Source organism: Sphingomonas cavernae (assembly GCF_003590775.1).
Lineage (GTDB): Bacteria > Pseudomonadota > Alphaproteobacteria > Sphingomonadales > Sphingomonadaceae > Sphingobium_A > Sphingobium_A cavernae.
The window spans coordinates 904379-959814 of the sequence record NZ_QYUM01000004.1 but is presented as its reverse complement, the minus strand read 5'-3'; the positions used below and the strand labels follow the sequence as shown (position 1 = coordinate 959814).

Annotated in this window: 60 protein-coding genes (2 of these 60 running past the window's edge); 28 read left to right on the top strand and 32 right to left on the bottom strand. The window is 64.3% G+C overall.

The window, feature by feature from the left end; all coding sequences use genetic code 11:
- Positions 1–129 carry the 3' end of a TonB-dependent receptor domain-containing protein gene (locus D3876_RS19905; protein WP_119765475.1) on the top strand. 1800 nt of this gene lie to the left of the window's left edge, so only the last 129 of its 1929 coding nucleotides appear in the window; its start codon lies beyond the left edge, outside the window; the stop codon is at positions 127–129.
- 183 nt (positions 130–312) lie between these two features.
- On the opposite strand, the gene D3876_RS19900 is transcribed toward D3876_RS19905, so the two are convergent.
- The 4 genes from D3876_RS19900 to D3876_RS19885 are packed head-to-tail and all read right to left on the bottom strand — an operon-like array spanning position 313 to position 4687.
- Positions 313–909, bottom strand: a complete 597-nt coding sequence (locus D3876_RS19900; protein ID WP_119765473.1) for an HD domain-containing protein — start codon at positions 907–909, stop codon at positions 313–315.
- A gap of 46 nt (positions 910–955) precedes the next feature.
- Complete coding sequence (locus tag D3876_RS19895) at positions 956–2248, bottom strand: PepSY-associated TM helix domain-containing protein (RefSeq protein ID WP_119765471.1); 1293 nt, start codon at positions 2246–2248, stop codon at positions 956–958.
- 15 nt (positions 2249–2263) lie between these two features.
- Positions 2264–4267, bottom strand: coding sequence for a TonB-dependent receptor family protein (locus tag D3876_RS19890; protein ID WP_119765469.1), 2004 nt, complete (start codon positions 4265–4267; stop codon positions 2264–2266).
- Between the two features lie 51 nt (positions 4268–4318).
- On the bottom strand, positions 4319–4687 hold the full coding sequence (locus D3876_RS19885; RefSeq protein ID WP_238475461.1) for a DUF2946 family protein: 369 nt from the start codon (positions 4685–4687) through the stop codon (positions 4319–4321).
- A 118-nt stretch (positions 4688–4805) separates the two neighbouring features.
- Here D3876_RS19885 and D3876_RS19880 point away from each other — a divergent pair, with 118 nt between their 5' ends.
- On the top strand, positions 4806–5903 hold the full coding sequence (locus D3876_RS19880; RefSeq protein ID WP_119765773.1) for a sensor histidine kinase: 1098 nt from the start codon (positions 4806–4808) through the stop codon (positions 5901–5903).
- Complete coding sequence (locus D3876_RS19875; protein WP_119765465.1) at positions 5900–6700, top strand: LytR/AlgR family response regulator transcription factor; 801 nt, start codon at positions 5900–5902, stop codon at positions 6698–6700. The genes D3876_RS19880 and D3876_RS19875 overlap by 4 nt, the downstream gene beginning before the upstream one ends.
- 213 nt (positions 6701–6913) lie before the next feature.
- Here D3876_RS19875 and D3876_RS19870 read toward each other — a convergent pair whose 3' ends face one another.
- From D3876_RS19870 to D3876_RS19790, 17 genes are all read right to left on the bottom strand, one after another.
- Positions 6914–7123, bottom strand: coding sequence for a toxin-antitoxin system HicB family antitoxin (locus D3876_RS19870; protein ID WP_119765463.1), 210 nt, complete (start codon positions 7121–7123; stop codon positions 6914–6916).
- 11 nt (positions 7124–7134) lie between these two features.
- On the bottom strand, positions 7135–8040 hold the full coding sequence (locus D3876_RS19865) for an SPFH domain-containing protein (protein ID WP_119765461.1): 906 nt from the start codon (positions 8038–8040) through the stop codon (positions 7135–7137).
- A gap of 251 nt (positions 8041–8291) precedes the next feature.
- The gene (pal, locus tag D3876_RS19860; RefSeq protein ID WP_119765459.1) at positions 8292–8804 is read right to left on the bottom strand and encodes a peptidoglycan-associated lipoprotein Pal; all 513 of its coding nucleotides are present in this window, start codon (positions 8802–8804) and stop codon (positions 8292–8294) included.
- A 104-nt stretch (positions 8805–8908) separates the two neighbouring features.
- Complete coding sequence (tolB, locus tag D3876_RS19855; protein WP_420801982.1) at positions 8909–10225, bottom strand: Tol-Pal system beta propeller repeat protein TolB; 1317 nt, start codon at positions 10223–10225, stop codon at positions 8909–8911.
- A 149-nt stretch (positions 10226–10374) separates the two neighbouring features.
- Complete coding sequence (locus tag D3876_RS19850; protein ID WP_338014356.1) at positions 10375–11196, bottom strand: cell envelope biogenesis protein TolA; 822 nt, start codon at positions 11194–11196, stop codon at positions 10375–10377.
- Positions 11196–11636 (bottom strand): protein TolR, encoded by a 441-nt coding sequence (gene tolR / locus D3876_RS19845; RefSeq protein ID WP_119765453.1) that lies wholly within the window; start codon positions 11634–11636, stop codon positions 11196–11198. The genes D3876_RS19850 and tolR overlap by 1 nt, the downstream gene beginning before the upstream one ends.
- Before the next feature lie 109 nt (positions 11637–11745).
- Positions 11746–12441 (bottom strand): protein TolQ, encoded by a 696-nt coding sequence (gene tolQ, locus D3876_RS19840; RefSeq protein ID WP_119765452.1) that lies wholly within the window; start codon positions 12439–12441, stop codon positions 11746–11748.
- Between the two features lie 18 nt (positions 12442–12459).
- Positions 12460–12906: a YbgC/FadM family acyl-CoA thioesterase gene (locus D3876_RS19835; RefSeq protein ID WP_119765450.1), complete on the bottom strand. Its 447-nt coding sequence runs from the start codon at positions 12904–12906 to the stop codon at positions 12460–12462.
- Between the two features lie 223 nt (positions 12907–13129).
- Positions 13130–14158: a Holliday junction branch migration DNA helicase RuvB gene (gene ruvB / locus D3876_RS19830; RefSeq protein ID WP_119765448.1), complete on the bottom strand. Its 1029-nt coding sequence runs from the start codon at positions 14156–14158 to the stop codon at positions 13130–13132.
- Positions 14155–14754, bottom strand: coding sequence for a Holliday junction branch migration protein RuvA (gene ruvA, locus D3876_RS19825; RefSeq protein ID WP_119765446.1), 600 nt, complete (start codon positions 14752–14754; stop codon positions 14155–14157). The genes ruvB and ruvA overlap by 4 nt, the downstream gene beginning before the upstream one ends.
- A 167-nt stretch (positions 14755–14921) precedes the next feature.
- A complete protein-coding gene (locus tag D3876_RS19820; RefSeq protein ID WP_238475460.1) occupies positions 14922–15614 on the bottom strand; it encodes an HPP family protein in 693 nt (230 codons plus the stop codon).
- Between the two features lie 239 nt (positions 15615–15853).
- Positions 15854–16339: a crossover junction endodeoxyribonuclease RuvC gene (gene ruvC, locus D3876_RS19815; RefSeq protein WP_119765444.1), complete on the bottom strand. Its 486-nt coding sequence runs from the start codon at positions 16337–16339 to the stop codon at positions 15854–15856.
- On the bottom strand, positions 16336–16731 hold the full coding sequence (locus D3876_RS19810) for an endonuclease domain-containing protein (protein WP_238475473.1): 396 nt from the start codon (positions 16729–16731) through the stop codon (positions 16336–16338). Before D3876_RS19810 ends, ruvC begins: the two co-directional genes overlap by 4 nt.
- An 89-nt stretch (positions 16732–16820) precedes the next feature.
- A complete protein-coding gene (locus tag D3876_RS19805) occupies positions 16821–17561 on the bottom strand; it encodes a YebC/PmpR family DNA-binding transcriptional regulator (protein WP_119765440.1) in 741 nt (246 codons plus the stop codon).
- A gap of 33 nt (positions 17562–17594) precedes the next feature.
- Positions 17595–17912 (bottom strand): heavy metal-binding domain-containing protein, encoded by a 318-nt coding sequence (locus D3876_RS19800; RefSeq protein WP_119765438.1) that lies wholly within the window; start codon positions 17910–17912, stop codon positions 17595–17597.
- Positions 17913–17930: 18 nt separating this feature from the next.
- Positions 17931–18170, bottom strand: a complete 240-nt coding sequence (locus tag D3876_RS19795; RefSeq protein WP_119765436.1) for a DUF2312 domain-containing protein — start codon at positions 18168–18170, stop codon at positions 17931–17933.
- Between the two features lie 57 nt (positions 18171–18227).
- Positions 18228–18521, bottom strand: a complete 294-nt coding sequence (locus tag D3876_RS19790; RefSeq protein ID WP_119765434.1) for a DUF1244 domain-containing protein — start codon at positions 18519–18521, stop codon at positions 18228–18230.
- A 73-nt stretch (positions 18522–18594) separates the two neighbouring features.
- On the opposite strand from D3876_RS19790, the gene pyk reads away from it, so the two are divergent.
- Positions 18595–20049 carry a pyruvate kinase gene (pyk, locus tag D3876_RS19785; protein WP_119765432.1) on the top strand — a complete coding sequence of 485 codons (1455 nt, stop codon included), beginning with the start codon at positions 18595–18597 and terminating at the stop codon, positions 20047–20049.
- Positions 20050–20071: 22 nt separating this feature from the next.
- On the opposite strand, the gene D3876_RS19780 is transcribed toward pyk, so the two are convergent.
- The 4 genes from D3876_RS19780 to galE all read right to left on the bottom strand — a co-directional run bounded on the left by D3876_RS19780 (position 20072) and on the right by galE (position 23691).
- Positions 20072–21613, bottom strand: coding sequence for an MltF family protein (locus D3876_RS19780; protein ID WP_119765430.1), 1542 nt, complete (start codon positions 21611–21613; stop codon positions 20072–20074).
- 132 nt (positions 21614–21745) lie between these two features.
- Positions 21746–22354 carry an HAD family hydrolase gene (locus tag D3876_RS19775; protein WP_119765428.1) on the bottom strand — a complete coding sequence of 203 codons (609 nt, stop codon included), beginning with the start codon at positions 22352–22354 and terminating at the stop codon, positions 21746–21748.
- A 6-nt stretch (positions 22355–22360) separates the two neighbouring features.
- Positions 22361–22486, bottom strand: coding sequence for a type B 50S ribosomal protein L36 (gene ykgO / locus D3876_RS19770; protein WP_003046794.1), 126 nt, complete (start codon positions 22484–22486; stop codon positions 22361–22363).
- A 203-nt stretch (positions 22487–22689) separates the two neighbouring features.
- Positions 22690–23691, bottom strand: coding sequence for a UDP-glucose 4-epimerase GalE (galE, locus tag D3876_RS19765; protein ID WP_119765426.1), 1002 nt, complete (start codon positions 23689–23691; stop codon positions 22690–22692).
- A gap of 140 nt (positions 23692–23831) precedes the next feature.
- On the opposite strand from galE, the gene D3876_RS19760 reads away from it, so the two are divergent.
- Both D3876_RS19760 and D3876_RS19755 read left to right on the top strand, forming a co-directional pair.
- Positions 23832–24428 (top strand): DUF4136 domain-containing protein, encoded by a 597-nt coding sequence (locus tag D3876_RS19760; protein WP_238475459.1) that lies wholly within the window; start codon positions 23832–23834, stop codon positions 24426–24428.
- Positions 24425–25543: a M14 family metallopeptidase gene (locus D3876_RS19755; protein ID WP_119765424.1), complete on the top strand. Its 1119-nt coding sequence runs from the start codon at positions 24425–24427 to the stop codon at positions 25541–25543. Before D3876_RS19760 ends, D3876_RS19755 begins: the two co-directional genes overlap by 4 nt.
- Positions 25544–25742: 199 nt before the next feature.
- Here D3876_RS19755 and D3876_RS19750 read toward each other — a convergent pair whose 3' ends face one another.
- Complete coding sequence (locus D3876_RS19750; protein WP_119765767.1) at positions 25743–26462, bottom strand: dienelactone hydrolase family protein; 720 nt, start codon at positions 26460–26462, stop codon at positions 25743–25745.
- 73 nt (positions 26463–26535) lie between these two features.
- On the opposite strand from D3876_RS19750, the gene gpmA reads away from it, so the two are divergent.
- Positions 26536–27222, top strand: coding sequence for a 2,3-diphosphoglycerate-dependent phosphoglycerate mutase (gpmA, locus tag D3876_RS19745; protein WP_119765422.1), 687 nt, complete (start codon positions 26536–26538; stop codon positions 27220–27222).
- Positions 27223–27335: 113 nt separating this feature from the next.
- On the opposite strand, the gene D3876_RS19740 is transcribed toward gpmA, so the two are convergent.
- Positions 27336–27932, bottom strand: coding sequence for a GGDEF domain-containing protein (locus D3876_RS19740; protein ID WP_119765420.1), 597 nt, complete (start codon positions 27930–27932; stop codon positions 27336–27338).
- 179 nt (positions 27933–28111) lie between these two features.
- On the opposite strand from D3876_RS19740, the gene purE reads away from it, so the two are divergent.
- Both purE and D3876_RS19730 read left to right on the top strand, forming a co-directional pair.
- Positions 28112–28600 carry a 5-(carboxyamino)imidazole ribonucleotide mutase gene (gene purE, locus D3876_RS19735; RefSeq protein ID WP_119765765.1) on the top strand — a complete coding sequence of 163 codons (489 nt, stop codon included), beginning with the start codon at positions 28112–28114 and terminating at the stop codon, positions 28598–28600.
- Positions 28597–29667, top strand: a complete 1071-nt coding sequence (locus D3876_RS19730) for a 5-(carboxyamino)imidazole ribonucleotide synthase (RefSeq protein ID WP_119765418.1) — start codon at positions 28597–28599, stop codon at positions 29665–29667. Before purE ends, D3876_RS19730 begins: the two co-directional genes overlap by 4 nt.
- An 8-nt stretch (positions 29668–29675) precedes the next feature.
- On the opposite strand, the gene D3876_RS19725 is transcribed toward D3876_RS19730, so the two are convergent.
- From D3876_RS19725 to D3876_RS19705, 5 genes are all read right to left on the bottom strand, one after another.
- Complete coding sequence (locus D3876_RS19725) at positions 29676–31382, bottom strand: ATP-binding protein (RefSeq protein WP_119765416.1); 1707 nt, start codon at positions 31380–31382, stop codon at positions 29676–29678.
- Positions 31383–31473: 91 nt separating this feature from the next.
- Positions 31474–32199 (bottom strand): TIGR02186 family protein, encoded by a 726-nt coding sequence (locus D3876_RS19720; protein WP_119765763.1) that lies wholly within the window; start codon positions 32197–32199, stop codon positions 31474–31476.
- 23 nt (positions 32200–32222) lie between these two features.
- A complete protein-coding gene (locus tag D3876_RS19715) occupies positions 32223–33137 on the bottom strand; it encodes a sulfite exporter TauE/SafE family protein (protein WP_119765414.1) in 915 nt (304 codons plus the stop codon).
- A 49-nt stretch (positions 33138–33186) separates the two neighbouring features.
- A complete protein-coding gene (locus D3876_RS19710; RefSeq protein ID WP_119765412.1) occupies positions 33187–34239 on the bottom strand; it encodes a hypothetical protein in 1053 nt (350 codons plus the stop codon).
- Positions 34236–35633 (bottom strand): glycosyl transferase family protein, encoded by a 1398-nt coding sequence (locus D3876_RS19705; protein WP_119765410.1) that lies wholly within the window; start codon positions 35631–35633, stop codon positions 34236–34238. Before D3876_RS19705 ends, D3876_RS19710 begins: the two co-directional genes overlap by 4 nt.
- A gap of 138 nt (positions 35634–35771) precedes the next feature.
- Here D3876_RS19705 and D3876_RS19700 point away from each other — a divergent pair, with 138 nt between their 5' ends.
- The 19 genes from D3876_RS19700 to rplN all read left to right on the top strand — a co-directional run.
- Positions 35772–41513: an alpha-2-macroglobulin family protein gene (locus tag D3876_RS19700; RefSeq protein ID WP_119765408.1), complete on the top strand. Its 5742-nt coding sequence runs from the start codon at positions 35772–35774 to the stop codon at positions 41511–41513.
- Positions 41514–41625: 112 nt separating this feature from the next.
- Positions 41626–43761: a penicillin-binding protein 1C gene (gene pbpC / locus D3876_RS19695; RefSeq protein ID WP_119765761.1), complete on the top strand. Its 2136-nt coding sequence runs from the start codon at positions 41626–41628 to the stop codon at positions 43759–43761.
- Positions 43762–43830: 69 nt separating this feature from the next.
- On the top strand, positions 43831–45117 hold the full coding sequence (gene nhaA, locus D3876_RS19690; RefSeq protein WP_119765759.1) for a Na+/H+ antiporter NhaA: 1287 nt from the start codon (positions 43831–43833) through the stop codon (positions 45115–45117).
- A 255-nt stretch (positions 45118–45372) separates the two neighbouring features.
- Positions 45373–45744, top strand: coding sequence for a 30S ribosomal protein S12 (rpsL, locus tag D3876_RS19685; RefSeq protein ID WP_119765406.1), 372 nt, complete (start codon positions 45373–45375; stop codon positions 45742–45744).
- A gap of 15 nt (positions 45745–45759) precedes the next feature.
- Positions 45760–46230, top strand: coding sequence for a 30S ribosomal protein S7 (gene rpsG / locus D3876_RS19680; protein WP_119765404.1), 471 nt, complete (start codon positions 45760–45762; stop codon positions 46228–46230).
- Between the two features lie 57 nt (positions 46231–46287).
- Positions 46288–48384, top strand: coding sequence for an elongation factor G (gene fusA, locus D3876_RS19675; RefSeq protein ID WP_119765757.1), 2097 nt, complete (start codon positions 46288–46290; stop codon positions 48382–48384).
- 50 nt (positions 48385–48434) lie between these two features.
- Positions 48435–49625 carry an elongation factor Tu gene (gene tuf / locus D3876_RS19670; protein WP_119765402.1) on the top strand — a complete coding sequence of 397 codons (1191 nt, stop codon included), beginning with the start codon at positions 48435–48437 and terminating at the stop codon, positions 49623–49625.
- Between the two features lie 118 nt (positions 49626–49743).
- On the top strand, positions 49744–50055 hold the full coding sequence (rpsJ, locus tag D3876_RS19665; RefSeq protein WP_014077880.1) for a 30S ribosomal protein S10: 312 nt from the start codon (positions 49744–49746) through the stop codon (positions 50053–50055).
- Positions 50056–50213: 158 nt separating this feature from the next.
- Positions 50214–50975, top strand: coding sequence for a 50S ribosomal protein L3 (gene rplC / locus D3876_RS19660; protein ID WP_119765400.1), 762 nt, complete (start codon positions 50214–50216; stop codon positions 50973–50975).
- A 2-nt stretch (positions 50976–50977) separates the two neighbouring features.
- Positions 50978–51604 carry a 50S ribosomal protein L4 gene (gene rplD, locus D3876_RS19655; protein WP_119765398.1) on the top strand — a complete coding sequence of 209 codons (627 nt, stop codon included), beginning with the start codon at positions 50978–50980 and terminating at the stop codon, positions 51602–51604.
- Complete coding sequence (locus D3876_RS19650) at positions 51597–51911, top strand: 50S ribosomal protein L23 (protein ID WP_119765396.1); 315 nt, start codon at positions 51597–51599, stop codon at positions 51909–51911. The genes rplD and D3876_RS19650 overlap by 8 nt, the downstream gene beginning before the upstream one ends.
- A gap of 10 nt (positions 51912–51921) precedes the next feature.
- Positions 51922–52758 (top strand): 50S ribosomal protein L2, encoded by an 837-nt coding sequence (rplB, locus tag D3876_RS19645; RefSeq protein ID WP_119765394.1) that lies wholly within the window; start codon positions 51922–51924, stop codon positions 52756–52758.
- A gap of 3 nt (positions 52759–52761) precedes the next feature.
- Positions 52762–53037, top strand: a complete 276-nt coding sequence (gene rpsS / locus D3876_RS19640) for a 30S ribosomal protein S19 (protein ID WP_119765392.1) — start codon at positions 52762–52764, stop codon at positions 53035–53037.
- Positions 53037–53414 carry a 50S ribosomal protein L22 gene (gene rplV / locus D3876_RS19635; RefSeq protein WP_119765390.1) on the top strand — a complete coding sequence of 126 codons (378 nt, stop codon included), beginning with the start codon at positions 53037–53039 and terminating at the stop codon, positions 53412–53414. Before rpsS ends, rplV begins: the two co-directional genes overlap by 1 nt.
- Positions 53414–54109, top strand: coding sequence for a 30S ribosomal protein S3 (gene rpsC, locus D3876_RS19630; protein ID WP_119765388.1), 696 nt, complete (start codon positions 53414–53416; stop codon positions 54107–54109). The genes rplV and rpsC overlap by 1 nt, the downstream gene beginning before the upstream one ends.
- 61 nt (positions 54110–54170) lie before the next feature.
- Positions 54171–54593, top strand: coding sequence for a 50S ribosomal protein L16 (rplP, locus tag D3876_RS19625; RefSeq protein ID WP_119765386.1), 423 nt, complete (start codon positions 54171–54173; stop codon positions 54591–54593).
- An 11-nt stretch (positions 54594–54604) separates the two neighbouring features.
- Positions 54605–54814 carry a 50S ribosomal protein L29 gene (rpmC, locus tag D3876_RS19620; RefSeq protein WP_119765384.1) on the top strand — a complete coding sequence of 70 codons (210 nt, stop codon included), beginning with the start codon at positions 54605–54607 and terminating at the stop codon, positions 54812–54814.
- A 10-nt stretch (positions 54815–54824) separates the two neighbouring features.
- The gene (gene rpsQ / locus D3876_RS19615) at positions 54825–55088 is read left to right on the top strand and encodes a 30S ribosomal protein S17 (protein WP_119765382.1); all 264 of its coding nucleotides are present in this window, start codon (positions 54825–54827) and stop codon (positions 55086–55088) included.
- 62 nt (positions 55089–55150) lie between these two features.
- On the top strand, positions 55151–55436 hold the 5' portion of the coding sequence (gene rplN, locus D3876_RS19610) for a 50S ribosomal protein L14 (protein WP_119765380.1). The gene runs 83 nt beyond the window's last position; the window shows 286 of its 369 coding nt (coding positions 1–286); the start codon lies at positions 55151–55153; its stop codon lies beyond the right edge, outside the window.

Here is a 55436-nt window from a genome sequence, read left to right as displayed (position 1 = left end):
CCGGGTGTCGACGCGCAGGGCCGCTACATCATCAGCGGGTTCACCGGCAACACCTTTGCGGCGGACAACCAGATCAACTTCAGCTCGTCGGTCTGGCGTCTGAAGATCGGCATCAGCTACGACTTCTGATCGCGATCAGAACCCAAACGAACAACGCCGCCGTCCCCCAAGGGGCGGCGGTTTTGTTTTGGGCTACTCATCATTCGTCATGCTGAACTTGTTTCAGCATCCGCGCGGAAAGGCCGGCACTGACGGACAGATCGCATAGACCCTGAAACAAGTTCAGGGTGACGGCTGAGATTTCCGAAGCCCCTAAGCCGCGTCGTCGAGGGCGCGGGCGTAGAGGCTCTGTTTGGGGCGTTCGAACAGCTTCATCACCATCGGTTCGAAGAAGCTCAGGGGCGCGCTGTCGTAAGCGGGATCGAAGGCCGACTGATCGTATTTCTCGCAGAATTCCGCACAGGCCTGGAAATGCGGATGGCCGCGGAAATTCTCGCGAAGATCGCGGTCCATGCCGAGATAGTGGAAGAAATAATAGCCCTGGAAGATACCGTGCTGCGCGGTGATCCAGTGCAGTTCTTCGGAGACGAAGGGCTTGATGATCGCCGCGGCAATGTCGGGATGGTTATAGGCGCCCAGCGTGTCGCCGATGTCGTGGATCAGCGCCATGACGACATAGTCGTCGTCGCGGCCGTCGCGGTGCGCGCGCGTCGCAGTCTGGAGCGAGTGCTGGAGCCGGTCGACGGGAAAGCCGCCATAATCACCGTCGAGCAGCTTCAGATGATCGAGCACGCGCTTGCCGCCATTCGCGGCGAAGGGGCCGAAATGGCTCGCGATCTTCATCCAGTCTTCCTGCGTGCCATTCTCCATCGCGGTGAATTGCGCGCGGTCGTGCGTCTCGAGCGTCATGGCATCTCTCCGGTGTGTTTTGCGGAAGAGGATAGCGCGAGCCGCGTCAGGTTGCAAAATGCGACCTTTTGCGCCGCTTGTTCCACAGCCACTCGCCCGAAAGCGCCGCGAGCATCGTCGCGCCGGTGAGCGGGAAGAGCGCGCCCAGCGCGAGCATGATCGCCGCCACGCCGCGGGTCCGCGCCGGATCGCGCGCGGGCGGAGGGGCGGCGAAGCGGCGCTTCCACCAGAGGATCGGCGCGCTCGCGGCGAGCAGCAGGATCGCGATGCAGCCGGCGAGCATGACGAGGCGGTTGGGCTCTCCATATTGTTCGCCCTGATGCACCGCGATGCCCCATTCGATGGCCTTCGCGCCGCCGCCGAAATTGGCCCAGCTCGCGTCCTGCAGCACCTTGCCCGACGCCGCGTCGACATAGAGCACGCGCGTGTCGGCGGTCCTGGGGCTGGCGTCGGTGACGAGCCAGGGCGCACCGGGGGCGGAGGGCATCACCATCGTCCAGCCCGGCCCGATGCGGTGCGCGGCCGCGATGGCGGCGATCTGGTCGGGGCCAATATGCCCCTCGCCATGACCGTGCGGGGCAGGAGTCGCCTGCATCGACCAGGGCAATTCGGCCGAGGCATGATGATCGCGGTGTTCCCAGGGCGCTGGGCCGGGGGCGGCGGGGCGGCCCATGCCCGTCGCGCTGACCGCGCCCTGCAATTGTTTCCCCCAAAAGCCCGACCACGGCATGCCCGTGACGGCAAGGAAGAGGATGACAGCGCCCGCGATCGCGCCCGTAGAAGCGTGGAAATCACGCCAGAACAAGCGTCCCGTGGGCTTACCGCGCAGTGCCAGCGCCTTCTGGCCCGCGCGCGGCCACCAGAGGTAGAAGCCCGTCAGGCACAGCAGGATCGTCCAGCCCGCGACGATCTCGACCAGCGCATTGCCAACGGGGCCGGTGATGATCAGGCTGTGCAGCTCCTTGACGGTCTTCATCACCCCGCCCTCCGGGATGTTTCCCATGACGAGCCCCAGCGCTGGATCGACGAAGACGGTGCGGCGTTCGCCGTCGGCGCGCTCGACGGTCATCTGCCAGCTCGCGGTGTCGTCGGCGGGCCGAGCGATGCGCGTGACACGGCCCTTGGCCTGGAGGCCGACCGACTCTGCCATTTCACCGAGCGGGATCGGATCGCCGGTATATTGGCGCTCGGTCCAGGGCCCATAGACCGCGCGCTCTATCTCGGGCTTGTAGAGATAGAGCGCGCCCGTCGCCGCCATCCAGACGAGCACTGGCAGGATGATCAGCCCGGCATAGAAATGCCAGCGCCACACGGCGCGGTAGAGGGCGGCGGTGTCCATGGTTTACGTCCTCCCTCAGAAGCGCGCGCGCACGCCGCCGTAAAAGGCGCGGCGTTCGACGGGATAGTAAATGGCGGAGGCGGGCGTCGCGACGACGACAGCGGAGATGTCGCCGATCGCCTTCTCGCCCGTCAGGTTGCGCGCATCGAAAAAGAGCGTCAGCCCTTCGCGGATATTGGCCTCTGCGCCCAGACCGAACATCGTATAACCCGGCGCGCGCGTCGAGTTGACATAGTCGGCCCATGCGCCCGTGGGGGCCCATTCGATATTGGGCGTGATCGCGAAGCGATCGGTGCCGAGGCGGAGGTCGGCGCGGTACAGGTGCTTCGGGATCACAGGCAGGCGATTATCGCGATAGACCGCGTCGTTCCTGAACGCGAAGTCGTTGAGCTGATAGACCTGCCGCAGCGTGGCGAAGGGCGCGAGACGAAGGTCGAGCCCGGCCTCGATCCCCTGATGCCGTGTGCGATCGGCGTTGAAGGTCGATGCGGGAATGACGCCGGGGACGACCGAATATTGCAGCAGCTCGCCTTTGATGTCCGACCGGTAGAGCGTCACGTCCCATGAGGCGATGCCGACCGTGCCGCGCGTGCCGAGTTCGAAGGTCCAGGCGCGCTGGGGGTCGAGATCGACAAAGCCGGTGAGCCCGCCGACCTGGGTCTGCGCCAGTTCGTTGTAGCCGGGCAGTTCGGCCGAACGGCTGTAATTGGCGTAGAGCTGGACGGCCGCCAGCGGCTCGAAAAGAACGCCGAATTTGGGGGCGAAGGTGTCGAAGCTGGCGCTGCCGCTAAGCAGCGGGTTGGTGCGGTTGTCGATCGTGCGTTCGCCATGTGTGTAGACGCCGCCCGCGATCAGGCTGAGCGTGGCCACTGGCTTCACGCGCAACTCGGCATAGCTGTCGATGGTCTGCGCCTCCTGCCGCGCGAAGGAGGTGGGAGCGCCGCGATTTCCACCGACATTGACGAACTGGCGCGCATCGACATGGCCGAAGCGCGCGGTCGTGCCGAGCAGCCCCTCGACCGCTACGCCGCCGATCGCGCCCGACAGGTCGAGCCGGGCATAGGCGCCATAATCCTCGGACTTCTGGTCGATGACCTGGAAGATCGGGTGGAACAGATCCTTGCCGCTGTAGAACACGCCGCCTTCGAGCGTGCCGCTGCCAAGGTCGAGCGTGGTGCGGTTCTGGAGGCGGATCGAGTCGATGTCGCGTTCCTGATCCTGCACGATGTTGATCGCATTGGACTTGCGCGGATTGGTCAGCGCATCGGTGAGCGTCAGCGCGCCGGGAAGGTCCTGATCGATATGACTCAGCGTCGCGTAGAAGCGCGTTTCCGCCGTATCGGAAAGGCGCAGGCCGACATTGCCGTTGAAGCGGAGCGAGTCGCGGCTTGCGTGCATCCGGTCGCCGTCGGAGCGGTCGGTCGTGATCGCCGCCCAGACATCGGCGCGGTCATCGGCATAGCCAGCGGCGGCTTTCGTCCTGATCGTATCGAAGCTGCCGCCATCGACGCGCAGCTCGAAGCCGGACGCGGTGCGGCCTGTGGGGGTCACCGCATTGATCCCGCCGCCCAGCGTGGAGCTGCCGAAACGCAGCGCATTGGACCCGCGATATACCTCGATGTGCTGGAAGATCTGCGGGTCGAGCTCCTGAAAATCGCCGTTATTGTCGGCGAGATTGATCGGAATGCCGTCCTGCAGCAGCGTCAGTCCGCGCATATGGAAGCCGCGGCTGATCCCCGATCCGCGGATCGAGAGGCGCACCTCCTGCCCGAAGCGCGGCTGGGCATAGACGCCCGGCGAAAAGGCGAGCGCGTCGCGCAGCGAAACGGCGACCTTGTCCTCATATTCGGGAGCGGCGACGGTGTCCGCGCCGCCGGACGTCCGCGCGACCTCGGCCGCGGCTTCCTCGATTTTCTGACCGGTGACGACGATCGGCCCGGTGTCGTCGGCGAAGGCGGGCGCGGGAACGATAAAGGCAATGAGCGACGCGCCCGAAAGCGCGCGGATAAGCGATGTCATGGGAAATCCTCTGAAAACAGGTTCGGCCCGGAAAGCCGGACGAAATCGGGTTCAGAGGATTGCGGGCGGTCCTGTCGCGGGGGGCGGCGGCGCAGCGAGGCCCCGGCCGATTGCGACCGCGGCGGGCAGCGCGATTGCTGCCGCCGCGACGAAGAATATCGGCGCATCCAGAGCGATCGCAGGCGCCGCGTCCAACGCAATGCCGAGGCCCGCGAAAGAACAGGGCTGATCGGTTTTGGGCTCGGACTTTTGCGGCGCCTTGTCCTGCAGCGTGCCGTCCTTGCCGACCCATGCCTCGACCATGCCCTGGCCGGTGCACAGCGTGATCCGCATTGCGCCATCGGCGCTGGTGGAGGGCATCCATCCCGCGGGTACGAGGATGCGCAGCAGGAGTGCGCACGCGACGATCCAGAGCGCCAAGGCTCTGTTATCCCCCGTCAGTCGTGCGCGGATCGCGTGCATGGCGCGGGCCTATGCGCCTCAAAGTCGAGGGACGCAACGGCTTCCCGTGCGCTGCACAATCGAATATGCGAAAACCATGGCGCGCATTGGCCTTATCGAAAAGCCGTTCTTCGACGACAAGAACCGGGCATTCTGGAACCTCCAGTCGGGCGGCTGGGCGGGCTATCTGATGCTGCGCGCCATTTCGGGGTTTTCCAACGGCTTCCCGCTCGAATTTCTCGTGCCCCTGCTGATCCATGTCGTCACGGGCTATTCGCTGACGCTGATCCTCGCGGTGATCTACCGGCTTGTCATCAATCAGGCGCGTATCGTCACCTGGGGCGTCTCGGTGAGTGCGGTTCTGGTTGCGACATTGCTCTATGCGACGATCGACGCCTGGGTGTTCTCGACGATCAACCGGCCGACCACGCCTTTCGGGACCAATGTCATCATCGGCATGCTGTTCCTCGACCTCACCATCCTCGCGGCATGGTCGTCGCTCTATTATGCGATCAACTTCTACCTGATCGTCGAGGAGCAGGCCGATCAGCTCGTCAAGCTCGACAGCCAGGCCAGCGCGGCGCAGCTCGCGATGCTGCGCTATCAGCTCAATCCGCACTTCCTGTTCAACACGCTCAATTCGATCTCGACCTTGGTGCTGCTCAAGCAGACCGAGCGCGCCAATGCGATGCTCTCGCGCCTTTCCTCCTTCCTGCGCTACACGTTGGCAAATGAGCCGACCGCGCAGGTGACGATCGCGCAGGAGGTGGAGACGCTCAAACTCTATCTCGAGATCGAGAAAATGCGCTTCGAGGATCGGCTGCGCACGCATTTCACGGTCGATGAGCGCGTTTCAAAGGCGCGGCTACCTTCGCTGCTGCTTCAACCACTTGTCGAGAATGCGATCAAATATGCGGTGACGCCGCAGGAAGAGGGCGCGGATATCTCGGTCGACGCGCGGCTTGCCGGAGATCGGGTGCAGATCACCGTGTCGGACACGGGGCCGGGGTTGAACGGTGCCGTACTCAGGCCCAGCTATTCAACTGGAGTGGGTCTCGCTAACATACGCGACCGGCTCGCCCAGGCGTTCGGGCCCGAGCATCGATTTGATGCAGGCTCGAAACCAACGGGCGGGTTCAGCGTTGTCATCGAGTTCCCATTACTACTGGAAGAACAGCCGAAAGTGGCCGCATGACGATACGTACCATTCTGGTCGATGACGAACCCCTGGCAATTCAGGGACTTCAACTGAGACTGGAAGCTCATGACGATGTTGAAATCGTCGATACCTGCCTGAACGGCCGCGAGGCCATCCGCTCGATCAAGACCAACAAGCCCGATCTGGTTTTCCTCGACATTCAGATGCCCGGCTTTGACGGCTTTTCCGTCGTGCAGGGGATGATGGAGGTCGAGCCGCCGCTGTTCGTGTTCGTCACCGCCTATTCGGACCATGCGATCCGCGCCTTCGAGGCGCAGGCGACCGATTATCTGATGAAGCCCGTCGAGCCCGAAAGACTGGCTGACACGCTGGAACGCGTCCGGCAGCGACTTGCGGAGAAGCGCGGGCAGGAAGAGGCCGAAAGGCTGAAGGAAGTGCTGACCGAGGTCGCGCCCGAGGCGGCGGAATCGATGGGCGAAAGCGGAGACGCGCACGCGTCGAGCCGCTACGAGAAGCTCATCAACATCAAGGATCGCGGGCAGATCTTCCGCGTCGATGTCGATTCGATCGAACGCATCGACGCCGCGGGCGATTACATGTGCATCTATACCGGCGACAACACGCTGATCCTGCGCGAGACGATGAAGGATCTGGAAAAACGCCTCGATCCGCGCCGTTTTCAGCGCGTCCACCGCTCGACGATCGTCAATCTCGACCTCGTCAAGCAGGTCAAGCCGCACACCAATGGCGAATGCTTCCTCGTGCTCGATTCGGGCGCGCAGGTGAAGGTGAGCCGTTCGTACCGCGACGTGGTGGCGCGCTTCGTGCATTGAAGTCGGGTTATCCGCTCATCCTGAGGAAAGGCTGAGCTTGACGAAGCCTTGTCTCGAAGGACGTAATGGACCGTCCTTCGAGATGCCGTTTCGACTTCGCTCAACGGCTCCTCAGGATGAGCGGCTCAGGTTCCCCTGCCTGCCGCGTTACCAGCAGCGCTATGCCGATCGTCAGCAGCCACTGTAATCACTCGCGGTTCATGGACGATCCAATCATGCCTCGTCCTCCTTCTTTGGCGGCCGGCCCCGCGGGCGTTGTTCAGGGGCGGCGACCTTCACCCCGCGGCGCGCCAGCGCCTCGCGCAGCAGCATCTCGATCTCCGCGTTGACGCTCCTCAGATCCGCCGCCGCCGCGCGCTCGAGCGCCGCGAACAATGCGGGCTCGAGGCGCAGCGGAAACGCTTTTTTGGGAGGGGCGGCCAAGCTGGGCGCCCTTACTGGTAGAGCGTTCCGGCGTTGACCACCGGCTGGGTGTCGCGCTCGCTGCACAGCACGACCATCAGGTTGGAAACCATCGCCGCCTTGCGCTCGTCGTCGAGGTGGACGACGTTCTTGGCCGAAAGCTGTTCCAATGCGGTCTCGACCATCGTCACCGCACCCTCGACGAGCTTCTTGCGCGCCCCGATCACCGCTTCGGCCTGCTGGCGGCGGAGCATTGCCTGTGCAATCTCCTGCGCATAGGCGAGGTGGGTGAGGCGGCATTCGTCGATCGTGACCCCCGCGATCTGGACGCGTTCCTGCAGCTCGACGCGCAACTCCTCGCTGACATGCTCAGCGTCGCCGCGCAGCGTCACTTCCTTGTGCTCGATATCGTCATAGGGGTAGCGCGAACCGATCGCGCGCACCGCGCTTTCGATCTGGATGTGAACGAATTCGCGGTAATCGTCGACGTCGAACAGCGCCTGCGCGGTGTCGGTGACGCGCCACACGACGTTCGAGGCGATCTCGATCGGGTTGCCGCGCAGGTCGTTCACCTTGAGCTTGTCCGAAGTGATGTTGTGCACGCGCACCGAGATCTTGGTCCGGGTCAGCCAGGGCAGAACCCAGCGCAGGCCGGCGTTGCGGTCGGTGCCGCGATAGTCGCCGAACAGCAGGATCGCGGCGGCCTGATTGGGCTGGATCAGGTAGAAGCCGCACAGAATCAGCGTCATCGCAAGCACGCCGACCGCAAGAACCGCGATGACGGCGATGTCCTTGTGACCACTGGTGAGCTGAATGATCGCCCAAACCGGCGCCGCGATCGAAATCAGCAGCAGGAACAGCATCAGATAACCGCTTTGCGTACTGGCCACGCGCTCCTGGCTGGCGTTGAGCGATGCCGGTGAGTTCCCCACTGTCATATTGTCCTCCGTAATTATGATATCATCATTATATCGGAGAATGGTTCGGTCAAGCGCAATCGGAGGGCACGGCCGTCATGCTGAACTTGATTCAGCATCCATGAACACGGCATTGCCCGAACTTGCGCCGTCCGTGTTCATGGATCCCGGATCAAGTCCGGGATGACAAAAAAGGTGATGGCGTCGGCGGTGCATGAAAAAGGGCCGCCGGAGCACTACCCCGACGGCCCTTTCGCAATTTTTCGACGTGCTTACTGCACCGTCACGGTCACCGCGCGGCGGTTGCGTGCCCAGCTTGCCTCGTCGGAGCCGAGCGCTTCGGGGCGTTCCTTGCCGTAGCTGATCACCGAGATCCGCGAAGCGGGAATGCCCAGCGAAACCAGATAATTCTTCGCGGCATTGGCGCGGCGTTCGCCGAGCGCGAGGTTGTATTCGCGCGTACCGCGCTCGTCGGCATGTCCTTCGATCGTGGCGCGGACATTGGGAAATTGCTGCAGCCACTGCGCCTGGCTCGACAGCGTCGCCTGATCCTCGGCGTCGATGTCATACTGGTCGAGGCCGAAGAAGATCTTGTCCGAGCTGACCTTGGCGAGGAAATCGGCCTGCGATCCGGGGACGGGCGCGGTGCCGACGCCCGATTGGTCGCCAGTGTCGGGCTGCTCGGTCGCGGGCGGCGGGGGAAGCTGCTCGGGCGCCTTCTTGGCGCACGCGCCGAGCGCGATGAGGCTCGCGGCGAGGATGATCTTGCTACCCAGACGGGCCATTTCTTTCTCCTTTTACTACAAACAAAATTACCCACCTGTCGCGGGCCTTGGTCGGGCGAAATCATTACGGGGTCAACCCGAACCCCGTATTTTCGTTCCTTGCTTCAGGGAAGAATCGGTCCCCAGGCGGGGTCCGAGCCGTCCACCGGCGTCGGGATCTTGCGTTCGTTGACCCCGGTCAGATCGACCTGCCACACGCTCGACGTGCCGCCGCGCCCTTGGCTGGTGCGGAAGAACTGGATGACGCGGCCATTGGGCGACCAGGTCGGCGCTTCGTCCTGCCAGCTATTGGTCAGCAGCCGCTCGTCGCCGCCACCCGGCGTCATCACGCCGACGCGGAAATTGCCCGCCATCTTGGTGAAGGCGATCAGGTCGCCGCGCGGGCTCCATTCGGGCGTGGCGTAACGCCCGCCGCCGAAGCTGATCCGCCGCTGGTTCGAGCCATCGGCGTTCATGATGTAGAGCTGCTGCCCACCCGAACGATCGCTCTCGAAGACGATCTGCGAGCCGTCGGGCGAAAAGCTGCCACCGATGTCGATGCCCGGTGCGGTCGTGAGCCGCCGCGGCGAGCCGCCCGTCACCGGAATGCTGTAGATATCGGTATTGCCGCCCGTCGCCATCGAGAACAGGATCGTCCGGCCATCGGGCGAAAAGCGCGGCGCAAGCGTTGCGCCCTGTGCCTCATAGACCAGCCGCTGCTTGCCCGTGCCGATGTCGTAAACGAACACGCGCGGGCGGTTGTTGAGATAGCTCAGGTAAACGATCTGCTTGTAGTCGGGCGAGAAACGCGGGGTCAGCGCGATCGCCTGGCCATTGGTGATGAAGCGGTGATTGGCGCCGTCCGAATCCATGATCGCGAGGCGCTTGGTGCGGTTCCCCTTGGGACCGGTCTCGGCGATGTACGCGATGCGGCTGTCGAAGAAGGGGCTTTCGCCCGACAGGCGCGCATAGATGGCGTCAGCGCATTTGTGCGCAGCACGGCGCCAGTCCGAGGGCTGGACGACAAAGCCCTGCCGCGTCAGTTCGGAACGCAGCGCGACGTCGTAGAGATAGCAGCCGACGGTCAGGTTGCCGTCGCCGTTGGCGCGGACAAAGCCCTGGACGAGTGCCTGCGCGCCCGTGCCGGGCCAGTAATCGAACTGCGGTGCGGTCACCTCGGGAAAGGTGATGCCGCGCACCTGTGCCGGCCCGATCGGCCGGAACAGCCCGCTGCCGCGCAGATCCGAAGCAACGACTTCGGCCACCTGCCTGCCGAGCGCGTCGGTGGTGCCCGCCGCGGTCGGCGCGCTCTGTGGCGTCGGCATGGCGGGGATTGCAATGATCAGGTCATTGCCGCTTTCGTCGGTGACATCGACGCTGAGCTGTGCCGCGGCCGGCTGGATTGCGGTGAGCAATGCGGCCGCGATCAGGGTTCCGGACAAGCTAAAAATCCCCACGCCGTTCGTCCCGAGTAGCCGTCGAGCTTGTCGAGACGGCGTATCGAGGGAGCCACTGCGGCGTGTCTCGATACGGTCTCTCGACTTCGCTCGATCCCTACTCGACACAAACGGAGAATGTTTCGGGAAATGGGTCATTGTGATAGCCTCTTGTCAAAACCGATCGGGCACATGGATTTCCAGGTGTCGTAGAATTGCGGGGGCAGATTCTTGAAGGGTGAGGCCAGTTTCACGGCCTTGATCGCGCGTTCCTGATGCAACTGAACCAGCCCCCGGTTGGAAGCGGTGATCCCCGTGGTTCCCTGTGTTTCGATATTGGTCACCGCGCCACTGCGCGAGACCGTAAGACAGAGCTTCGTCTGCAACTTTTCCGCATCGGCGCCCGTGGGCGCGGTCCAGTGCGGCTTCAACTGGCGCAGCACCTCGGCGGCGAGTGCCGACTGCACCGCCGGCCCCGCCTTTTGCGCAGGCGTGCCCGTGGCGCGGCTCTGCGTGGGGGCGTCGGTCAGTCCGGCCAGCATGTCGCGGCTGAGGCGGCTCTTGCGCTGCGGCTCGGCCGTCGTCTGCGGTTTGGAGGGTGCCTTGGGCGCGGGTTTCGCTGCCGCCTTTTCCGGCCTGGGCTTTTCCGCCGGCTTCTTCTCGGCGGGCCTGGGCGCGGGCGCGGGCTTCACCTCAGCACGCTTGAGCGGCTCGGGTTGGGGTGGCGCGGGCTGGACCTCCGGCTCGGGCATGTCGAGCGGCGCGGGCTCGGGCGAGAGCGCGGTTGCCGGCTCGCTGATCGGATCGGGCGCGGTGCTTTCCAGCGCAACCTCGTCAGTCAGCGTCACCTCGATCGGTTTCTGCTTGAGATTGGCGGGATTGGGCGTGGCGAGAAAGCCGACCGACAACAGGCCGAACAGCACGGCATGGCCGGCAATGGCTATCCCAAGTCCCGCCTTCTCGACGCGGTCCATCATCAGCCGGCCTGCTCCGCGCCGGTGGTGACGAGCGAGACCTTGTTGAGGCCGGCGCGATTGAGTTCGCCCATCACGCGCATCACGCGGCCATAATCGAGCCCGCGATCGGCGCGCAGGAACACTTGCGGCTCCTCGCCGCCCTGGGGCGGGCGCTTCGATTCGAGGATGGTGGGAAGCTCGGCCTCCATCACTTCCTGCTCATCGACGAAGACGCGGCCTTCATTGTCGAGCGAGATCTGGATGGGCTTCTTGTCAGGCTCGAGCGCGCCCGCGCGGCTGTCGGGCAGGTTCACGGGCACGCCAGTGACGAGCAATGGCGCGGTGACCATGAAGATGATGAGCAGCACGAGCATCACGTCGACCAGCGGCGTGACGTTGATCTCGGCCATCGGCGCGCGCCGGCCCTTGCCGCGCTGGGAAGGAAGCGGACCCATCGCCATCAGAAACCCCGTACCCCGGCGAAGGCCGGGGTCCAGAAGTGGCAAGTCTCAATGTGTGGGATCCCTGGACCCCGGCCTTCGCCGGGGTACATGGTGCGCGTTCCACCCATCATCCCGCCATCTCCAGCTCACGGCTGAGCGTGGTGTGGAAACCGTCCGCAAAACGGTTGAGCCGCGCTTCCAGCCGGTTGATGCCGTGGCTGAACCGGTTGAATGCGATCACTGCGGGGATCGCGGCGAACAGGCCGATCGCGGTCGCGAACAGCGCTTCGGCAATGCCGGGTGCTACGACCGCGAGGCTCGAATTCTGCTCGGCGGCAATCGCGGTGAAGCTGCGCATGATGCCCCAGACCGTGCCGAACAGCCCGACAAAGGGCGCGACCGCGCCGACGGTGGCGAGGATATTGAGCCGGTCCGAGAGCTCATCGATCTGATGCGCGACCGCGCTGCCCATCGCGGTGGCAAGGCGCGCGCGCGTGCCGTCGCGGTCGATCGAGTTGCCGCCCGTCGAGCGGCGCCATTCGGTGAGGCCAGCGTCAAACACCTTCGCGCTCGGCAGCTCCGACTTGACGTGCGCGTTGTGGAAGCGATCGATATCGTCGGTTTTCCAGAAGTCGCGCTCGAAGCGGTCCGAGCCCTTGCTCAGGCGCTTTAGCTTGGCCCAGAAGCCGATGATGATCGCCCAGGTCCAGATGCTCGCGAGCAGCAGCCCGAGCATCACGCCCTTAACCACCCAGTCGGCCTGCATGAACAGCGCCACCGGGGACAGGGTGGCGGCATCCATATTCAACATGATCGATTCCATCGCGGTATCAATGTCCCTTCATATCAGCCGCTTGAACGCATCGACCCAGGTTTGCGGCTGTCGCCTGGGCTTCCCTTGCGGAGAGAGGAAGGCGGCGACGACGTCCGCTTCGGCCAATATCTCATCCCCGCGCATGACTCTCTGATGAATGCGGCACGAAGCCGCACGAACTTCCTTCACCGTGCTTGCCACCAAAAGGTCGTCGTCCAGCTTCGCCGGGCGGCGATATTTGATCGCGAGTTCGGTGACCGCATAAACGCCCAGACCCGAATCCAGTGCCATGCGCTGATCGATGCCCGCCTCGCGCAACATGTCCGAGCGCGCGCGCTCCATGAATTTCAGATAGTTGGCGTGATAGACGATCTGCCCGGTGTCGGTGTCCTCGAAATAGACGCGCAGCGCGAAACGATGCTCGCGGCCGTTGAAATAGCCTGAATAGGGCTTGTTGCGTTCCTCACCTGACATTCCGAACGGCTCTAGCGGCTCGATTCGTCGCGGGCAAAGCCATTTCGGCCTGTCAGGCGAACGTCTGGACGGTGAAACAGCCCTCCCCCTTGATGGGGGAGGGTTGGGTGGGGGTGATGCCTGACGTAGAGTTCGACGTCGAACATCACCCTCATCCAGCTCCGACTAGCCGGCAAAGCCGGCAAGTCTCCGCATCCTTCCCCCATCAAGGGGGAAGGACGAACTACCCGTCGAACAGGCTCTCCTGTCCCGCCTCGGGGGGCGGGTTGAGGCCGAGATGCTTCCAGCCGCGCCCGTTGAGCATCCGCCCGCGCGCCGTCCGCGCGATCAGGCCGAGCTGGATCAGATAGGGCTCGATCACTTCCTCGATCGTATCGCGCGGCTCGCTGAGGCCCGCCGCGAGCGTTTCGACGCCGACGGGACCGCCGCGATAGATGTCGGCGATCATGGTGAGGTAACGCCGGTCCATCGCGTCGAGGCCGAGCTTGTCAACCTCGAGCCGATTGAGCGCCGCATCGGCGGCCTTGGCATCGACCGTCTCGACCCCCGCGACATTGGCGAAATCGCGCACGCGGCGCAGCAGGCGGCCCGCGATGCGTGGCGTGCCGCGCGCGCGCGTCGCCACCTCGCGCGCGCCATCGGGCGCGATGCCGAGGTCGAGCAGATGCGCGGCGCGGCGTACGACGCTTTCGAGTTCGTCGACGGTGTAGAAGTTCAATCGCACGGGGATGCCGAAGCGGTCGCGCAAGGGGGTGGTGAGCAGCCCCTGCCGCGTCGTCGCGCCGACGAGCGTGAAGCGCGGGAGGTCGATCCGTACCGAGCGCGCCGAAGGGCCCTCGCCGATCATCAGGTCGAGCGCGCGATCCTCCATCGCGGGATAGAGCACTTCCTCGACCGCGGGATTGAGCCGGTGGATCTCGTCGATGAAGAGGACGTCGCCATCCTCCAGATTGGTGAGCAGCGCGGCGAGATCGCCCGACTTGGCGATGACGGGGCCGGAGGTGGAGCGGAAACCCACGCCCATCTCGCGCGCGATGATCTGCGCGAGCGTGGTCTTGCCGAGCCCCGGCGGGCCGAAGAACAGTACATGGTCGAGCGCATCGCCGCGCGACCGGGCGGCCTCGATGAACACGCGCAGATTCTCGCGCGCCGCCTTCTGCCCGACGAACTCCTCGAGCGACTTGGGGCGCAGCGCCGCGTCGACATCCTCGGCGCGGCGGGCAGGAGTGATGATGCGGTCGGCGTCGGTCATTTCGCCGCCTTCTTGAGCGCGAGACGCACCAGCGCGTCGAGGTTCGCGCCTTCGCCCAGCTCGTCCTCGGCCGCGGCGACCGCGGTCGACGCCTCATTGGGCTTGAAGCCGAGATTGACGAGCGCCGAGACCGCGTCGGCGGCGTTGCTGCCCGCGGGGATCGGCGCGGCCACGCCGCCGGGGCCGAGTGCGATGCCGCCCGTCTTGTCCTTGAGTTCGTTGACGATGCGCTGCGCGAGCTTGGGGCCGACGCCATTCGCACGCGCGACCATCGCCTTGTCTCCACTCGCGATCGACCGGTGCAGTTCGTTGGAATCGAGCGCGGAGAGGATCGCGAGCGCGACGCGGCTGCCGACGCCCTGTACGCTGGTCAGCAAGCGGAACCAGTCGCGCTCGGCGGCGGTCGCGAAGCCCATCAGCCGGATCGAATCCTCGGACACGAGCATTTCGGTATGGATCGTGACCGCCCCACCGGTGAGGCCGATTGCGGCCAATGTGCGTGACGAGGCGCCGACCAGATAGCCGACACCGCCAACGTCGATCACCGCATGGTCCATGCCGGTGCTGACGAGTTCCCCCCTGAGGCGCGCGATCATGCGATGTTCCTAGACCTTGATCGCGTCAGGCTCAATGAGCCTGATGCGTGAATCAAGGTCTCGACTTGATGAACGGGCATGATTCACGCTTTCGCTGGAAGCGCGCAGCGCTTCCGGCTCAAACGATCATGCCCGGCTGTTCCCTGTGAAAAGGGAATCGGGAAACGTCAGGCGGGTCCGGTTCGCTCCGCGGCATGGATTTCCGCGCGTGCCAGCAGCAGCGCGAGATCCTCGCGCGCGACGTCGAAGGTTTCGCCGAGATCGTCCAGCGCCTTGTCGATATCCTCGAGCGTGACCCTGACCGGCGGAGTGGGAGCCACATCCTTCCACATCACGGGTACGGCGCGGTGGGGATAGGAATGTCCCGAATAGCGATGGAAAAACCAGCCGATCAGCACCAGCAGCGCCGAATTCACCGCCACCGTCAGCCCGAAGGCGGTGCATTGGGCTGCCGTCTGCATGGGGCCGGCCAGGACGGCGCTCAACGCCACGGCGCCACCGGGAGGGTGAAGGCAGCGCAGCAGCGACATGACCAGAATCGCCGCGGATACCGCGATGGCCGCACCACCGATCGGATCGGGCACGATCTGCAAGACGGCGAGGCCGACGCCCATCGAGAGGGTGTTGCCGCCAATGACCGACCAGGGCTGGGCCAGCGGGCTGGAGGGCACGGCGAACAGCAGCACCGCCGAGGCACCGATCGGCGCCGCGTAGATCGGCGCGGCGAAGGGGGCGAATTCGGCATAGGTGACGCCGACCAGCGCAATGCCGATCAGCGCGCCAAGGCAGGCGATGAAGCGGTCGCGCAGATTGGCGCCCGCCAGAAGCGGCGCAAACAGCCGGATCGAAAAGTCCCTCATCGGAAAATAGCGGCAGACTCGTAAGCGAATGATCGACACGCCGCTGGGACGCGCAGGCTGCCCGCTAGCGCCTTCACGTCGCCGGCGCCAAGTCAGAAACACTAACAGCCGGGCAACCTAATCTGTGATCCTTCACTGTCATGCTGAACTTGATTCAGCATCCATGAACGCCATAGCGGCAGGATTTGCCCGTCCGTGTTCATGGACCCTGAAACAAGTTCAGGGTGACGAACGGGGCGTCAGCGCAGTCGATGCGCGCTCGCCATGTGGTGCGCGTGCGTGATCGCGACCGCAAGCGCATCAGCGGCGTCGGCCCCCGCGATCTTTGCGCCGGGCAACAGGCGCGCGACCATGGCGTGGACTTGGCGCTTCTCGGCCTTGCCGACGCCCACCACCGCTTTCTTGACGAGGCTGGGCGAATATTCGCCGACCGATATCCCGCTGCGTGCTGCTGCGAGCAGGCAGACGCCGCGCGCCTGGCCGAGCTTCAGCGTCGACTGCGGATTGACGTTGACGAACACCTCCTCGACCGCCGCGCCGTCGGGACGGTGTTCGAGGATGATGTCGGTGAGAGCCGCGTCGAGCGCCACCAGCCGTTCGCCGAGCGGCGCGGCGCTGTCGGTCTTCACCTGGCCATTGGCGACGTGGCTCAGGCGATTGCCGACCGATGTGATGAGGCCCCAGCCGGTGGTGCCGAGCCCGGGATCGAGCCCGAGGATGATCATCGAAGCCTCTCCCCTTCAGGAGCGTCGCGACCGGATCGTCCCCCAGACGATCCGCAGCGCGACGCTGGGTTGGGGTGGGGAAATCTGGGAGGCAAAGATTGCGCTTTCAGAAGAATTGCTTCCAAGACACCCTCGATGTTGCGCCCGACTTCTCCGTTCGTGAAGCGAAGGACATGAAAGCCGCGCTGTCGCAAATGGCTATCCCGCTTGTTGTCGGCAACGGGATCGTGCGTATCGCCATCGACCTCGACGACAAGTCCGACGGACGGGCAGAAGAAATCGCAGATATAGGAACCGATCACCGACTGACGCCGAAACTTGAAGCCACCGAGTTGCGAGTTCGAAAGGCGCCGCCATAGCAGCTTCTCGAACTCGGTCGGTTCGTTGCGCATCTGGCGGGCGCGGGTGCCAAGTTTCGCGTCAGTTCGCCACATGACTCCCCCACCCCAACCCCTCCCCTGAAGGGGAGGGGCTTATTGTTTCAACCCAATTTCTCCATGACTTCGTCGGAGACTTCGTAATTGCCCCAGACGGTCTGGACGTCGTCGTCGTCCTCGAGCGTGTCGATCAGCTTGAGCAGGCTGGCGGCATCGTCCTCGGCGACGTCGACCTTTGTTTGCGGGCGCCAGGCGAGCTTTGCGCCCTCCGCGGGGCCGAGCACCGCCTCGAGCGCCTTCGCGACCTCGTGGAGCGAATCGAGCGCGGTCCAGATCTCATGGCCCTCGTCGAAGGTCACGTCTTCGGCGCCCGCCTCGAGCGCGGCCTCGAACACCTTGTCGTGATCACCGACGCTTGTCGGATATTCGATCAGCCCCATGCGGTCGAAGCCGTGGCTGACCGCGCCCGAAGCACCGAGATTGCCGCCATTTTTCGAGAAGGCGGTGCGGACGTTGGTCGCGGTGCGGTTGCGGTTGTCCGACAGCGCTTCGACGATCAGCGCGACGCCGCCCGGGCCGAAGCCCTCATAGCGGATCTCTTCGTAATTCTCGACGTCGTTGCCGCTCGCCTTGTCGATCGCGCGCTGGATATTGTCCTTGGGCATCGACTGCGCCTTGGCGGCGTTGACCGCGAGGCGCAGGCGCGGGTTCATGTCCGGATCGGGCATGCCCGACTTGGCCGCGACCGTGATCTCGCGCGAGAGCTTGGAGAACATCGCCGAACGTTTTTTGTCCTGCGCGCCCTTGCGGTGCATGATGTTCTTGAACTTGCTATGGCCTGCCATAAGCCTCTTGATTCCTGCTGGTTTCTTCTTGCGTCAAATGCGGACGGCGGTCCCCGAGACAGTGACCATGAGCATCGAGCCTTCCTTGCCGATGACCTCATAATCGATGTCGATCCCGATCACCGCGTTCGCGCCCTTGGCGCTCGCCTCGGCTTCGAGTTCGGCGAAAGCCTCCTTGCGCGCGTCACGCAGCGTGCTTTCATAGGCACCCGCGCGACCGCCGACAATGTCACGGATACCCGCGAAGAGATCCTTGAAGATATTCGCACCGACGATCACCTCGCCGGTCACGATGCCGAGATACTGGTGGACGGGCTTGCCCTCCACCGCAGCGGTCGTCGTCAGGATCATCGCGGGTCTCCCTCCCTGTTATTCGAGGCCGAGCGCGGCCTTGTAGGTTTCGAGCAGCGCTTCGGCTTCGGCGCGGTGATGCGCTTCCATCCGGCGCAGGCGGACGATGGTGCGCATCGTCTTCACGTCATAGCCGTTGGACTTCGCCTCGTTGTAGACATCCTTGATGTCGTCGGCGATGCCCTTCTTTTCTTCCTCAAGCCGTTCGATACGCTCGATGAACAGCCGCAACTGATCGGCGGCGACGTTGTCGCTCATAGTGGTGATTCTCCCCAAAGGTGTGGACGGTGCTGTTAGGCGAGCACGGCGCGCGGCTCAAGCGTTGCGCTGAATGCTTTCCTGCATCCGGGCGATCTGCTCGGGCGTCGCCTCGCCCTGATGCTTGGCCTTCCACTCGGCATAGGGCATGCCGTAGACCGCCTCGCGTCCGGCCCCTTTGTCGAACGCGCCGTCGCTCGCCTCGGCCAGCCAGTCGCCCAGACAGTTGCGGCAAAAGCCTGCAAGCCCCATCAGGTCGACATTCTGCGCGTCGGTGCGATGTTGCAGGTGGTGAACAAGCCTGCGAAACGCCTCGGCCGCTACGGCATCGTCGACGGTTTCTATGTCCAACGTTGTCACTCCAGAGTTGATCTGTCCTGAATAGCGGGTAAGTCGATAGCCGCCAATCCGCACCGGAGCCAATGTGACCGCCCCTTTCTCCCCCCGCAACCGCAAGGTCCGTGTCCTCGCGACGCTCGGTCCCGCCAGCAACACCCCCGAGATGATCCGCAAGCTCTATGTGGCGGGGGCGGACGCCTTCCGAATCAACATGAGCCATGGCAGCCATGAGGGGCATGCCAGGGTGATCGCGGCGATCCGCGAGCTCGAAAAGGAACTCGGCCGCGCGATGACGATCCTCGTCGATCTGCAGGGCCCCAAGCTCCGCGTCGGCAGGTTCGCGGGCGGATCGGTGATGCTTGAGACGGGCAAGCCCTTCTTGCTCGACCGCGACAAGGCGCCGGGCGACGAAAATCGCGTGAACCTGCCGCACCCCGAGATCTTCGAGGCGCTCGAGCCCGGCACGCGGCTGCTGCTCGATGACGGCAAGCTTTGCCTGCGCGTGCAGAGCGTGGCGAAGGACCGAATCGAGACACTGGTCGAAACCGGCGGCAAGCTTTCGGATAACAAGGGGCTCAACGTCCCCGACGTGATCGTGCCGATGGCCGCGCTCACCGAAAAGGACCGCAAGGATCTGAGCTTCGCCCTCGAACAGGGTGCCGACTGGATCGCACTCTCCTTTGTCCAGCGCGCCGAGGATGTGGCCGAGGCGCGTCGGCTGATCGGGGGCAAGGCCGCGCTGCTCGCCAAGATCGAGAAGCCGTCGGCGATTGAGCGGCTCGACGGCATTCTCGAGCTTGCCGATGCGGTGATGGTCGCGCGCGGCGATCTGGGGGTCGAGCTGCCGCCCGAGGCGGTTCCCCCCTTGCAAAAGCGCATCGTCGAGAGCGCGCGCCGGCTGGGCCGGCCCGTGGTGGTGGCGACGCAGATGCTCGAATCGATGATCACCGCGCCGACGCCGACGCGCGCCGAGGTCTCCGACGTCGCCAACGCGATCTATGACGGTGCGGACGCGGTGATGCTCTCGGCCGAATCGGCGGCGGGCGCGTGGCCCGTCGAATCGGTCGCGATGATGAACAAGATCGCGACCGCGGTGGAGAGCGATCCCGGCTATGCCGAGCGCATCCATTTCACCGAGACGCTGCCCGACCCGACGACTGCCGATGCGCTGGCGGAGGCATCGGGCAACATCGCGGCGACTGTGTCTGCCGCAGCGATCATCTGCTTTACCATGTCGGGCTCGACCGCGCGCCGCGTCGCGCGCGAGCGCCCCTCGGTGCCGCTAATGACGCTGACCCCCCAGCTTTCGACCGCGCGGCGGCTGGGGCTGCTCTGGGGCGTGCATGCGGTGCACACCAGGGATGTCGGCTCGTTCGAGGAAATGGTCGCGAAGGCCAAGCGCATCGCGCTGCGTCATGGCATGGCCAAGGCGGGCGACCGTGTGATCCTGATGGCGGGCGTCCCCTTCGGAACGCCGGGGTCGACCAACGTGCTCCACGTTGTCCGGCTGAGCGGCGACGAGTTGAAAGGGCATCGTTGAACGGGGTGGCGTGCGTGATGCGTTATTGCGCGGCCGCTTGTATCTTGGCTCTGGCTGCGGCGCGACGTTCGCGTTCCTCGGCGATCAGCTTGTACGCGATGTAATATTTGTAGATATTGCCGACATAAGTGACCGTTTCGCGGCCGATCCGCTCGGAGGCGATGCGCTCGACATTGCCGAACCAGACATTGGGATCGAGCCCGCGCTGCGCGGCTTCGTTGCGCAGCTTCTGGATACGGCCAGGCCCGGCATTATAGGACGCGAAGGTGAAGAGCCCCTTGTTGATCGGGGTCATCGGTTGCCCCTCATAATAGCGGTCGCGCATGAAGCGCATATATTTGACGCCGGCGTGGATATTGGGTTCGAGCTGCCGGATGTCGCCGACACCCTGTTCCTTGCCCGTCGCGGGCATCAGTTGCATCACGCCGATCGCGCCGACATGGCTCGAGGCGCCCTGATCGAGCCTTGATTCCTGATAGCCCTGCGCGGCCATCAACAGATAGTCGAACTGATACTGGCCGCCATATTTGCGGAACAGTTCGGCCATTTCGAGAAACTTCCGGCGCTCTGTGTCCGATGCGGCGTTCTTCAAATAATCGGTGCTCTGGAGGTAGCGTTTGGCAAGGACCGCGCCGATCGCGGATTTCATGCCATTTTTGGCGATGAACGCGTTCAACTCCGCCATGAGCTTCGGGGTGCCCTTGCGGACCGCGACCGCAAGGTTGCCGCCCTTGCGCAGCGTCAGCGCGTGATGGACGTTGAGGTTGGGGAATATCTGCTTCCAGTAGTCGGCGAGATAATTGTCGACGACGATGGCGGGGATGAGGCCCGCATTGACCATTTCGAGCAGATCGTCGTCCTCGAGATTCTCGGGCGCCTCGGCGATGTCGACCGGCGCCTTGCCACGCGCCTTGAGATCGCGGTTGAGCGCCTGCAGGCTGACATAATAACTTGAGCTTTTCCGCGCGAAGACCTTCTTGCCCGACAGACCATCGAGCGAAGCGATCTGCGGCGATCCGGGGCCCGTGACGACGATCTCGTCGACATTGGGACGCGTCGGATTGGTGAAATCGACCAGTTTGAGGCGTTCGGGGGTGATCGTGAGCTGCGCGATCACCATATCGAGCTTGCCCGTCCTCAGCCCCTCGATCAGCATGTCGCGCGGCATCGGCAGCGGGACGACGTGGATCCTGAGGTTCCCGGTGTTCAGGCTCTTGTTAAGCTGCTCCTCGAACAGCGTCAGATATTCGAAGGACAGGCCGCGCTGGACGCCCTTGTCGATGAAATAGAAGGTGCGGTTGAAGGGTACGCCCGCGCGAACGATGCGACGCTCGACCAGCCCGTCGAGATCGCCGGTGAAGGGCCTGTCGACCAGCGGGCGCAGTTCGTCGGGAAGCGCCATTTGATAGGCGGGCGGTGCAAGGGGCGCATCGTCCGGCTGCCTGCCGGCATCGGCCTGTTTCGCCGGCCGTTCAGCACCGGACTTTGTCTGCTCTTCCGAACCCGAGCAGCCTCCGCTGGTCGCCAGAATGATCAGGGCCAGTGCTTTCCACGCCGTCTTCATCTGCCGTGCTCCGCTTCAGAACAGACACGATAGAACGCCGGGAAAAATATCTCTGAAGCTTGTGCTTTCTGTCAATGATATGCGTCGTGCCGCGGGGGGCAGCGAGGCGCTGTCGCCCGCGTGGTTTCGGGGTCAGAGAAGTCCGAGCCGGGTCAGTTCGGCTTTCAGCGTTTCCGCATTCGCGAAATGGTGGCCGGTCATGCCGGCGTTGCGCGCGGCTTCGACATTGTCCTCGCGGTCGTCGACGAAGATTGCTGACTCGGGCGCGATGCCGAAGCGTGCGATCGCGAGATCGTAGATCGCGGGATCGGGTTTCACCAGCTTCTCATCGCCCGAAACGACGATGTCGCGAAAACGGTCGAAGATATGCGCTTCGGCCACGCGGAAGGGCTTCCAGAATTCGCCCGAAAAGTTGGTGATCGCGAACAGCGGTACGCGCCGGGCATCGAGCGCCTCGACGACGGACTGCATGCCTTCGACCATGCCGAGAATGCTTTCGCCGAACCTGTCGCCCCAGGCGAGAATCAGGTCGCGGTGCTGCGGGTGCTCCGCGATCAGTTCGGCGCTCGTCTCCGCAAAGGGACGGCCCGCATCGTGCTGGAGGTGCCACTCCATCGTGACCACTTCGTCCATGAACGCGTCAAGCGCCTGACCATCGGGGATCAGGCGCTCGTAAAGGGAGCGGGGCTCCCAACGGTAGAGGACGTTGCCGACGTCGAAGACGACGGCCTCGACCGCCATCTCGAATCAGCCCTGACGGGCTTTGAAGCGGCGGTTGGTCTTGTTGATGACGTAGGTACGGCCGCGACGACGGATCACGCGATTGTCCCGGTGACGGTCTTTGAGCGACTTCAGCGAATTGCGGATCTTCATGTCGAAACGCTTCCAGAATTTCTGTGTTGTACGAAAAATGAGGCGTCGCCCTATGGCCGGGGCGCGCCCGAGTCAAGCCCAGACCTTGATCGTTTCAGGCTTATTCAGCCTGAAACGTGAATCAAGGTCTCAACCATTTGAACAGAGCCTGATTCACGCTTTCGGTGGAAGCGCACAGCGCTTCCACCTCAAACGATCAGGCTCTAGCCGCGAATCTCGCTCAATTTGCGTTCCCATGCGAGCGCGTGCGTCACGATCTTTTCGAGATCGTCATGCTGGGGGCGCCACGGCAGGCGCGCAAGGATTGCGCGATTGTCCGAGATCAGGCTGTCGGGGTCGCCCGCGCGGCGGTCCTCGAGCCGGCGCTCGATCGTCATGTTGGTCACGCGGTCGACCGCGTTGAGCACCTCGAGCACCGAAAATCCCCGGCCATAGCCGCAGTTGAGGATGTGGCTGCTTTCCGGGGCCGCGATGAGCGCATCGAGCGCGTGGACGTGCGCCGCGGCAAGGTCGCTGACATGGATATAGTCGCGCACCCCCGTGCCGTCCGGTGTGTCATAGTCGGTGCCGAAAACCGAGACATGGCCTCGCTTGCCGAGCGCCGCCTCGACCGCGACCTTGATCAGGTGCGTTGCGCCCGCGGTCGACTGGCCCGAACGGCCCTGCGGGTCGGCACCCGCGACGTTGAAATAGCGCAGCGCGCAGAAGTTCATCGGATGCGCCTTCGCCACGTCGGCGAGCATCGCCTCGGTCATCAGCTTGGACATTCCGTAAGGGTTGATCGGGCGCGTCGGCAGATCCTCGCGGACCGGGCTCTCCTCGGGGATGCCATAGGTCGCGGCGGTCGAGGAGAAGATGAAGTGCTTCACCCCGCCGTTCACCGCGGCTGCCATCAGCGCACGGCTCTTCACCGTGTTGTTGTGATAATATTTGAGCGGATTCTCGACCGATTCGGGAACGATGATCGATCCTGCAAAGTGCATGATCGCGCCGATGCCGTGCTCCGCGATCAGCCGCCCGACGAGCGCCTGATCCTCGATGTCGCCTTCGACGAGCGCGGCGCGTTCGTCCACCGCCCAGCCAAACCCGGTGGAGAGATTGTCGATGACGACCACGGGCCAGCCCGCGTCGAGCAGCGCCAGCACCGCATGGCTGCCGATATAGCCCGCGCCGCCGGTCACCAGCACGGGGAATTTGTCGCTCATCCGATGCTCCCGATATTCCGTTGCTGGCCGCGCTATAGCCGAGCCTGCGCGGCTGGCGAGATGGCAATGGTACAGAAAGCTTTTTTGAGGCAGAAATCGCCGATCAGGCGTTATCTACGCGGGATGGCTGGAGAAAAGAGATGATGAAGGTCGCGGAGCAGCTTTTGAAGCCATTGCTCATCGGGTCGGCGTTTGCGCTGGCGGGCTGTGCTGCGAGCGTGCCGCCGGTGGAGGTGACACGCTTTCACCTGAACCAGCAGATCACGCCGGGCACGATCGCGATCGACACCTCCGCCCCCGGGGTGAAGAGCCTTGAATTCACGAACTACACCAATGCGGTCAACGCAGAACTGCAGCGGCTTGGCTTCACTCCCGCCGCAATCGGCGCGTCAGATTATATCGCGACGGTGGGTGTGATGCGCGACACGCGTCAGGCGCTTGCGCAGCGCTCGCCCGTCTCGGTAGGCGTCGGCGGCGGCACGGGCAGCTATGGCGGGGGTGTCGGCGTAGGCGTCGGCTTTTCCTTCGGGGGCAAGCCCAAGGATGTCGTCGTGTACGAGCTTCACGTCCAGATCAAGCGCCGCGCTGCGGGCGATGTGATCTGGGAGGGGCGCGCGCAGACCGAGGCCAAGGAAAATGCGCCGGCGGCACAGCCGGGCATCGCCGCGGGAAAATTGGCCGCCGCGCTGTTCAAGGACTTCCCCGGGCGCTCGGGTGAAACTATCAGCGTGCCATGACGATAAGCATCACGAGCGATTTCGACGGCGGAAATATCGAGGTTCTTGGGATTGAGGGGGACACGGCCGATCTGGCCATCCGCCACGATCACATGTCCGATTTCTACCAGTGGTTCTATTTCCGCGTCGCCGGTGCGGCGGGGCGCAGGCTGACGCTGCGCATCACCAACTGCGCCGGCTCGGCCTATCCGGGCGGCTGGCCCGATTATTCGGCGCGAGCGAGCGAGGATGGCGAGAACTGGCGGCAGGTGGAAACGCACTATGCCGATGGCGTGCTCAGCATCCATCCCGAGCCCAAGGGTGACGTCGTCGAACTCGCCTATTTCGCGCCCTATTCGAGCGAACGTCACGCGAGGCTGATCGAAACCTATGCAGTGAAGCCCGGCGTTTCGCGCAAACTGCTCGGCAAGTCACTCGACGGCCGTCCGATCGAGCGGCTGACCATGGGCGATGGGCCCAAGCAGGTCTGGCTTTATGCGCGTCAGCACCCCGGCGAGACGATGGCCGAATGGTGGATTGAGGGCGCGCTCGAGAAGCTGACCGATCCCGAGGACGCGATCGCGCAACTGCTGCGGAGCAAGGCAACGATTCATATCGTGCCCAATATGAATCCCGACGGCTCGGCGCGCGGGCATCTGCGGACCAATGCGGTGGGCATCAACCTCAACCGCGAATGGCACGCGCCGAGCGAAGACAAGAGTCCCGAGGTGCTCCACGTCCTCAAGGCGATGGACGAAACGGGCGTGGATTTCGCGATGGACGTGCATGGCGACGAGGCGATCCCCGCGGCGTTCCTCGCCGGGTTCGAGGGAATTCCCTCATGGAACGAGAAGCAGGGCGGGCTCTACACGAAGTTCCGCGACACGCTTGCGGCACGCACGGCCGACTTCCAGACACGGCTGGGCTATGTCGTCGCGGGCGAAGGTCGCGCCAATCTGTCAATGTCGACGCCGCAACTTGCCGAACGATTCGGCGCCGTGTCGATGACGCTGGAAATGCCTTTCAAGGATAATGCCGACGCGCCCGACGCGGAATTCGGCTGGTCACCCGCGCGAAGCAAGAAGCTCGCGAAAGATTGCCTCGACAATCTGGCGGATATGATCGAGGAGATCTGAACTGCGAACTTCCCCCCGGGGAGGGGTGTGGAGCGGGCGTGCCCGGATCTGCACGGGTGGGTGTGGTTGCCGTGAGGCAACAGGGCGAGGATGCCTGGCCAGGTTTCCAACACTCAAAGGAAATATGGGCTCGCTTCGCTTGCACCCACCCAACCAGGGCTTTCAGCGTTGGAGCCTGAATCAGGCTCTGTTCTAAGGTCTAGCCGAATATCTCGGCGAAGAAATTCTGCATCGCCTGCCATGACCGGCGATCGGCATCGGGTTGATGGAACAGCCCGCGCTCACGCATGTGAACGCTTGGGTCGGTAAAGGCGTGACCGGTATGCCCGTGCGCGTGAAGTTGCCAGTCCGCCCCCGCTTCGGTCAGTTCGGCAGCGAGAGCGACGACATCCTCGGGCGGGGCGAGCGGATCGTCCCAGCCATGCAGGACCAGAACCTTCGCGGTGATCGTCGCATTGGCCCAGGGCGGCCGCTTGTAGATGCCATGAAAGCTGGCGACGCCCGCGACATCAGCGCCCGCGCGCGCCAGATCGAGGCAGCAGCGCCCGCCGAAGCAGAAGCCGATGGCGCCGGTGCGCGTGGCGTCGACACCGGGCAGCGCCTTGAGCGTCGCATGCGCATGCAGAAGCCGGTCGCGCAGAAGCTCATGATCAGCGAGCAAGGCGTTCATGTGCTCCGCCGGATTGGCATCTTCGCGCGTGGCGCGTTTTCCCTGCCCATAGAGGTCGGCCGCGAGGGCGATATAGCCGAGCGAGGCCAGCATTTCGGCGCGCTGGTTGTCGAATTCCTTCTGCCCCAGCACATTGGGAAATATGAGGACGCCGGGCCGGGGCGTCGTTGCCGCGTCATCCCGGGCGACCACGCTTTCGAAGGTGCCGCCGGGCCCTTCATACACCATCGTTTGCCGCGTGATCGCCATGCCTGCCTCCTGTCCCGGGGTGACTTTTTCCGTCCCGGCTTTAAGAAGCCGCGGAATCAACCCGGAGACATTCATGCCCCAACTCGTCCTCATTCGTCACGGTCAGTCCGCGTGGAACCTCGAAAACCGCTTCACCGGCTGGTGGGACGTCGACGTGACCGAGAAGGGTGCGGAGGAAGCGCGTGCGGCGGGCCGGCTGATGCTGGAGAAGGGGCTCGATTTCGATCAGTGCTTCACCTCGGTACAGACGCGCGCGATCAAGACGCTCCACCTGGCGCTCGAGGAAATGGGGCGGCTATGGCTCCCCGTCGAGAAGGACTGGCGGCTGAATGAGCGCCACTATGGCGGGTTGACCGGGCTGGACAAGGCCGAGACAGCCGCAAAGCATGGCGCCGATCAGGTGCATGTCTGGCGCCGCAGCTTCGACGTCCCGCCGCCGCCGCTCGAACCGGGCAGCGCCTGGGACCTTTCGACCGATCGTCGCTATGCGGGGATTGCCGTGCCCGATACCGAAAGCCTGAAGGACACAATCGCACGCGTGCTGCCTTATTGGGATGCGCGAATCGCACCCGAACTCAAGGCGGGCCGGCGCGTGCTGATTTCGGCGCACGGCAACTCGCTGCGGGCGCTGGTCAAGCACCTGTCGAACATTCCCGATGACGAGATTACCGGGCTCGAGATTCCGACCGGCCAGCCGATCGTTTATGAGCTCGACGATGCTCTGGTGGCTACCGACCGTTATTATCTGTCCGAGCGCTGATCCGGATTTTGCACCGTCATTCCCGTAATCCGGGAATGACGCCTGCCGGAGTTCTTCCTTTGTTTTTCGCATTCTCCGAGTCGTCAGGTGATTCCACCTGACTACAGAATGCTCTAGCTGCGCTTGGTGCCGTACATGCGCGCGTCGGCGCGTGCGAGCGCGCTTTCGGTGCTGTCGTCGGCGAGCAGCATCGTCGACCCGATGGAGACCGCGAGGGGCAATTTGCTGCCCTTCAGTTCGAGAGGATTTTCCTCGATGAGCTGTTCGAGCGAGCGCGCCTTGCGCTCGGCATCGCCTTCATCGAGCTGATCCAGCAGCAGGCCGAACTCGTCGCCTCCGATCCGCGCAACGACGTCGGTTACGCGGATGTGCTCGCGCAGGAGGTTCGCGACATGAATGAGCGCGGCATCGCCAGCACCGTGACCGTGGCGATCGTTGATCGCCTTCAGTCCGTCGAGATCGACGAACATCGCGACCGCGGGGGTGCCATGGCGCGCGACATGGGCCAGCACGCGGCTGAGCGCGCGCACGAAAAAGCGCCGGTTCGGAAGCGGCGTCAGTGTGTCGCTGTCCGCCAGTCTTTCGAGTTCCTCGACGCGCGCGCGCATGTCTGCAAGCGTCGTCCTCAGAATCTCGTTCTCGTCGCGCAGCGCGCCTACATCCTCGTGCGTTTCCCGCGCACGCGAATTCAGCGAGACCGACTCCGCCATATTCAGCTCCTCCGGATTTCCCCATGCGACCCGGTTGATATTGCCGCCATATTATCGCGCGCGCCAAATTAAAAGAAAATTAAGGTGAAATGTGCCGAAGCGCCGCATCGGATTGCGCCTTTCGTCGCTCTCTACTAAGGCGCTTTGCTTCGCGGGTTTTGAGCAAGGCGAATGAAAATATGGGCGAAGCGTCTCCGATTGTCGGCATCATCATGGGCAGCCGCTCCGATTGGGAGACGATGCGTCATGCCGCCGAAACGCTGGCGACGCTTGGCGTGGCGCATGAGACCCGCGTCGTTTCAGCGCACCGCACGCCAGACCGTCTTTACGACTATGCAAAGTCCGCCGCAGGCCGCGGGCTCAAGGCGATCATCGCGGGCGCCGGCGGCGCGGCCCATCTGCCCGGCATGACCGCGGCAATGACCCGCGTTCCCGTGCTCGGCGTGCCCGTGGAATCCAAGGCGTTGAGCGGCATGGACAGCCTGCTGTCGATCGTCCAGATGCCCGCGGGGATCCCGGTTGGGACACTGGCCATAGGCCGTGCGGGTGCGGTGAATGCGGCGCTGCTCGCCGCCGCCATCGTCGCCAATGAAGATGCAGGACTGGCGGCGCGGCTCGACGACTGGCGCGCAGCCCAAACCGATGCGGTTGCGGTGGAGCCCGAATGAGCGCGCTGAAGCCGGGATCGACGATCGGAATTATCGGCGGCGGACAGCTTGGCCGGATGCTTGCGGTGGCGGCGGCGCAACTCGGTTATCGCTGCCATGTCTACGCCCCTGACGGCGATTCTGTCGCGGCCGAGGTGGCAGCGCATTTCACCCAGGCGGCTTATGACGACGAAGCCGCGCTATCGCGCTTTGCAGACAGTGTCGACGTCGTCACCTATGAGTTCGAGAATGTCCCCGTCGCGCCGCTCCGCGCGCTGACGCAGAAGGTGCCGGTGCGGCCTTCGCCCGATGCGCTGGCGGTCGCGCAGGACCGACTTTCGGAAAAGGCCTTCGTAACCGAACTCGGCGGTCGCACCGCGCCCTGGGCACCCGTCTCCGACAGGGCGGAACTGGACGCTGCGATCGCGCGCGTCGGAACCCCAGCGATTTTGAAGACGGCGCGATTGGGCTATGACGGCAAAGGGCAGGCGCGGCTGCAATCAGCCGCAGACGCGGATGCGGCATGGGCGACGATCGGCGGGTGGCCCGCAATCCTTGAAGGCTTTGTCCGCTTCGAACGCGAATTCTCTGTGATCGTCGCGCGCGGCATCGACGGGCGCGAGGTGAGCTGGGACCCGGCCGACAATCTCCACGATCACGGCATACTCGCGCACTGCGTCGTGCCAGCGGGCGGGATCGTCGAGCGGCAGGCGCAAGAGGCGCGGCTGCTCGCCATGCGCGTCGCCGAGAAGCTCGACTATGTCGGCGTGCTGACGCTCGAATTCTTCGCGAGCGCGGAAGGCCCCGTGTTCAATGAAATGGCGCCGCGCGTTCACAACAGCGGGCACTGGACGATCGAGGGTGCGGTCACCTCGCAGTTCGAGAACCATATTCGCGCCGTATGCGGCCTGCCATTGGGCGACACCGGCCTTGCGGCCCGGCGCGTGACGATGGACAACCTGATCGGCGAGGCTGCGGACAATTGGGACGTGATCCTCGCCGACCCGACCGCGCACCTCCACCTTTACGGCAAGGACGAGGCGCGACCGGGCCGCAAGATGGGCCACATAACGCGCCTCGAGTTCTGACGCGGAACTTACCGGCCCTGGCTGCGCCAGCGCTTGATGACGCGGCCAAGGATTTCCTCCTCGCCGCCCGTCTCGCGCCACAGATCGGTAAAGACGGGATCGCTGGAGGCCGGACGACGGACCTCTTCGAGCGTGTCGAGCGCGACGCGGATCGGGATTGCAACGCCTTCGCCACAGATGATCGCTTCGCGGTTGCGCAGCGCGGGGATCGAATCGAGGAAGCCCTTGGCGCCTTCGGGCATCGCCGCCTTCACAAAAGCCTGGTCGCGCTCGTTGTTCAGGCGCATCGCGATGATCGTGCCGCATTGCGAGAGCACGCCCTCGGCAAGGTCCGAAGGGCGTTGCGTGATGAGCCCGAGCGAAACGCCGTACTTGCGGCCTTCCTTGGCGATACGCTCGAGAATCTTGCGCACGGAAGACCCCGTCGTCACGCGATCCGACGGAACATAGCGATGCGCCTCCTCGCAGACGAGCAGGATCGGACGCTGCGGTTCGTTGCGCGACCAGATCGCATAGTCGAACACCATGCGGCTCAGCACCGCAACGACCACGGACGTGATCTCCGAAGGAACGCCTGACACATCGATGATCGAGATCGGTTTGCCGTCGCTCGGCAGGCGGAAAATGCGACCAAGAAAGTTCGCCATGCTGTCGGCGACGAGCATTCCCGAGAACATGAAACTATAACGCGGATCGGCCTTGATCTCGTCGATCTTGGTCTTGAGTCGCATATAAGGCGCGCTCTCACCCGCCCTGTCGAGCTTGCCCATCTCGTTCTGGATGATGCCCGTCAGGTCGGACAGCAGATAGGGAATGGGGGAGTCCACGGTGAGCTTGGTGATGCCCTCTGCCGCACGATTCTTGGCGCGCGCGGCGAGCAGGCACTTGGCGAGGATGTCGCGGTCGAGCTGGCCGTCATTGCCCATGGAGGTGATGAAGACCTCGCAATGTTCCTCGAAGTTCATCAGCCAATAGGGCATGGCGAGGTTGTTGACGTCGTAGATCGCGCCATTGGTCTTGAAGGCCGCCGAATATTCGCCGTGCGGGTCGATCATCACGATATGCCCCTCGGGAGCCATGTCGCAGATTCGGTGCAGGATCAGCGCTGCGGAGGTCGATTTGCCGGTGCCGGTCGAACCGAGCAGCGCAAAATGCTTGCCGAGCATCGCGTCGACGAAAAGCGCACCACGAATATCCTTGGTCGGATAGACCGTGCCAACCTCGATATGCGGGCGGTCCTCGGCGGCGTACATCTGCTTCATGTCGTCGCTGGAGACGGGATGGATGCGGCAGCCGGGAACGGGATAGCGCGTGATGCCGCGGCGGAAATGAGTGATCCGGCCGGTGAGACGCGCCTCGTTACCCTCGCCAAGAAAGTCGATGTCGGCGATGATCAGGTCGCTGTCAGCGCTGGCGAGGCGGAGGCTCTTGACGTTGGAAATCAACCACTGGTTGTTCACCTTCATCTTGATCTGGCTGCCGACCTGACCCGCCATCGCGATGCTTGGATCCTCGTTGTCGGCGAGCTTGCGGAGCATCGCGGCGTCGAGTTCGATGCGTGCGCCCGAGCCGCCAACCTCGAGAACCTTTCCGATCTCAACCGACTCATACAGGCCCGTGGCCGCAAGTCCCGTTTCGGCGGGTTCGGATACCAGCGTCGGCGTATGCCGTTCGGCGCCATTGCCATAGCCCTGAATGCCCGCATAATCCGTCATCTGTGTTTCCCCGAAACCGCCGTAATCGACAGCATTCGACTTAGTATGACGGGGTAAATATTTGATTGACCAGAGTGTGGCGCCGTGGCGGTCAATTCCGGCGGAACAAGGCGCCCGCGGCCCAGCCGAGTGCAAGCGACAGCGTCACTGCGAAGATGCCATAGCTGAACGGACTGTTCTGGGCGGCGGCGGCGACGAAGCGCTCGAAACCCGATTTGCCGATCTCTACGTCGCGGCTTGCGCCCGCGAGAATGCGCCCGTTCTGGATCAGGAAGGTTTCGGCGGTGTAGCGGCCGACGGGTACACGCGCAGGAATTGCGATGCGTGCGCGGTAAAGCACGCCGTCGGTTATCTCGACGCTGGTCGATTCCTGGACGAACAGGCCGGTGCGACGGCGCAGATCCACCAGCCCGGCCTCAAAGCGTTGCTGTTCGCCCGGAGAGCCTATATGCGCGGGCGAAAGCTGGAGATTGTCGAGCCCGAGCTCGAAGATCGAGGCGGTGCGTTCATCGACCATTTCGCGGATCGGACGAGACGACGCGACCGCATAGAAGGCAGGCGCCGAACGAAAGCGCGCGCTATCCGCGTTGATCCAGATGCCCGCGACCTTTTGCTTCTCGCGAACCACGATCGATTGTGTAGGACCGCGCAGCACCACCGCGATCTCGGCGGGCTTGTCGGGCAGGCGGCCGCCAGGATACAGGATCGCGCCGAAGGCGAGCAGTTCGGCGCCCGTGAAACTGTAGATGATCTCCACCTTGCGCTGCGACACGTCGGGCACCAGCACAGGCTCGTTGGCCCCGATCAGAAGCGGCATGAGCAGCAGGAGCACGCGCCGCTTCACTGCAACGCCACCGTATAGATTTCATCGGGTCGCCAGCCGAGGCCCAGCGCCATGCGCACGGCGACCAGAAGCACCATCGCGGCGAGCAGCAGGCGCAGATATTCGGGCCTCATCTTCTGCGCGAAACGCGCGCCATATTGTGCGCCCGTCACGCTGCCGATGAGCAGGAGACCTGCGAGCACGATATCGACCGCCTTGGTGGTGGTGGCGTGCACCATCGTCGCCGCCATCGTCACGAACAGAATCTGGAAGAGCGAGGTGCCAACAACGACCTGCGTCGTCATGCCCAGCAGGTAGAGCATTGCGGGCACCATGATGAAGCCTCCGCCAACGCCGAGGATCACGGTCAAAATACCCGTCAGGAAGCCAAGGATCAGCGGCGCGAGCGGGGAGATGTAGAGGCCCGACCGGTAAAAGCGCCAGCGCAGCGGAAGCGCCGCCACCAACGGATGATGACGCCGTTTGCGCACCGCGACGGGCTGACCCGTCTTCATCGCGGCGATACTCGTCCAGGCCTCCTTCGCCATCATCGCGCCGATCGTTCCGAGCAGCACGACATAGAGTATCGCGATAACCGTATCGATCTGGCCCGAATCCTGAAGCACCCGGAAAATGCCCGCGCCAGCGAACGAGCCCAGTATGCCTCCTATGACGAGCACGCCGCCCATGCGAAAGTCGACGCCGTTACGCTGGACGTGCGCGAAGACCCCCGAGACGCTGGCGCCAGTGACCTGCGTCGCCGCCGACGCCGCAGCGACCGTCGGCGGGATGCCGTAGAAGATCAGCAAGGGCGTCGTCAGGAATCCGCCGCCCACGCCGAACATGCCCGAGAGCACGCCGACAAGCCCGCCCAGCCCGATAATCACGAGCGCGTTCACCGAGATATTGGCGATCGGCAGGTAAAGGTCCATTGTCCGGTTAGGCGTAGCCCGTGAACCGCGCCGCGAAAAGGCGCGAAATTCAGAAACTGCCGTCGAGCGTGACGGCAAGCCCCGATCGCGGCTCTGCATTGCCCGCTATGCGCTGGCGCCAGTCCAGCGACGCGCCGATATTGGCGCCGTCGCGGTCCAGACGGAACCGGACGCGTGGCCCAACATCAAGGCGCGAAACACCGGGCTGCGCCGCACCCCAGACACCGCCCCCAACCGCAACGGTGGCGCCATCGGCTTGCAGGACGGTATGCGCGGCGGTTGCGGCGCCATCGACAAAGCCGTCGGGGCGTTTGAAGCCGACAATTCCTGCCTGACCATAGGCTTCGAGCGCGAAACCCGCGGGAAGGGTGACGGGCCCGACACCGCCCGCGGCCATTGCCGCAAAGGCGTTGCGGCCACCCTTGTCGAGCGCAATGCGCCGCTCGATCGTGAGCGACAGCGGTATCGACCGGACGGGCCGCCAGTTGAGGCCGATCGCCGCCTCGCGCCCGACGCGCGTCTCGATCGGCGTCGATAGCCGCCCGGTGACTGCGAAGCCCGGTGCAAAGGCATAGTCGAGCCGCGCGCCAGCCTGGCTTCCACCCAGTTGCCCGCCATCGGCAAGTCCCGGGGTGCCGTTTCCCTGGCGGACGAAGAGCCAGCCATAGCCCGACAGCCGACCCGGTTTGGGTGGATCGGGCGCGCGCGGATCGGATTCGATGACGGCAGCCGCGACTCCTGCGCGAAAGCCCGCGAGCGAAAGCATGGCGAGCAACGGCGACCCCCCGCGCGCCTGCGCGAGAAGCGCGTCGCGATCGGTTGGCGGCGCGGCCGCGAATTCCGTGATTCCGCCGAAAGAAGGCCGCGACAATTGGGCAGAGGTAGCGCCCACCCTCGAGGCGAGTTCAACGGGCGGATCGCGCGCAATCGTCACCGACGATGCGGGCGCCGCCGCGAAATTGCTCTCATCGAGCCGGAAAGGTTGAAGCCCGTCGGGGGGTGCACCGCGGTACATGCCTTCAGGCCAGAGCATCAGCGCACGTGCGCCCGCCCAGAGCGCGAGCACGCCCGCGACAAACCGCAAAGGGCGTGAATCGATCATTCGGCGGGCGCCATTTCGGGAAAGACATGGGCAGTCTTGCCCCATTCGATCGCGCCGCCACGGCGCATCTTCAGGTAGCGCGCTATCGCGGCGCGCGCGGCCATCATCTCGACAATATTGGCCACAAAGACGCGCGGGATGGAGCGCAGCCCCTCTCCAACGCCATAGGCCCGCGTGACAAAAAAGGCGCGTACGGCCAGTCGCCAGACAAGCAGCACCGCGTTGATGGCGAGCAACAGCGCCATGAAGCGCGAGGGCGGCGAACCAGAAACACCGGCAAGACCCTGCAGCACGAATGCGGAGACGGTGAGCACAAGGCCGGCATAGGCCGCGGCGAGCGCGATGACCGCGATCAGCGCGCGCCGGTCGCGCAGCCGCATCCAGAATTCGCCTGGTCCGCCGCGCCAGCCCAGCCGATCCCATCCCGCGAGCGCAATCCCCGTCATCCAGCGCGATTTCTGGTGCACGGCATCGGAAAGCCGCGAGGGGAAGTGCGCGCGCACTGCCACAGGCTTGCCGCCCGGCGTTGCGGGCAGGCGGACGAAGACCCCCGATCCGCCTTGTTCGGCGATGCGCAGCCCCAGCTCATAGTCTTCGGTGAGACTGTCGCTGTCAAAGGGAAGCCCGCCCTTTGTGCCGGCAATTCGCTCAAGTGCTTCCCGCGAAAAGGCGCAACCCACGCCCGCCGAGGGAACAGCGGCGCCGAGCGCTTCGCGCGCGACAACGCTCTTGCCATGCGCCTCGGCGAACTCGTCGCAATAATGGCCCGAAATCCATCGAGAGCCCTTGTCAACAAGTGGCAGCACGGGAAGCTGGACGAGGTCGAAGCGCTCGATCAGCGTATCGAATATCCTGAGTTCCCCGGAATGAACGACGTCCTCTGCGTCGTGGAGGATGATCGCCTTGGCGCGCGCGCCGCTTGCGAGTTCGTCGTTGCCAAGCGTGCGCCATATCGCGTTGAGGCAATCGGCCTTGGTCGTGGGTCCGGGGCGCCTGTTGACGACCCTGCGGACGCGATCGTCGCGCGCCGCCACCGAGGCGACCGCGTCGATCGTGGCGGGATCATTGATGTAGACGCCGACATAGAGGCGATACGCGGGATGGTCGAAGCGGTCGAGCGCGGTCGAAAGCATCTGGCCGATCACCGCATCCTCGCGCCAGGCGGGGATGAACACCGCAAGCCAGCCGGGCTGGCGTGGCGGGGCAAGGCTGGTCAGATCGGTGCGCGGCCGGCTGCTATAGATGATCAGGCGGCGCCAGAGCGTGTTGGCGATCCAGACCAGATCGACCAGCAGGTCGTCGATGCCGCCGATCAGGAAAAGCACAGCCGCGAACAGCACAAGTTCGTGCGCGGTCGCGCCGCTCCACACGGCAATTGTGGCGAAGTCCCCCATGTCCGACAGCCCCGATTCGGATTCGATAAGGATCCGAAATGATTGGAGTGTTGGCAAGTAAGGATGAAAAGCGCTTTATTAGGTGGACTTAAAGCGTTGTTTAGCGTCACTCTTCCGCCCGCTAAAGGGGAGAGTCGGATGCGCAATCGAGCCTGGCGTTTTGCGATCCTTGCGCTGGCATTGGCACCCGTTGCCGCATCGGGCGATCAGACGGCGCAGGTTGTCCTGGCAACGCCGGGGACCGGCGGCGGCGCGATCGAGCGCTTCACCATAAGATTTTCCGACGACATGGCGCCGCTGGGCGATCCGCGCTCCGAAGCGCCCGCAAAGGTGACCTGCGCCGTCGAGGGAGCGGGCCGCTGGATCGATCCGAAGACCTGGGTGTGGGATTTCGCGCGCGCGCTTCCCGGCGGGATCGCGTGCGACTTCACGCTCAATGACGGCCTGAAGACGCTTGCCGGAACCGCGATCAGCGGGCAGCGCAAATTCAACCTGGACACCGGGGGTCCCTCGGTGCGCGCGGTGCTGCCCGGACAATATGACGGCGACATCGAGGAGGATCAGGTTTTCCTCGTCGCGACCAATGTCCGCCCCGACGCCGCTTCGGTTGCGGCGAACGGTTATTGCGCGGTCGACGGCGTCGGCGAGAAGATCGCGCTGGACGTGCTGAAGCCCGAGGTGGTTGGCACCGTGCTGTCCGGGCTTGGCAAGGCCAATTATCGCGTCACCAGCTTCCTGAACGAGGCCGGGCTGCCCGAGGCGGTCCCTGAAAATGCTGCGGAGCGCAGCAAGGCATGGGCGACGATTACCGCGGTCAAGTGCCGTCGCCCGCTGCCGCCGGGCCGCGACATGGCGGTGGTCTGGGGCCAGAATATCAGCGGTGCTGACCGGGTGGCCGGACGCGACCAGCGCTTCGACTTTACGGTGCGCAAAGAATTTGCGGCGCGCTTCGAATGCCCGCGCGTCAACCCGCAGGCTGGCTGCAACCCGGTGCAGAAGGCGTGGGTACGCTTCTCCGCGCCCGTTGCCGTGGAAACCGCAAAGGCGATCCGGATCGAACTGCCCGATGGGAAAAAGCTCGAGCCCAAGGTCGACAATGAGGGTGCGGCGACGGTTTCGCAGGTCAGTTTCGAGGCGCCGCTGCCTGCGGCGACCACGGCGAAGCTGGTCCTGCCCGAAGGCGTAAAGGACGAAAGCGGCCGTCCGCTCACCAACCAGCAGCGTTTCCCGCTTGAGGTGAAGTTCGATGAGGCGCCGCCGCTCGTGAAGTTCGCGGCCAATTTCGGGATCATCGAAACGGGCGAGGGCGGCGTGCTGCCCGTTACGGTTCGCAACGTCGAGCCCGAACTGCAGGGACGGAATCTGGGCGTCACGGGCCAGAGACTGCGTGTCGCGGGTTCGGACGGCGAGATCGCGAAGTGGTTGCGCGACATCGACGATGCCAGCGAGAATGACTTCCGCACCGGGAAGAAGGGCGGCGAGGACGTCACGGTCAATTATACCGGCACCAGACCGCTGATCGCGGGCAAGGGCAATCCGCTGAAGATCGGGCTTCCGGGCAAGGGCAAGGATTTTGAGGTCGTCGGCGTGCCGCTGACGAAGCCGGGTTTCTATGTCGTCGAATTCGCGAGCCCAAGGCTCGGTATGGCGCTGCTCGGGCGCGACACCCCGCGCTATGTGACCGCGGGCGCGCTCGTCACCAATATGAGCGTCCACTTCAAATGGGGACGTGGGCGTTCGCTCGTCTGGGTGACCGCGCTCGACAGCGGCAAGCCCGTGGCGGGCGCTGATCTGCGCGTGACCGACAGTTGTACGGGGCGCGTGCTTGCCGAAGGAAAGAGCGGCCAGGGCGGTCAGCTTGGTGTGACCGATCTGCCCGAGCCCGAAACCTATGGCAGTTGCGAAGGGAGCAGCACCTCGCACCCGCTGATGGTGTCGGCGCGCAAGGGCGATGATTTCAGCTTCACGCTGACCGATTGGGGCAAGGGCATCCGCCCCTATGATTTCGACCTGCCCTTTGGCTGGAGCGAGAGCAGCGACATCTTCCATACCGTCTTCGATCGCACGCTGATCCGCCAGGGTGAGACGGTCAACATGAAGCACATCGTGCGCACGCCCGCGGCGGAGGGATTCCGTTTTGCGGGCGGCTTCATCGGCACGCTCAAGCTCAGCCACAGCGGATCGGGCACCGAGTTCGAGCTGCCGCTGACGATCGGCGGAGACGGCATTGGCGAGACGCGCTGGACCGCGCCACAGGGCGCGCCGATGGGCGACTATACGCTTTCAGTCGTCAACGGTGACAAGACGCTGTGGACCGAACAGTCGGTCAAGGTCGACGAATTCCGCCTGCCGACAATGCGTGCAACGATCAGCGGACCCAAGGAAGCCGCAATCCGGCCGAAGCAACTGCCGCTCGATCTGTTCGTCGGCTATCTTTCGGGCGGGGGTGCGGGCGGCTTGCCCGTGCGCCTGCGAACCGCGTTTTCGGAGGGCTATTCCGTCCCCAAGGGCTGGGAGGGGTGGAGTTTTGGCGGCCGGTTGATTCAGGAAGGCACAGTGCCGCTCAACGGCGATGGCGAGGAGATCGAGAAACCGCTGCCGCCCGCACAGACGTTGCCGGTGACATTGAACGGCGAAGGCACCGCCAAGACCACGATCGATATGCCGCTCACGTTCGACGACCTTACCGACATGACGGTCGAGATGGATTATGAGGACGCCAATGGCGAGATACTGACTGCTACGCGGACGATCCCGCTTTATCCATCCGCGGTGAGGCTGGGCATCAGGACCGATGGCTGGCTGATGAAGGAGGACGATCTTCGGCTGAAGCTCGTCGCGATCGACACCGAAGGGCGACCGATTAGCGCCAAGCGGATCAAGGTCGATCTCTATAGCCGCGAGATCCTGACCGCACGCAGACGGCTGATCGGCGGCTTCTACGCCTATGACAATCAGGCGCGCACGACGAAGATCGATGCGAGCTGCTCGGCCTCGACCGACGATCAGGGGCTTGCCGAATGCGTGCTCGATCCGGGCGTTTCGGGCGAGGTTTATGCGGTCGCGACGACGCAAGACGACGACGGCAATGTCGCGCGCGCCACGACCTCGGTCTGGCTCGCGGGCGAGGACGACTGGTGGTTCGGCGGCGACAATGGCGACCGCATGGACCTGATCCCCGAACGCAAGGAATATGATGCGGGCGAGACCGCGCGCTTCCAGGTGCGCATGCCCTTCCGCGAGGCGACCGCGCTGGTGACAGTCGAGCGCGAGGGCGTGCTTTCCAGCTTCGTCACGGAGCTTTCGGGCAAGGATCCTGTGATCGAGGTGAAGATGCCGGGCGCCTACGCGCCCGACGTCTATGTCTCGGTAATGACGGTGCGCGGACGCGTCGGCGGATTCACGCTGTGGCTCGCCGATCTGGCGCGGCGCTGGAACCTGCCCTTCTTCTCGCGTGACGTCGCCAAGCCGACCGCGCTCGTCGATCTCGCCAAACCGAGTTATCGAATGGGCATCGCGAAGGTTTCGGTCGGCTGGGAGACGCACCGGCTGGGCGTCGCGGTGAAGACCGACAAGGCCAAATATTCGGTGCGCGATACCGCCAATGTCGACGTCGCGGTCACGCAGCCGGGCGGCAAGCCCGCCGCCTCGGCGGAGATCGCGTTCGCCGCCGTAGACGAGGCGTTGCTCCAGCTTTCGCCCAACAATAGCTGGAAGCTGATCGAGGCGATGATGGGCGCGCGCCCACTCTCGGTGCTGACCTCGACCGCGCAGACGCAAGTTGTGGGCAAGCGGCATTATGGCAGGAAGGCCGTCGAGGCGGGCGGCGGCGGGGGTGGCGATCTGTCGGCGCTCAACCGCGAGGACTTTCGTCCGGTACTGCTGTGGAAGGGGCGGGTAAAGCTCGACGCGCAGGGGCATGCGAAGATCCCCGTGCAGCTTTCGGACTCGCTGTCTTCGTTCAGGCTCGTCGCGATTGCGACCGACGGCACCTCGTTGTTCGGGACGGGCGATGTCTCGGTCCGCACCTCTCAGGATCTCTCGATCTTCTCGGGTATTCCGCCGCTGGTGCGCACGGGGGACTTTTACGGCGCCAGCTTCACGCTGCGCAACGCGTCCGATCGCACGATGACGGTGACCGCGACGGTGAAGCTCAACCCCGCAATCGCCACGGGCAAGCCGCTGACGGTGACGCTGCCGCCGGGCCGTGCGGCGCCGGTGACGTGGAACCTCCCGGCACCCGCGGGCGTGGACAAGCTCGAATGGACGGTCGAGGCGCGCGCCTCGGACGGCAAGGCGATCGACCGCGTGACGGTGATGCAGGACGTCGTGCCCGCGGTGCCGGTCGAGACATGGGCGGCGACGCTGCTCAGGGTGAATCCGGCGGGCACGCAGCTTCCGGTGATGGCGCCCGCGGGTGCACTGCCCGGGCTGGGCGGCATCGACGTGCGGCTGAGCGACACGCTTGCACCGCCTATGGCGGGCGTGCGCGACTATATGGCGCGCTATCCCTATGGCTGTTTCGAGCAGCAATTGTCGCGCGCGGTGGTGCTCGGCGATCAGGGCGCGTGGGGGCGGCTTTCGGGCGAGATTCCCGCCTATCTCGATAGCGACGGACTGCTGCGCTACTTCCCGATGGAGCAGTTGCAGGGATCGGAGGCGCTGACTGCCTATGTGCTGTCGCTTACCGCCGAGGCGGGTTGGGCGATTCCCGAGGGCGCAAAGGCACGGATGGTCGCAGCGCTCCAGGCGGTGATCGACGGGCGATTGAAGCGCGAGACGGCGTGGTCGGGCGATGCGCGGCTGAACCGCGTCGCGGCGCTCGCCGCGCTTGCGCGCAACGGTGCCGCGACGTCGCAAATGGTGGGGCAGATCGGGCTCGCGCCGCAGGATATGCCGACCAATGTGCTCGCCGACTGGCTGGTTGCGATAGATCGCATCGCGGGGCTCCCCAATCAGACGCAACTTCGGAGCGCGGCGCAGCAGGCGCTGCGCCAGCGCTTCGTCTATGAAGGCTCGCGGATCGACTTCTCCGACGGCGACAGCGCGCCATGGTGGCTGATGTCCTCCGAGGACGAGATGGCGATGAAGGTGCTCGTCGCCACGCTCGGCAAGCCCGGCTGGCAGGACGAGGGACCGCGACTGATGGCCGCTTCCGCGATGCGCCAGCAACGCGGGCACTGGGATACGACGACCGCCAATGCATGGGGTGCGATCGCGGTGCAGAAGTTCGCAGGCCTCTATCCCGCGAGCGCGATTGCGGGGACGGCGACGGTTGCGCTCGCCGGGCAGACGCTCAGCCGGAGCTGGCCGCAGGCGGTCGACGCGCCGCCGCTGATGCTGAGATTGCCGGCGGCGAAGACACCGATCGTGCTGAAGCAGTCGGGCGGGGCGGGGCCGTGGGCGCTGGTCTCGGTCCGCGCGGCGGTTCCGCTGACGCAGGCGCTGTTCGCGGGGTACAGGATAGCGAAGTCAGTGACGCCGATCGAGCAGAAGGTGAAGGGCAGGCTGACGCGCGGCGATGTGCTCAAGGTGACGATCACCGTCGACGCCACCGCCGACCGCAACTGGGTAGTGGTCAACGACCCGGTACCACCCGGTGCGACCGTGGTCGGCAATCTCGGTGGCCAGTCGGGCATGCTCGCCGATGCCGGCGCTTCGGGCGGTGACGGCGTACAGCCGAGCTATGTCGAGCGCGGCAAGGAGGCGTGGCGCGGCTATTTCGAATGGGTGCCGCGCGGGCGCTTTACCGTGTCTTACGCGGTGCGGCTGAATGGTGTCGGTCGCTTCTCGTTGCCGCCGACAAAGGTTGAGGCGCTCTATTCGCCCGACATCCGCGCCGCGATCCCGAACCAGCCGATGACGGTGGCGTTGCGGTGACGAGGCATCAACTTCGTCATCCCGGACTTGATCCGGGCTCCATGAACACGGTTGTGTCAGAAACTGCTCGTTCGGTGTTCATGGATCCTGAAACAAGTTCGGGATGACGATCATGTCCGACGGCTGGCGCAGATGGTCGTGGAAGGCAAGGGCGGGACTGGCTGCTGCCGCACTCGCCTTCCTCGCGTTCAGCGCGCTGTGGTTCCTGACGGTGCCGCCGCCCTTGCCGTCCTATGCAATGGCGAAGGGACGGTGGCAGCCAAGCGAGGCGTGGCTTTACGATCGCGACGGTGCGCTGATCGACAGCTTGCGCGTCAATTTCGAGGCGCGGCGGCTGGATTGGGCCCCGCTCGCCCAGATAGCGCCGGTCGTGCGCGAGACATTTGTTGCGGCCGAGGACAAACGCTTCGCGGATCATGGCGGCGTCGATTGGCTCGCGGTTTTCGGTTCGCTGCGTGATCGCATCGAAGGAAAGCGCGCGCGGGGTGCGAGCACGCTCTCGATGCAGGTCGCGGGGTTTCTTGCCCCCGATCTCGCGGCACCCGGCGCGCGCGGCTGGCGCGACAAGGCGCGGCAGATGCGCGCGGCGATGGCGCTTGAGGAGCAGTGGTCCAAGGACGAGATTCTCGAAGCCTATCTGAACCTCGCGGGCTATCGCGGAGAGGCGCAGGGGATAGGCGCGGCGGCGCTTGGCCTGTTCGGCAAAACCCCCGACGCGCTCGGGCGCACCGATGCGCTGCTGCTCGCCGCGCTGCTACCTGATCCGCGCGCGGAGCCACGGGAGCTGGCGCGGCGCGCCTGCGCGCTTGGCACGTCCGATGAGTGCCCGGCGCTGCGCGCAGGCGCCACCGACATGCTGGGGCCTGCGCGCCAGCTCGCGCTTGACCCGGGGCTTGCGCCGCATCTGTCGCAAAAGCTGCTGACCGCGCCGGGGTTGAAGCTGAAGACCACGCTCGACATGCACATCCAGCGGATCGCGGTCGCCGCGCTGAGGCGTCAGTTGCGTGGCCTCGGAAGCGACCGCGCGCGCGACGGCGCCGTCGTCGTGGTGGACAATGTGAGCGGTGACGTGCTCGCTTATGTCGGCGGCGTTGGCGGCGCGTCGACAGCGGCGCAGGTCGATGGCGCAGGCAGCTACCGGCAGGCGGGCTCGACGCTCAAGCCCTTTCTTTATGCGCAGGCGATCGAGCGCGGATATCTTACCCCCGCCTCGATCCTCGACGACAGTCCCGTCCAGCTCGACACGGCCTCCGGGCTCTACGTGCCGCAGAATTATGACCGCGACTTCAAGGGTCCGGTTTCGGTGCGCAGCGCGCTGGCCGGATCACTCAACGTGCCCGCGGTGCGGACGCTCGTGCTGACCGGGGTCGACGCGTTTCGCGACCGCCTCTGGGACGCCGGTTATCGGGGACTGACCGAGGACGGGCAATATTACGGCTTCTCGCTCGCTTTGGGGTCTGCCGAGGTGACATTGCTCGAGCAGGCGGCCGCCTATCGTGCGCTTGCGCTGGGCGGGCGCTGGGCGCCGCTGCGCCTGAAGCCCGACGATCCGCACGTCGCAGCGCGCGCGGTGTTCAGCCCGCAGGCGAGCTGGATCGTCGCCGACATGCTGGCGGATCCCGATGCGCGCGCCCTCGCATTCGGACTCGACAGCGCGCTGCGCCTGCCCTTCTGGGCCGCGGTGAAGACCGGAACCTCGAAAGCGATGCGCGACAACTGGTGCGTCGGCTTTTCCGATCGCTACACCGTTGCGGTCTGGATCGGCAATCTCGAGGGCGATTCGATGCGCGCAGTGTCGGGCACCAGCGGGGCCGCGCCCGTGTGGCGCGACGTGATGCGCGCGCTTCATGCCGATCGGCCGGGCAAGGCGCCGCCTGCGCCACCCGGCATCGAACGCCGCCGCATCATCTTCGCCGACCGCATCGAGCCACCGCGCGCGGAATATTTCCTTGCGGGCACCGGCCAGACGCTCGTCGGAGCGGCGCCCGCCACGGCGCGCCGTCCGCGCATCACCAGCCCGGTCGCGGGTAGCGTCTATGCGCTCGATCCCGATATCCCGGTGGCGCACCAGCGCATGGCGGTGCTCGTCGCAGGCGAGGTTGCAGGTCATCGGCTTGTGCTCGATCGTCGCGATCTGGGGCCTGCGGACGCAAAGCCGCTGGTGCTCGCAGGGCCGGGTGCGCATCGCCTGCTGCTGCAGGATCCCGCGGGGAAGCCCGTCGACAGCCTGATCTTTACGGTACGCTGAAAGCCGCCGACCTGTTTTCCTTGAACCTGCAGCATCTTCCTTCCTACAGAGTAGGGGAAGGGAAGCATGATGACCCAAAGACGAGGCGCGCGTTCGGCGCTGCGCGATTTCCTCCAGAGCGAGGCTTCGGGCGGCATTTTCCTGATGGCGGCGGCGGCGTTGGCGATGATCGTCGCCAACAGCGTGTTTCGCGATGGCTATCATCATCTCCTCCATACCGAGACGGGGCCCGTGCTTGCCGCGAAGCTCGGGCCGATGACGCCGCATCTGTGGATCAATGACGGTCTGATGGCGGTGTTCTTCCTGCTCGTCGGGCTCGAGATCAAACGCGAATTTGTCGACGGCCGGCTTTCAAGCTGGAAGCAACGCCGGCTCCCGGTGATCGCTGCGGCCGCGGGCATGATCGTGCCTGCAGGCATCTATCTGTTGTTCGCCAGCGGGGACGCCACGCTGTGGCGCGGCTGGGCGATCCCGGCGGCCACCGACATCGCCTTTGCGATTGGCGTTCTGGCGCTGCTCGGTTCGCGGGCACCGACCTCTTTGAAGCTCTTCCTGACGACAGTCGCCATCGTCGACGACATGGGCGCGGTCGCGATCATCGCGGTCGCCTATACCGCCAGCATCACCGGCATGGCGGTAATCGCCGCCGGGCTGGTGCTCGGCGCGATGTACGCGATGAACCGGCTCGGAGTACGCGCCCTATGGCCGTATCTGATCGGCTTCATGCTGCTCTGGTACGCCGTGCTGCTTTCGGGTGTGCATGCGACGATCGCCGGGGTGCTTGCTGCCATGACGATTCCGATCGTGAAGACCCCGGGCGCCCCCGATTCCGAAGAATCGCCGTTGCACCGGCTGGAGCATGCGCTGCATCCCTGGGTCGCCTATCTCATCGTGCCGCTTTTCGGCTTCGCCAATGCGGGTGTGACGCTTGAGGGCATGGGCCTGGAGCACATCCTGGCACCGCTCCCTCTCGGGATCGCGGCCGGCCTGTTTTTCGGAAAGCAGATCGGAATCTTCGGGAGCATCTGGATCTCGGTGAAGCTCGGCATCGCCAGCAAGCTGCGCGGCGCCACCTGGCTCCAGATCTATGGCGTCGCGATGCTGTGCGGCATCGGCTTCACCATGAGCCTGTTCATCGGTGCGCTGGCCTTTCCCGAAAATCCGCTGCTGATCGAGGAAGCCAAGATCGGTGTGCTGTTGGGTTCGGTGGCATCGGCGCTCGTCGGTTTCCTCGTGCTTCGCTTCGTGCCGCAGCACGCGAGCCAGGCGCGCGAGGAGCTTGCGCAGGCCTCCGAGATCGACCGCGACGGCGACGTTCACACCATCGAGGATCAGGGCGCCGCGTCGCTTCGTTAGGGCGCGGCGTTCACGGCGCACATCCGGCTGAACGCGCATGTTGACCGCATCCGACTCCATCGCTATAGGCCGCCCCTGCCTTGCGGGCTGGTGGTGGATTCGCCGTCCAGACGCTGTCCTGTTGCAGGGCAAGACATAGAGCTTGAACATTGCTGAAGCGAGTGAAGGCCTGGGGGGCCGGTTTGGCGCCCGGGGTCCTTTTTGCATTTTGAATGTCATAGGCTTTGGCAAAGTAACTTAGAAGGTGAAGGCTTCATGCCAACGATCAATCAGCTGATCCGCAAGGGTCGGGACCCGCAGAAGGCCAAGTCGAAGGTCCCTGCAATGGAAGCGAACCCGCAAAAGCGCGGCGTTTGCACCCGCGTGTACACGACGACCCCGAAAAAGCCGAACTCGGCGCTTCGCAAGGTGGCCAAGGTTCGCCTGACCAACCAGCGCGAAGTCATCACCTATATTCCGGGTGAAGGCCACAACCTCCAGGAGCACTCGGTGGTGCTGATCCGTGGCGGCCGCGTACGCGACCTTCCCGGTGTTCGCTATCATGTGTTGCGCGGCGTGCTCGACACGCAGGGCGTCAAGGATCGCAAGCAGAGCCGTTCGAAGTACGGCGCGAAGCGTCCCAAGTAAGAAGGTTTAGCTGATATGGCTCGTCGTCGTCGTCCCGAGAAGCGGGAAATCCTGCCTGACCCCCGTTTCGGTGATCAGGTTCTTTCGAAATTCATGAACAGCGTCATGCTGGACGGCAAGAAGGCCGTCGCCGAAGGCATCGTCTATGGTGCGCTCGAAACCGTCGAGGCGAAAGCCAAGAAGGATCCGATCGGCGTTTTCCACGAAGCGCTGAACAATGTGAAGCCGGGCATCGAAGTCCGCAGCCGCCGCGTCGGTGGTGCGACCTATCAGGTGCCGGTCGAGGTGCGCGTCGAGCGTGCCCAGGCACTTGCGATCCGCTGGCTGATCACCGCCGCGCGTGCGCGTTCGGAAAACACCATGTCGGCGCGTCTTTCGGGCGAGCTGCTCGATGCAGCGAACAATCGCGGCAACGCGGTCAAGAAGCGTGAAGACACGCATCGCATGGCCGAAGCCAACCGCGCCTTCTCGCATTATCGCTGGTAATCCCCATATCGTCGGGAACGGGGTGAGCCCCTGTTCCCGGCATCGGAGTAAATGATCATGGCCCGCAGCCATCCGCTCGAAAATTATCGCAATATCGGCATCATGGCGCACATCGACGCCGGCAAGACCACGACGACCGAGCGCATCCTCTATTACACCGGCAAGTCCTACAAGATCGGCGAAGTGCACGAAGGCACCGCGACGATGGACTGGATGGAGCAGGAGCAGGAGCGTGGGATCACGATCACGTCCGCCGCAACGACGTGCAAATGGCGCGCCGAAGAGGGCAAGGGCGAAGAGCACCTGATCAACATCATCGACACCCCCGGCCACGTCGACTTCACGATTGAAGTCGAGCGTTCGCTGCGCGTGCTCGACGGTGCGGTTGCGTGCTTCGACGGCGTTGCCGGCGTTGAGCCGCAGTCGGAGACGGTGTGGCGCCAGGCGGAGAAGTACAAGGTTCCGCGGATGTGCTTCGTCAACAAGCTCGACCGCACCGGCGCGAGCTTCGAGCGCTGCGTCGACATGATCAAGGACCGCCTCGGCGCGCGTCCCGCGGTCCTCTATCTCCCCATCGGCATCGAGGGTGGTTTCAAGGGTCTCGTCGATCTCGTCGAGAACCGCGCGATCATCTGGCTCGAGGAATCGCTGGGCGCGAAGTTCGAATATCAGGACATCCCCGATGACCTGAAGGACGCCGCTGCGACCGCGCGTGCCGAGCTGATCGAAATGGCCGTCGAGCAGGACGACGATGTCATGGAAGCGTATCTGGAAGGCAATGAGCCCGACAGCAAGACGCTCAAGAGGCTGATCCGCAAGGGCACGCTGAACTTCTCGTTCGTGCCCGTGATGTGCGGCTCGGCATTCAAGAACAAGGGCGTTCAGCCCCTGCTCGACGCCGTGGTCGACTATCTGCCGAGCCCGCTCGACGTTCCCGCGATCAAGGGCGTCAAGCTCGACGGCGAGACCCCCGACGAGCGTCCGTCGGACGACAATGCGCCGTTCTCGGCGCTGGCGTTCAAGATCATGAACGACCCGTTCGTCGGCACGCTGACGTTCGCGCGCATCTATTCGGGCAAGCTGGAGGCCGCTTCGACCGTCACCAATTCGGTGAAGGACAAGAAGGAAAAGGTCGGCCGCATGCTGCTGATGCATGCCAACAGCCGCGAGGACATCCAGGAAGCCTATGCCGGCGACATCGTCGCTCTGGCGGGCCTGAAGGACACCACGACCGGCGATACGCTGTGCGCGGCGAATGCCCCGATCATCCTGGAGCGGATGGAGTTCCCCGAGCCCGTTATCGAGCTGTCGGTGGAGCCCAAGACCAAGGCCGACCAGGAGAAGATGGGCGTCGCGCTCAACCGTCTCGCTCGCGAGGATCCGTCGTTCCGCGTGTCTTCGGACGCCGAGAGCGGCCAGACGATCATCAAGGGGATGGGCGAACTCCACCTCGAGATCATCGTCGATCGCATGAAGCGCGAGTTCAAGGTCGAGGCCAATGTCGGCGCGCCGCAGGTGGCGTATCGCGAATATCTCGGCAAGAAGGTCGACATCGACTACACGCACAAGAAGCAGTCGGGCGGCTCGGGCCAGTTCGGCCGCGTCAAGGTGACCGTGGTCCCCGGCGAGCGTGGTTCGGGCTTCCAGTTCTTTGACGAGATCAAGGGCGGCAATATTCCCAAGGAATATATCCCGTCGGTCGAAAAGGGCATGCGCGAGACTGCTGAGTCGGGTTCGCTGATCGGCTTCCCGATCATCGATTTCGAGGTGCACCTGACCGACGGTGCATACCACGATGTCGACTCGTCGGCGCTGGCGTTCGAAATCTGTGCCCGCGGCGCGATGCGCGAAGCGGCCCAGAAATCGGGCATCAAGCTGCTCGAGCCGATCATGAAGGTTGAGGTTGTGACGCCCGAGGATTATCTGGGCGATGTTATCGGTGACATGAACTCCCGTCGCGGGCAGATTCAGGGCACCGACAGCCGCGGCAACGCGCAGGTGGTTGAAGCACTCGTTCCCCTGGCCAACATGTTTGGTTATGTGAACCAGCTCCGCTCGTTCACGCAGGGGCGTGCGCAGTACACCATGCAGTTCTCGCATTACGACGAGGTCCCGGCGAACGTCGCCGAGGAAGTAAAGGCGAAGCTCGCCTGATTTTTAATTGAGCCAATTGAGCTTGGGACAGAAAGACGAGGGTTAGATAAATGGCGAAAGCTAAGTTTGAGCGGACCAAACCGCACTGCAACATCGGCACCATCGGTCACGTCGACCATGGCAAGACGTCGCTCACCGCGGCGATCACGAAGGTCCTCGCTGAAACCGGCGGCGCAACCTTCGTCGACTATGCCAACATCGACAAGGCGCCTGAAGAGCGTGAGCGCGGCATCACCATCTCGACCGCGCACGTCGAGTACGAGACCGAAGCGCGCCACTATGCGCACGTCGACTGCCCCGGCCACGCCGACTATGTGAAGAACATGATCACCGGCGCGGCGCAGATGGACGGCGCGATCCTCGTCGTTTCGGCTGCCGACGGCCCGATGCCCCAGACCCGCGAGCACATCCTGCTTGCGCGTCAGGTCGGCGTGCCTGCGCTTGTCGTGTTCATGAACAAGGTCGACCAGGTCGATGACGAAGAGCTCCTCGAGCTCGTCGAGCTCGAAATCCGCGAGCTGCTGTCGTCGTACGACTTCCCGGGCGACGACATTCCGATCGTCAAGGGTTCGGCTCTCGCCGCCCTCGAGGATTCGAACAAGACGATCGGCCACGACGCGGTTCTCGAGCTGATGCGTCAGGTTGACGCCTACATCCCGCAGCCCGAGCGTCCGCTCGACAAGCCCTTCCTGATGCCGATCGAGGACGTGTTCTCGATCTCGGGTCGCGGCACCGTCGTCACCGGCCGCATCGAGACCGGCATCGTCAAGGTTGGCGAGGAAGTCGAGATCGTCGGCATCAAGGACACCAAGAAGACGACCGTCACGGGCGTCGAGATGTTCCGCAAGCTGCTCGATCAGGGCCAGGCCGGCGATAACGTCGGTGCGCTGATCCGCGGCGTCGGCCGTGAGGAAGTCGAGCGTGGTCAGGTTCTGGCCAAGCCCGGCACGATCACGCCGCACACCGACTTCTCGGCCGAAGTGTACGTGCTGTCGAAGGAAGAAGGCGGCCGTCACACGCCGTTCTTTGCGAACTATCGTCCGCAGTTCTACTTCCGCACCACCGACGTCACCGGCGAGGTCGTCCTCCCCGAGGGCACCGAGATGGTGATGCCCGGCGACAACATCACGCTGTCGGTCAAGCTCATCGCGCCGATCGCGATGGACCAGGGTCTTCGCTTCGCAATCCGTGAAGGCGGTCGTACCGTCGGCGCAGGGGTTGTGGCGAACATCACAAAGTAATATAGGGCTCCGCAGCCGCCCGATTCTCTCTACGGGAATCGGGCGGCTCGCCTTTTATCAGTAACAGTATTTTCCCCGCTTTCGGGCGGGGTTTGGCTCTTTCGCATCGGTAGTGGACATGGAAACGCAGAATATCCGCATTCGCCTGAAGGCGTTCGATCATCGTGTGCTTGATCAGGCAACTGGCGACATCGCCGACACGGCGCGCCGCACCGGCGCTCTTATTCGCGGTCCGATTCCTCTTCCGACGCGCATTGAGAAGTTCACCGTGAACCGCGGCCCGCACATCGACAAGAAGTCGCGGGAGCAGTTCGAGGTTCGCACCTACAAGCGCATGCTCGACATCGTGCAGCCCACGCCGCAGACCGTCGACGCGCTGATGAAGCTCGACCTCGCCGCTGGTGTGAACGTAGAGATCAAGCTGGCCTGAGCCAGCACATATAAGGGATACCGCGCAGCCTTGCTGCGGTCTGCGTCCCCCGCTCTCCCCGTAAAAAGGGATCAGCCCAGGCGGGGCACGCATCACATTATTGGGCTGACACGCCCCCGGAAATGGTTCCGCGGGCCTCTGTATAAGGAGCACGGATCATGCGCACTGGCGTGATCGCTAAGAAAATGGGGATGACCCGCCTGTTCAAGGACGACGGCAAGCACGTGCCTGTCACCGTCCTGTCGCTGGAAGATTGCCAGGTTGTTGCGCGCCGCGAAGCGGACCGCGATGGCTATGTGGCTGTCCAGCTTGGCGCGGGCTCCGCAAAAGCGAAAAATATTTCCAAGCCGGTTCGTGGCCATTTCGCCAAGAGCCAGGTCGAGCCCAAGGCGCGCGTGATGGAATTCCGCGTTGCCGAAGACGCGCTGCTCGAAGTCGGCGCCTATATCTCGGCGGACCATTTCGTCCCCGGCCAGCTCGTCGACATCGCCGGCCAGACCCAGGGTAAGGGTTTTGCGGGCGCGATGAAGCGCTGGGGCTTCGGAGGCATGCGCGCCACCCACGGTGTGTCGATCAGCCACCGTGCGCACGGTTCGACGGGTAACCGTCAGGATCCGGGCCGCGTGTTCAAGAACAAGAAGATGGCCGGCCACATGGGCGACCGTCAGCGCACCCAGCAGAACCTCGAGATCGTGCAGACCGACGTCGAGCGCGGCCTTCTGTTCGTCAAGGGTTCGGTGCCCGGTTCCAAGGGCGCCTGGCTGTTCGTCAAGGACGCGGTCAAGGTGCCGCGCCATGCCGACGCTCCCTATCCCGCCGGCCTGAAGCAGGCCGCCAATTCCAACAATGACGCCGCTCCCGCGGATACCCCGGCTGAAGCCGAGGCTCCGGTCGAAGCCGTCGAAGGCCAGGAGGGCTGATCATGAAGGTCAAGGTTCAGACCCTCGACGCCAAGGGCAAGGGCGATATCGATCTCAACGACGAGATCTTCGGCCTTGAGCCGCGTGCAGACATTCTGCACCGCGTCGTCACCTGGCAGCTCGAGAAGCGCCGCGGCACCGCCCGCGCCACCCGCGAGCGTTCGGATGTCGCACGCACCGGCAAGAAGTTCGGTCGCCAGAAGGGCGGCGGTACCGCTCGTCACGGCGATCGCCGCGCACCGATTTTCATCGGCGGTGGTAAGGCTCACGGCGCGCGCGTTCGCGACTTCAACCCTTCGCTGAACAAGAAGGTTCGCACGCTCGGCCTGAAGATGGCGCTTTCGTCCAAGGCGAAGGCCGGCCAGCTCATCGTCATGGAAAGCCTGACGGTGAAGGACGGCAAGACCAAGGCGCTTGCGGCCGATCTGGCGAAGCTGGGCTTCGGCAAGACCGCGCTCGTCATCGACGGCGACACCGTCGAGCAGAGCTTCGCGCTGGCATCGGCCAACCTGCACGCGATCAACGTGCTCCCGGCGATCGGCGCGAACGTCTATGACATTCTTAAAGCTGACACGCTGGTGCTGACGCGCGCCGCTGTCGAAAAGCTGGAGGCCCGGTTCAATGGCTAAGAAACAGGCAGCCGCGATCGACAACCGTCATTATGACGTCGTCGTCGCTCCGCACATCACCGAGAAGTCGACGCTCCTTTCCGAGCACAACGCCGTTGTGTTCAAGGTAGCGGGCACCGCCACGAAGCCGCAGATCAAGGCGGCAGTCGAGGCGCTCTTCGACGTCAAGGTCACCGGCGTGAACACGCTGGTCCAGAAGGGCAAGACGAAGCGCTGGAAGGGCAAGCCCTACACGCGCTCGGATGTGAAGAAGGCGATCGTGACGCTGGCTGACGGCCAGTCCATCGACGTCACCACCGGTATTTGAGGCGCAAACGATGGCACTCAAGCAATATAACCCGACGAGCCCGGCCCGCCGCGGCCTGATCCTCGTCGACCGTTCGGGTCTCTTCAAGGGCCGGCCCGTCAAGGCGCTGACCGAAGGCAAGAAGAAGACCGGTGGCCGCAACAACAAGGGGCATGTGACGTCGCGCGGTATCGCCGGCGGCCACAAGCAGAAGTACCGCATCATCGACTTCAAGCGTCGCAAATGGGATCAGCCCGCGACCGTCGAGCGGATCGAGTACGACCCCAACCGCACCGCGTTCATCGCGCTGGTCAAGTATCCCGACGGCGAGCTGGCCTACATCCTGGCGCCGCAGCGTCTGGGCGTTGGCGACACCGTCGTCGCCGGCAAGAAGACCGACGTGAAGCCGGGCAACGCCATGGAGCTGGGCCAGATGCCCGTCGGCACCATCGTCCACAATGTGGAGATGAAGCCGGGCAAGGGTGGTCAGATCGCCCGTTCGGCAGGCACCTATGTGCAGGTCGTCGGTCGTGATCGTGGCCTCGTGATCGTTCGCCTGAACTCGGGCGAACAGCGCTACATTCGCGGCGAGTGCATGGGTACGGTTGGCGCGGTTTCGAACCCCGACAACTCGAACCAGAACCTCGCCAAGGCGGGCCGCAACCGTTGGCTGGGCAAGCGCCCGCTGACCCGCGGCGTCGCGAAGAACCCGGTCGACCACCCGCACGGCGGTGGTGAAGGCCGGACCTCGGGGGGGCGTCATCCGGTCACGCCCTGGGGCAAGCCGACCAAGGGTGCGCGCACCCGTCACAACAAGGCGACGGACAAGATGATCATCCGTTCGCGTCACGCGAAGAAGAAGAGGTAAACCATGGCCCGTTCCGTCTGGAAAGGTCCGTTCGTCGACCTGCACCTCCTGAAGAAAGCCGAGACCGCACAGGAATCGGGTGGCCGCGCGCCGATCAAGACCTGGTCGCGTCGCTCCACCATCCTGCCGCAGTTCGTCGGGCTGACCTTCAACGTCTACAACGGCCGCAAGTTCGTTCCCGTTTCGGTGAACGAAGACATGGTCGGCATGAAGCTCGGTGAGTTCGCGCCCACGCGCTACTTCCCCGGCCACGCCGCCGACAAGAAGGGTAAGCGCTAATGAGCAAGCAGGCAGCCCCCCGCAAGGTCGGCGAGAAGGAAGCGCTCGCGGTCAACACCAATGTCCGCGGCTCGGCGCAGAAGCTGAATCTCGTTGCGGCGCTTATCCGCAACAAGAAGGTCGGCGACGCGCTGAACATCCTCGCCTTCTCGAAGAAGGCGATGGCCGTCGACGTCCGCAAGGTGCTCGCAAGCGCGATCGCCAATGCCGAGAACAACCACAACCTCGACGTCGACGCACTGGTCGTCGCCGAAGCGAGCGTGGGCAAGAGCATCACGATGAAGCGTTTCGCCGCCCGTGCGCGCGGCCGTTCGACGCGCATCGAGAAGCCCTTCAGCCGCGTACGCATCGTGGTTCGTGAGCAGGAAGAAGCATAATGGGTCACAAGAGCAATCCGATCGGGCTCCGTCTCCAGATCAACCGCACCTGGGACAGCCGCTGGTTCGCCGAAGGCGCCGACTATGGCCGGCTGCTTCTTGAGGATCTGAAGATCCGCAAGTTCATCATGAAGGAGCTGCCCCAGGCAGCGATCTCGAAGGTGGTGATCGAGCGTCCGGCCAAGCTGTGCCGCGTATCGATCTTTGCCGCACGCCCCGGCGTGATCATCGGCAAGAAGGGTGCGGACATCGAGAAGCTTCGCAAGAAGCTGGCGTCGATGACGTCGAGCGATGTTTCGCTCAACATCGTCGAGATCCGCAAGCCCGAGATCGACTCCAAGCTTGTCGCGCAGTCGGTTGCCGATCAGCTCGAGCGCCGCGTGGCATTCCGCCGTGCGATGAAGCGCGCGGTGCAGTCGGCGCTGCGTCTGGGTGCCGAAGGCATCCGGATCACCTGCGGCGGCCGTCTCGGCGGCGCCGAGATCGCGCGCGTCGAATGGTATCGCGAAGGCCGTGTGCCGCTGCATACGCTGCGTGCAAACGTCGACTATGCGGAAGCCGAAGCCCACACCGCTTACGGTGTGTGCGGCGTCAAGGTCTGGATCTTCAAGGGTGAAATCCTTGGCCACGATCCGATGGCCCAGGACCGGCTTATGATGGAAGCACAAACCTCGGGGGTCCGGCCCGCGCGGTAAGGCTTTAAAGCCTACCAGCACGGCCTGATCGACCGACAATCGGTGTCAGAAGGCGAAAACAATGCTGCAACCCAAGAAGACCAAGTTCCGCAAGGCGTTCAAGGGCCGCATCCACGGCGACGCCAAGGGCGGCACCGAGCTGAACTTCGGTTCGTTCGGCCTCAAGGCTCTCGAGCCCGACCGGATCACCGCGCGCCAGATCGAAGCGGCCCGCCGCGCGATCACCCGCCACATCCGCCGTCAGGGCCGTTTGTGGATCCGCGTGTTCCCCGACGTGCCGGTTTCGAAGAAGCCCGCCGAAGTCCGTCAGGGTAAGGGTAAGGGCTCCAACGAATATTGGGCCGCCCGCGTAAAGCCCGGCCGCATCCTGTTCGAGCTGGACGGCGTCCCCGGCCCGCTCGCCCGCGTCGCTTTCGAGCGTGCGATGGAGAAGCTGCCGATCAAGACCAAGGTGGTCGCCCGCCTTGGCGAATCGATGCACTGAGGAATAGCGAGATGGCCAAGAAAGACGATCTCAAGGTGAAAACCGACGACCAGCTTAGCGAGCAACTGGGCGAGCTGAAGCGCGAGCAGTTCAACCTGCGCTTCCAGGCTGCGACCAACCAGCTCGAGAAGCCGTCGCGGATGCGCGTGGTGCGCCGCACCATCGCCCAGATCAAGACGCTCCAGACCGCGCGTGCGCGCGACGCTGCGGCAAAGGTTTAAGGAATATATCATGCCCAAGCGCGTGCTGACCGGAACGATCGTTTCCGACAAGACCGACAAAACCGTGGTGGTGAAGGTAGAGCGCCGGGTGAAGCACCCGCTCTATGGCAAGATCATCAAGCGGTCGAAGAAGTACCACGCCCATGACGAGGCGAACGAGTATCGCGAAGGCGAGACCGTCCGCATCGAGGAGACCGCACCGATCTCCAAGCTGAAGACGTGGAAGGTCGTCGAGCGCGTGGACACCCACGCTACGCCGGCAACCGCGGGCTGAACTAGTTTTACAACGGAACTCCCGGGGCATCCCGGAAAGCCAGGTAAGAAGGAAGCGGATCTATGATCCAGATGCAGTCAAATCTTGACGTCGCTGACAACAGCGGCGCCAAGCGCGTCCAGTGCATCAAGGTGCTCGGTGGCTCCAAGCGCCGCACCGCGGGCGTGGGCGACGTGATCGTCGTTTCCGTGAAGGAAGCGGCGCCGCGCGGCAAGGTGAAGAAGGGCGACGTGCACCGCGCCGTCATCGTTCGCACCGCCAAGGACATTCACCGTCCCGATGGTTCGGTGATCCGGTTCGACGGCAATGCCGCGGTGCTGGTCAACAAGAACGAGGAGCCGATCGGCA

Bases quoted from the DNA above. Each gene is read 5' to 3' on its own strand.
- D3876_RS19900 (WP_119765473.1), bottom strand. From the start codon at position 909: ATGACGCTCGAGACGCACGACCGCGCGCAATTCACCGCGATGGAGAAT.
- D3876_RS19895 (WP_119765471.1), bottom strand. From the start codon at position 2,248: ATGGACACCGCCGCCCTCTACCGCGCCGTGTGGCGCTGGCATTTCTAT.
- D3876_RS19890 (WP_119765469.1), bottom strand. From the start codon at position 4,267: ATGACATCGCTTATCCGCGCGCTTTCGGGCGCGTCGCTCATTGCCTTT.
- D3876_RS19880 (WP_119765773.1), top strand. From the start codon at position 4,806: ATGGCGCGCATTGGCCTTATCGAAAAGCCGTTCTTCGACGACAAGAAC.
- D3876_RS19875 (WP_119765465.1), top strand. From the start codon at position 5,900: ATGACGATACGTACCATTCTGGTCGATGACGAACCCCTGGCAATTCAG.
- D3876_RS19865 (WP_119765461.1), bottom strand. From the start codon at position 8,040: ATGACAGTGGGGAACTCACCGGCATCGCTCAACGCCAGCCAGGAGCGC.
- pal (WP_119765459.1), bottom strand. From the start codon at position 8,804: ATGGCCCGTCTGGGTAGCAAGATCATCCTCGCCGCGAGCCTCATCGCG.
- D3876_RS19850 (WP_338014356.1), bottom strand. From the start codon at position 11,196: ATGATGGACCGCGTCGAGAAGGCGGGACTTGGGATAGCCATTGCCGGC.
- tolR (WP_119765453.1), bottom strand. From the start codon at position 11,636: ATGGCGATGGGTCCGCTTCCTTCCCAGCGCGGCAAGGGCCGGCGCGCG.
- tolQ (WP_119765452.1), bottom strand. From the start codon at position 12,441: ATGGAATCGATCATGTTGAATATGGATGCCGCCACCCTGTCCCCGGTG.
- D3876_RS19835 (WP_119765450.1), bottom strand. From the start codon at position 12,906: ATGTCAGGTGAGGAACGCAACAAGCCCTATTCAGGCTATTTCAACGGC.
- ruvB (WP_119765448.1), bottom strand. From the start codon at position 14,158: ATGACCGACGCCGACCGCATCATCACTCCTGCCCGCCGCGCCGAGGAT.
- ruvA (WP_119765446.1), bottom strand. From the start codon at position 14,754: ATGATCGCGCGCCTCAGGGGGGAACTCGTCAGCACCGGCATGGACCAT.
- D3876_RS19820 (WP_238475460.1), bottom strand. From the start codon at position 15,614: ATGAGGGACTTTTCGATCCGGCTGTTTGCGCCGCTTCTGGCGGGCGCC.
- ruvC (WP_119765444.1), bottom strand. From the start codon at position 16,339: ATGATCATCCTCGGGCTCGATCCCGGGCTCGGCACCACCGGCTGGGGC.
- D3876_RS19810 (WP_238475473.1), bottom strand. From the start codon at position 16,731: ATGCGCAACGAACCGACCGAGTTCGAGAAGCTGCTATGGCGGCGCCTT.
- D3876_RS19805 (WP_119765440.1), bottom strand. From the start codon at position 17,561: ATGGCAGGCCATAGCAAGTTCAAGAACATCATGCACCGCAAGGGCGCG.
- D3876_RS19800 (WP_119765438.1), bottom strand. From the start codon at position 17,912: ATGATCCTGACGACGACCGCTGCGGTGGAGGGCAAGCCCGTCCACCAG.
- D3876_RS19795 (WP_119765436.1), bottom strand. From the start codon at position 18,170: ATGAGCGACAACGTCGCCGCCGATCAGTTGCGGCTGTTCATCGAGCGT.
- D3876_RS19780 (WP_119765430.1), bottom strand. From the start codon at position 21,613: ATGAAGACGGCGTGGAAAGCACTGGCCCTGATCATTCTGGCGACCAGC.
- D3876_RS19775 (WP_119765428.1), bottom strand. From the start codon at position 22,354: ATGGCGGTCGAGGCCGTCGTCTTCGACGTCGGCAACGTCCTCTACCGT.
- ykgO (WP_003046794.1), bottom strand. From the start codon at position 22,486: ATGAAGATCCGCAATTCGCTGAAGTCGCTCAAAGACCGTCACCGGGAC.
- galE (WP_119765426.1), bottom strand. From the start codon at position 23,691: ATGAGCGACAAATTCCCCGTGCTGGTGACCGGCGGCGCGGGCTATATC.
- D3876_RS19760 (WP_238475459.1), top strand. From the start codon at position 23,832: ATGATGAAGGTCGCGGAGCAGCTTTTGAAGCCATTGCTCATCGGGTCG.
- D3876_RS19755 (WP_119765424.1), top strand. From the start codon at position 24,425: ATGACGATAAGCATCACGAGCGATTTCGACGGCGGAAATATCGAGGTT.
- D3876_RS19750 (WP_119765767.1), bottom strand. From the start codon at position 26,462: ATGGCGATCACGCGGCAAACGATGGTGTATGAAGGGCCCGGCGGCACC.
- gpmA (WP_119765422.1), top strand. From the start codon at position 26,536: ATGCCCCAACTCGTCCTCATTCGTCACGGTCAGTCCGCGTGGAACCTC.
- D3876_RS19740 (WP_119765420.1), bottom strand. From the start codon at position 27,932: ATGGCGGAGTCGGTCTCGCTGAATTCGCGTGCGCGGGAAACGCACGAG.
- purE (WP_119765765.1), top strand. From the start codon at position 28,112: ATGGGCGAAGCGTCTCCGATTGTCGGCATCATCATGGGCAGCCGCTCC.
- D3876_RS19730 (WP_119765418.1), top strand. From the start codon at position 28,597: ATGAGCGCGCTGAAGCCGGGATCGACGATCGGAATTATCGGCGGCGGA.
- D3876_RS19725 (WP_119765416.1), bottom strand. From the start codon at position 31,382: ATGACGGATTATGCGGGCATTCAGGGCTATGGCAATGGCGCCGAACGG.
- D3876_RS19720 (WP_119765763.1), bottom strand. From the start codon at position 32,199: ATGCCGCTTCTGATCGGGGCCAACGAGCCTGTGCTGGTGCCCGACGTG.
- D3876_RS19715 (WP_119765414.1), bottom strand. From the start codon at position 33,137: ATGGACCTTTACCTGCCGATCGCCAATATCTCGGTGAACGCGCTCGTG.
- D3876_RS19710 (WP_119765412.1), bottom strand. From the start codon at position 34,239: ATGATCGATTCACGCCCTTTGCGGTTTGTCGCGGGCGTGCTCGCGCTC.
- D3876_RS19705 (WP_119765410.1), bottom strand. From the start codon at position 35,633: ATGGGGGACTTCGCCACAATTGCCGTGTGGAGCGGCGCGACCGCGCAC.
- D3876_RS19700 (WP_119765408.1), top strand. From the start codon at position 35,772: ATGCGCAATCGAGCCTGGCGTTTTGCGATCCTTGCGCTGGCATTGGCA.
- pbpC (WP_119765761.1), top strand. From the start codon at position 41,626: ATGTCCGACGGCTGGCGCAGATGGTCGTGGAAGGCAAGGGCGGGACTG.
- nhaA (WP_119765759.1), top strand. From the start codon at position 43,831: ATGACCCAAAGACGAGGCGCGCGTTCGGCGCTGCGCGATTTCCTCCAG.
- rpsL (WP_119765406.1), top strand. From the start codon at position 45,373: ATGCCAACGATCAATCAGCTGATCCGCAAGGGTCGGGACCCGCAGAAG.
- rpsG (WP_119765404.1), top strand. From the start codon at position 45,760: ATGGCTCGTCGTCGTCGTCCCGAGAAGCGGGAAATCCTGCCTGACCCC.
- fusA (WP_119765757.1), top strand. From the start codon at position 46,288: ATGGCCCGCAGCCATCCGCTCGAAAATTATCGCAATATCGGCATCATG.
- tuf (WP_119765402.1), top strand. From the start codon at position 48,435: ATGGCGAAAGCTAAGTTTGAGCGGACCAAACCGCACTGCAACATCGGC.
- rpsJ (WP_014077880.1), top strand. From the start codon at position 49,744: ATGGAAACGCAGAATATCCGCATTCGCCTGAAGGCGTTCGATCATCGT.
- rplC (WP_119765400.1), top strand. From the start codon at position 50,214: ATGCGCACTGGCGTGATCGCTAAGAAAATGGGGATGACCCGCCTGTTC.
- rplD (WP_119765398.1), top strand. From the start codon at position 50,978: ATGAAGGTCAAGGTTCAGACCCTCGACGCCAAGGGCAAGGGCGATATC.
- D3876_RS19650 (WP_119765396.1), top strand. From the start codon at position 51,597: ATGGCTAAGAAACAGGCAGCCGCGATCGACAACCGTCATTATGACGTC.
- rplB (WP_119765394.1), top strand. From the start codon at position 51,922: ATGGCACTCAAGCAATATAACCCGACGAGCCCGGCCCGCCGCGGCCTG.
- rpsS (WP_119765392.1), top strand. From the start codon at position 52,762: ATGGCCCGTTCCGTCTGGAAAGGTCCGTTCGTCGACCTGCACCTCCTG.
- rplV (WP_119765390.1), top strand. From the start codon at position 53,037: ATGAGCAAGCAGGCAGCCCCCCGCAAGGTCGGCGAGAAGGAAGCGCTC.
- rpsC (WP_119765388.1), top strand. From the start codon at position 53,414: ATGGGTCACAAGAGCAATCCGATCGGGCTCCGTCTCCAGATCAACCGC.
- rplP (WP_119765386.1), top strand. From the start codon at position 54,171: ATGCTGCAACCCAAGAAGACCAAGTTCCGCAAGGCGTTCAAGGGCCGC.
- rpmC (WP_119765384.1), top strand. From the start codon at position 54,605: ATGGCCAAGAAAGACGATCTCAAGGTGAAAACCGACGACCAGCTTAGC.
- rpsQ (WP_119765382.1), top strand. From the start codon at position 54,825: ATGCCCAAGCGCGTGCTGACCGGAACGATCGTTTCCGACAAGACCGAC.